The organism is Pseudomonas sp. PDM13, assembly GCF_025685765.1.
GTDB classification, from domain to species: domain Bacteria; phylum Pseudomonadota; class Gammaproteobacteria; order Pseudomonadales; family Pseudomonadaceae; genus Metapseudomonas; species Metapseudomonas solani.
Genome location: NZ_JAOTQU010000027.1, coordinates 57,672 through 111,259, shown reverse-complemented (window position 1 = coordinate 111,259; position 53,588 = coordinate 57,672). Strand labels below are relative to the sequence as shown.

The window sequence follows — 53,588 nt, the reverse complement described above, 5'->3', positions numbered from 1 at the left end:
CCTCGATCACCACACCGCCACAACTGGTCTTGTCGCCTCGGCGGATGAAATAGCCAGTTGCCATGTCGATTCCCTTTCCGTTGTCGTTGAACGGTGCCCAAGCGCCTGGTACGCCTGGCCGTGAACCGCGTCAGCAGCCCGTAAACGGGGCAAGGCGCGAGTCCTCAAGGCTCGGGATGTGGCAAGGGAAAGGAAATCGGAAAGGGCTGAAGGTGGGGCGTGTGCTGTCCGTAAAGGCTCGATGCATCTGGCCGGGCCTGGAAGGCACGCAATGAGTTGAAGGGTTGGCTGTCACGTTGAGCGGGGCAATTCCGACCCTTCGCCAAACTAAAGATTGGCTATACCTCCTGTGGGTTCCTGGCCTTACTGGCGGGTGTTAATTATCTGAGCCAGGGCTCTGGCATCCCGAGTGGCCTGCCTTTTCCACGGGATGGGAACGGAACCCCTGTATCGGTCCGCTAAAGGATGCAGGTCAGCGGAAACATGGACATGTTGAACAACAATAACGAGCGGCTCATCCGCCTGCGGGATATCGAAAAGCGCTATCGGCTCGCCGAGCAGGAGCTGCGCATCCTCAGTGGGGTCTCCCTGGAGATCGCCCGGGGCGAGAGCTGCGCCATTCTCGGCAGTTCCGGCTCGGGCAAGAGCACGCTGCTGAATATTCTCGGCCTGCTCGACCTGCCCAGCAGCGGCTTCTACCACCTGGGTGGTCACGATGTGTTCACGGCCAGCCCGGATGACCTGGCGGCGCTGCGCAACCGCCTGATCGGCTTCGTCTTCCAGAGCTTCAACCTGCTGCCCCGGCTCAGCGCGCTGGACAATGTCGCCTTGCCCCTGAGCTACCGTGGCGTGGCCCTGCGCGAGTCCCGCGAGCGGGCCCATGCCATGCTCGAGCGGGTCGGCCTGGCGGCGCGGGCCGGGCATCTGCCGGCGGACCTTTCCGGCGGCCAGCGCCAGCGCGTGGCCATCGCCCGTGCGCTGGTGGGCGAGCCGGCGTTGATCCTCGCCGACGAGCCCACCGGCAACCTCGATGCCGCCACCGCCGAAGACATCATGCAGCTGCTGCTGGAGCTCAATCGCGCCAATGGCGTGACCCTGGTGATCGTCACCCACGACCCCGGCATCGCCGCTCGCCTGGAACGGCGCATCCGCGTGCGCGAGGGCAGGGTGGTGGACGAGGCGGTCCCGGCATGACGCTGCTGGAGTCGGCCCCGGCCCCCTCGCTGACGCAGTTGCTGCACGAGGCGCTCGGGAGCCTGCGCAACCTCGGGCGGCGCTCGTTGCTGGCGCTGCTGGGCATAGTCATGGGCAGCTGCTCGGTGATCGCCCTGTTGAACATCGGCCAGAACGCCGCCGACCAGGCCATGAGCGTGTTCCGCGAGATGGGCACCGAGGCGGTGGTGGTGCAGCTGCCTTCCGTGGCGCGGGGGAGCGACGGCCTGCCATTGGTGCTGGACGGCCCGACCCTCGAGGCGAGCGTGCCCGGCATCGAGCATGTCAGCCCGCTGGTGCTCTACAGCAGCCAGGTGGTGTTCCACGGCCGCACCCGCAGCCTGGCCCTGGTGGGCGCCGATGCGTCCCTGGGCGATGCGGCGCGTTTGCGGGTGGCCCAGGGGCGCTACCTGTCGGCTTTCGACGCCCGCCAGACTTTCGTTGTGGTCGGTGCCCAGGCGGCCCTGGCGCTGGGGGTTCCGGGCGACCCGCTGCAGCTGGGCGACCGCGTGCGCATCGATGATTACCAGTTCCAGGTGATCGGCATCCTCAAGCCCCAGGGCGGTGGCGGCATCATTCCCTTCACCGCCGACGACGCGCTGTTCCTGCCGCCGGCGGGCATGGCGCGCATCAACCCGGCGCCGAGCATCAGCACGCTGATCGCCCGGGTGGTGCCGGGCAAGGACGTGGCCGCCATCGGTGAGCGCCTGCTGCAGCGGGTCAACCGCGAGATCGCCGGCGAGCAGAAGGGCACCCTGCAGGTGGCCCAGCAGATGATCGACGCCATGCAGCAGCAGACCCGCACCTTCACCTACCTGCTGGCGGCCCTGGGCGGTATCTCCCTGGTGGGCGGCGGCGTGGGGGTGATGAACGTGATGCTGATGAACGTCAGCGAGCGGCGCCGCGAGATCGGTGTGCGCATGGCCCTGGGTGCGCGGCGCCGCGACATCCGCAACCTGTTCCTGCTGGAGGCGGTGACGCTCACCGCCGCCGGTGCCGTATCCGGCGCCTTGCTTGGCGTGGCCGCCGCCTGGGGCTACGCACGCCTCTGTGGCTGGGACTTCGCCCTGGCGTCGTCGGCGCTGCCGCTGGGCATTGGCAGCACGCTGCTGGTGGGGCTGTTCTTCGGCCTGCACCCGGCCATTTCGGCCGCGCGCCTGCAACCGGTGGAGGCCCTGCGTGATGCGTAGCCGCCTGCTGCTTCCGGTCCTGTTGATGGTCATCCTGCCGGTCCAGGCCAAGCCCTGGGGCGAGGAGCGCCTGGACCCCTCGGCGCCGACCATGGAGCGCCAGGGCAACGGCCCGCTGCTCAGCGAGCAGATGGCCGATCTGTCCCTGCTGGATGCGGTGTTCCTCGGCCTGCGCAACAACCGCAGCATCCAGAGCGACTACCTGCGGCGCATCGCCGAGAAATTCGACCTGCGCGTGTCCGAAGACGTGTTCAACCCCAAGCTCTACATCACCGGTAGCTACCGGGCCAACCGCAACCACGATGACCGTTACCGTGACGGCCGCATCGGCCCCACGGCGACCGTTCTCAATGAGTACGGCACCCAGTTCGCCCTGGGCTGGAGCAAGGGCTACAACGACGCCGACCGGGCCGGGCGCACGCGCAACGACGGCGTCGACCTGAGCATCATCCAGCCGCTGCTGCGTGGCGCCGGGCGCGAGGTCAACACCGCGCCGGTGCGCCTGGCCCAGCTGTCGGAGCAGGCCAACCGGCTCAACCTCAAATCCAGCGTCTCGCAGACGGTCACTGCCATCATCAGTGCCTACCGCAACCTGCTGCGCGCCCAGGAGCAGCAGCGCATCGCCCGCGCCGCGCTGGAGCGCACCCAGCAGCTGGTCACGGTCAACCGCTCGATGATCGAGGCCGGGCGCATGGCCGAGTTCGAGATCGTGCAGACCGAAGCCGACCTCGCCACCCAGGAACTGAGCGTGGAGGAGGCCGCCAACCAGCTGGATTCCTCGCGCCTGGAACTGCTGCGCCTGCTGGCCCTGGACCTGTCCTCGCAGGTGCGTGCCAGCGACGCCCTGGAGGCGGAGCGCATCGAGGTCAACCGCGAGCAGGCGGTGAGGCTGGCCGAGCAGCAGCAGCCGGATTACCTGCGCCAGCTGATCACCCGCCAGCAGGCGGACATCAATCTGGTGGTGGCGAAGAACCAACGGCTCTGGGACGTTTCCCTGGAGGTGGGGGGCAGCCAGACCCAGGACCGCTACGACTACCCGCACAGCAGTGGTAGCAACCGCTCCTGGGACAGCTACGCCGGGGTGCGCGTGGACATCCCCATCGGCGACCTGACGCGGCGCCAGGGCGAGGTGCAGGCGCGGGTCAATGTCGAAGACCAGGAGTTGCAGGTGGCCGATGCGCGCCAGGCCCTGGAACGCAACGTCACCGATGTGGTGCGCGACGTCGGCACCCGCTGGCGCCAGCTGGAGATCGCCAACCGCGCCCTGGACCTGTCGCGGCGCAAGCTGGACATCGAGCGCGACAAGCTCAACGCCGGACGCTCCAGCAACTTCCAGGTGCTCAGCTTCGAGAGCGACCTGCGCAGTGCCGAGAACGCCCGCCTCAATGCGCTGATTGCCTACCTCGATGCGCAAACGCAACTGGACCTGGCCCTGGGCATGACGCTCGACAGATGGGACATCTCGCTCAATGACTACTGACCGCTCCCCGCTGGCCCGCCGTGGCCTGCTGCTCGCCGTCGCCGTGCTGGCCATTGCCGGTATCACCTGGGGCCTGCGTGATGCGCCGGGTGCGGCACCGGCTGCCTTGCGCTGGCAGCGCGTGGACCCTGCACCGCTGGAACACAGCATCGGCCTGGTGGGGCGCATCGAGCCGGAGAAGACCCTGGCCCTGGGCGCGCCCTTCGCCGGCATCGTGGCCGAGTCCCTGGTAGAGGCGGGGCAGCGGGTCAAGGCCGGGCAGTTGCTGCTGCGCATGGATGTGGCTGAAACCGAGGTGCAGCAGCGCGATGCGCTGTCGGCCCTGCTCAAGGCGCGGCGCGCGGTGCAGGAGCTGAAGGACTGGGACAGCGGCGAGGAAATGTCCCGTGCCCGCCGTACCCTGCGCAGCGCCCAGCTGGCCGTGGCCAGCACCGAGAAGAAGCTCGGCCAGACCCGCGCGCTGTTCGACCGCGGCATCATCCCGCGCAACGAACTGGAAGACCTGGAACAGCAGGAGCGCCTGCAGCGCATGGACCTCAACGCCGCCGAGCGCGACTTGGCCCGCTCCCAGGCGCGCGGCAGTGGCGAATACCTGCAGATCGCCGAAATGGAACTGGCCAATGCCGAGGTCAAGCACCAGGCCCTGCGCAAGCTGTTGGAGGCCAAGGACATCAAGGCGCCGTTCTCCGGCATCGTCGTCGCGGCCCCCGGCCTGAGCCTGGAGGACGCCGCGCGCGGCCCGGTGCAGGCCGGCTCCCAGGTGACCCAGGGCGCGCCGCTGTTCGGGTTGGCCAGCATCGAGCAGCTGAAGATCGTCGCGCGGGTCTCCGAACTGGACGTCAACCAGTTGCGCGAAGGCATGGCGGTGGATGTGCAGGGCGATGGCTTCGAGGGCGAGGCGCTGCACGGGCAGGTCAGCGTGGTCGGTGGCCAGGCGCTGCCGAGCACCCAGGGCGGCGCACAGTTCGAGGTGATGGTCGCCATCCCCGACCTCAGCGAGGAACAGATGCGCCGGGTGCGCCTGGGCATGAGCGCAAGGCTGTCGATCCTTGCCTACCGCAACGAAGCGGCCATGGTGGTGCCACCTGAGGCCCTGCGCAACGCGGAAGGGCGCTGGCTGCTGGATTACCGCTCCACCCTCGAACAGCCCGAGCGTGAAGTAGAGGTGCGAACCGGCCGCTCCACCCCCGCCGGTGTCGAAGTCTTCGGCCTGGAGCCAGGGTTCGTCGGCGTCTCCGGCTGATCCTCCGCGTTTCGCCATCCCCGCCGGGTTTCACCCGGCCTACGCCGCACCCTCATGCAATTCCCGTAGGTTGGTGCCGAGCGCAGCGAGGCCCAACGCCGTGGAGCCCATTGAGGCGCGGATGTGTTGGGCTTCGTGCCTCAGCCCAACCTACAAGGCGTGCTTACCCGGCCCACGCCGAACCCTCATGCAATCCCCGTAGGTTGGCGCCGAACGCAGCGAGGCCCAACGCTGTGGAGCCCATGGAGGCACTAATGCGCTGGGCTGCGTCGCTCAATTCAACCTGCGAGATGCATCGGTTTTCGGCCTCCAACTTGCACGATCGCGCGTATTACCTGGCTTTCTGCCTGCAGATTCGCCGTGGATGGGCGCGGATTCATTTTTCGAACAATCAATTCATGCACCAGAACGATGCGGCGGATGGGCGAGTGTCCGTTATGGAAACACCCGTCAAGCCCCGAGTTGTCGGGATAGTCAGCTATATGGCGTGCGACCTTTGACGCAGGTGTGTAGGAAGTTCCCGCTTTTGCGGCTTCGCTGGCAGGCTCTGGAGCGGGGGTGCCCAACCTTTTGCTAGGTATGAAATGCGGTCCAGCAACCTAATCTCGTTCCCGGCGCTACCCACTGGGAAGTCACCCACAAGGGCACAAGCCCGGGTCCCACAGGTAAGACGCCGATGAGTAACAACCCCTGGCGAGTCGGTAAAGATCGCTACGCATTGGAACGCAGCAGGGAGGTGGCAACGGATGCTCCATTTTTCGCCTGTATCAGGCAACGCCCCTATCACTCGCCGGGAATCTGCCGCCCGGCTCCCTCGCCTCGTATCGAGCCTTGTGCCCGAGCCGATGCGTCCTGTCCGCCCCGGGGGCGGAAGCGGTGGAAACCCTCTCGCAGGCCGTCGTATGTCCATGGCCCTGCATCGAAACGAGCGTGACTGAACAACAGCGTTGAGGAACTCGTCCGGCACTTGCTTCGGCAGGTACCGGCCCGATCAGTGCCATGCGGACGTTGTTGGATGGATGACATGACGCAGCCTGGATAGCTGCACTTCGATTGTTATGTATCCGCAACGGACGTTGGCCTGGGAACTTGCCCGGAAGCAGTGTGGCGTCGCCGATTGAAACCGGAGTTGGAATAACGTCCGCCGGTAACTTGAAGCAGCGGGTGACTGGGCAAGTTTGAAAAGCGGTCATGGGTTAAACAGGAAGGTCTTCGTGGTGTATTCCCAGTGACCAAAAACAAAACCATGTTTTGCTTATCAACCAAGGAACGAAAACAATGAAAATGTCCAAAATCTCCGTTGCTACCGCTGCTCTGGCTCTGTGCATGGGCGCTTCCTCGGCCATGGCCGTAACCATCACTCCGGCCAACACCGCCTTCTCCGCCAAGGGTGTGTCGGTGGTCAAGCCTGGCATCCTGCCCGCTGTGACCTGCAACGTTGAATTCATCGGCACAACCTCCGTGGGCGGTGCTGACAAAGCCACCATCACTGCCGTGAACATCACTGGCGGCGGCTTCTGCGGTGCAGCCAGCGCAGCCGGCCTGCCCTGGACCCTGACCGCCTCCAGCCTCACCGCTGGCAGCGTCAGCGGCGTCAAGTTCACCGTGGCTGGCATCAACTGCAGCAGCACCCCGGTCACCGTGAATGGTGTCTGGAGCAACTCTGCCAACAAGCTCACCCTGAACCCGAACCAGCCGGTTGGCTCTTGCACCATCCAGAGCCTGTATGTGAATCCGACCCCGGCATTCACTCTGGTTCCGTAAGAGTGAACGGCCTTCCCATCTCCGGGTGGGAAGGCCGCTTTCATTGTGATTGGAATACTGTCGCGATATGGGTTCAGCACATTGGGCAAGTAAGAAAGGTTTCGAGCCATTAGTGAGGAAGTTTGATTTTCTGAACTATTAGTTGTGCAGACATGCCCCGTGAGGCAGAAAATTATAATAAGCAAGGAGTTGTCATGAAGACGTATTCGAAGCGCCCCTCTCTTTTCAATTTCACGCGCAAACGCAGTTTGCTGAGCCTGGCGGTACTCAGTGCCGTTATCGGCGCTCAACAAGCCGAAGCCGGTGCCTTTGCCGTACCCACCTATGGCACGCCCGGCTGGGGCCGTGCATTTGCCGGTGGCTCGGTGTGGAAGAACGACCCCAGCGCCGCCTTCAACAACCCGGCCGCCATGGCCTTTATCGAGCGCCCCATCGGCCAGGTATCGGCGATCTATGCCGATATCGACATGAAATTCAAAGGGGAAGCCTACGACTATGCAGGTAACCCACGCACTGAGCTCGCCGATGTCAACACGGGCGAAATCAGGCAGTTGGGAGACGGTGGCAACGGCGGCTTCAGCAAGTGGCTGCCCACCCAGTTCCTGGTTATCCCGATCGGCGACCGCTTCGCCTTCGGTCTGGGCCAGGTCGTCCCCATGGGCATGCGCAGCACCTGGGACAAGAACTTCAAGGGCAAGGACTTCGCCCTGGATACAAAGATCGAGACTGCGGCGCTGGCCGGTTCGCTGTCTTTCAAGATCGATGATCAGTGGGCCGTGGGTGGCGGGGTGGTTATCCAGCGTACCCAGGGCTTCGTGAGCCAGAACGTGGACCTGATGGCTGCTGCTGCGGCAAACCCAGACTCCATTTTCGCAGGTGGCTTACCCAGTGGGGTCACCCGGGCGACGATGCGTGTGAAGGTCGACAACGTATCCCCGGGCTGGTTTGCCAGCGTTGCCTGGAAGCCAACCACCCAGGACACCTTGGGCCTGGCGTACCACGCCAAGATCAAGAACGAATTGGATGGCGACTATAACTGGCACTTCTCGGATGCGAATGGGCTCAACTTCCTGACCTCTCCCGAGCTGATGAACCCCACCGCCCTGGAGCAAGCGGGCTATGCCGGTCTGATACTCAACGCCAACGGCGACCACGCCGAGTCGCGCATGGACATCCCGGCCATGGCTACCCTGGATTGGGTACATGACTTCAACGACAGCTTAAGCCTCGCCGCCAGCGTGACCTGGACCGAGTGGTCGTCCTTCAAGTCCCTGAAGCTGGAGTCCCACGGCAACCTGATCGTCGACATTCCCTACAACTACAAGGACACCTGGATGTACTCGGTGGGCGGTGACTACCGCTTCAACGACCAGCTGACCCTGCGGGCGGGCGTGGCGCTGGACCAGACGCCGACCCGCAACTCCACCCGCGATGCGCGCATCCCCGACGGCGACCGTACCTTCGTCTCCCTGGGTGGCAGCTACCGCTTCGCCTCCGACCCGAACCTGAGCGTGGATGTCGCTTATTCCCGCCAATTCGTCGACGAGGGTCGCCTGCGCACCCAGAACCAGGACCGCCTGGGCGGTGGCAGCATCGATGGCAAGGTGGAATCCAAGGGGCAGATCGTCAGCCTCTCGGCCACCTACATGTTCTAACGGGCCGTTGAAAACGCAGTCAGTTTTTCAATTGCCTGCAAAGACTGGAAATTCCCCACCTGCGACCTCGATCGTCACCCGGTTCCCGGGGCATCGGGCCGATCAGAACAGGCGGGGAAGTTGGGGCGGGTCCGGGCTCGTGTCCTCACCACGGGTGGGCCTGCCCCCTTTTTACGTCGGCCGCCGGAAGGAATCAGCGGCCTTTCTCTTCTCCCTCGGGGCATTTCCTGTGCCCGTGCAGGGTGTCTTTGCGCGGGAGCACCTGGCTCTCAGCCCCTCCACCCCGATGGGCAACACGGCGGCAAGCTCAGTCAGCGATGACGTTATGGCGATCATCCTTGGCGCCAGCCCCCACCAGCACTTGGGCTTCGTCCTCGCTGATCAACGCATCGCCCGCCGGGCTGCGGATCACCGAGGCGCGCAGGCCGTCATCGGTGCTGATGACGATGTCGCGGATCGGCACCTCGCTGTGGTTGCCGTTGAGTTCGATGGCGCAGGTGCCGCCTTCCAGATCGATGTTCACGGGCATGTCGTTCTCCTCACATGGCTGGGCCTGTTGGGTAGAAGCGCCTGCGCTTGTAAAGGTTCAGGCCAGGCGACCGGGGGCTCAGGAGTAGAAGGCCGAATGGTGGGGAAAGTTGCCCACCCGCTCGCCGATCACCATCTCGCTGATCCAGTCGGTCAGCAGGCCGGTGTAGGCCTTCTGGCTGCGGTCGCCACTCAGCGCGTGGTCGGCGCCGTCGAGGATGCGGTGGGTCAGCGAGTGGGCGCGCTCGAAGGCGGCGCGGTAACTCATGATGGTCGGGTGCGGCACGAAGTCATCGTGTTCGGATTCGACGATCAGCACATCCCCCTCGAAGGCGGCGCAGGCCGCCAGGGCGCGGTTCTCGCTCGGCCGCACGGCGGTCAGCCGGTAGCTCGCCAGGCGTTGGCGGTCGAGGGCGTGCTTGGGCGTGTCCCACTCATCATCCCAATACAGCGCGGGTACCCGCAGGGCCAGCCAGCGCACCGGGCGCAGCGTGCTGAGGATGGTCGCCAGGTAGCCGCCGTAGCTGCTGCCGATTACCGCGATGGCGGAGGTGTCGGTGGCGGGGTGGCTGGCCAGCAGGTCGTAGGCGGCGATCAGGTCGTCGAGGTTGTCGGCGCGGGTCACCGTCTGCTTCTGCACCTCGGTCTTCTCGTGGCCACGCAGGTCGAAGGTCAGGCACACGCAGCCGAGCCCGGCGATGCCCTTGGCCCGTGCCAGGTCGCGCTGCTGGCTGCCGCCCCAGCCGTGGACGAAGAGGATGCCCGGCACCTTGGCGGCGGGGGTGAGGAAGGTCCCTGCGATCTGTTCGTTGGCGACCTGGATATCCACGCTTTCGCTACGCGACGCCATAAGGTTCCACCCTCGCGAATTTGCTGATGGGGCCGACTTCGGCATCGTCGCCCTGGTAGAGCAGTGTGGCCCCGCCCGGTATCTCGAACCCCGCGCCGTAGCGCTCGACGGTCGCCGCGCGGATGCACGTCAGCTGCGGGTCGGCAGCGAAGGCTTCGATCGCCAGTATTTCCGCTGCGCTGGCCCCGCCGATGCGCCAGGACTGCTCCAGCACCCCCGAGCGCAACTGGCCGCGCGCATTGATGCCCTGGGCGATGTCGTAGTTGCGTCGTGAGGCGAGAAAGCCCGGGAAGCACGCCTGGGCCGCCTGCTCATAGGCCCGGGCCTGTTCGATGGCCAGGTGCACCGGCTCGTCACCGGCCAGGTCCAGCAGGTCTTTCCAGCCACCGCGTACCACCAGCAGTTCCGAGCCGCCGTAGACGGAGACGCCGCCATTGTCCTCGGTCAGCCCTTGGGTGCCGAAATAGCTGGCGGTAAAGCCGGCCACCTGCACCTGGCCAACGCTGTAGGTGAGGACGTCTTCCAGGTGCTCTTCCAGCACCAGGCCCCAGGTGGCGATCTCGTCGAGTTCCTGGGCGGCGATGGCTTCGCGCAGCTGGTTCTCGTCGGTCACCAGGCACTGGCCGCGCCCGGCCGTGGCGCGTACCGGCTTGACCCGCACCGGCCCGGACAGCAGCAGACGGATGCCGGCCTGCATGGCGTCGTCGATGTTGAAGGCGCTGTAGCCGCTGAGCACCGCGCGCCCGGCGAGGTGGAAGAAGCCTTCCGACCAGCCCGGCGGCGCATGGGCGGAAGGACCGGGCAGGGGATGAGTGATGGCCTTGGTGGCCATGAAGGGTTCGGCGACCATGCCGCCGAAGAAGTCGGCGTCCGAACGGATGCCCAGTTCGCGGGCCTGGCCACGGCCGATCAGGGTGTCGTTGGGGATGAAGTAGCGCGCCCGTGCAGCGCTATCCTGTCGACCGCCCAGGAAGGGCGTGTCGAGCAGGGCGGCGATATGTTCGCCGAGCCACTGGTGGACCTGGCGTTCATGCTCGGGCGCATCGTGGCGCACATCGAGCAGGGCGACCCCTTCGCGGGGTGATGGGGATTCGTGCATGGCACAGCTCCTCGTGCCGGGTGGTCGGGATCAGCGGGCCTGCCAGGTGCCGCCGCCGCTTTCGCAGTCGATCTTCGCCTGCGCCGGGTCCTTGGCCGTGTAGTGGTAGGTGACCACCTTGGCGTCGGCGGGGATGTTGGCCGGGTCGCTGCCTTCCTCGCCGCTGGACTGCGGGTTGGCCAGCGCCTCTTGGGTGAGGGCGCCCGTGCAGCGGCCGAACCAGCCGCTCTTGCAGCTGGCCACCTTGCGCTTGTCGCTCTGCAGCATGTCCTTGCTTTCGTTGCTGCAGGACCAGTCGACCGCGCCGGCTGGCATGCCGGAGTACTCGTAGCAGGTCTCGGTTTCGACGCCGGGTACCTGGCGGCTCACCGGGTGGGTCTCCACCTGGCAGGCATCGGCCAGCGCCAGGGGCGAAGCCAGGCAGGCGGCCAGCAGCAGGGGCATCCTCAGGTTCATGGTGGTTCTCCTCGCGCACCCTGGGCGCGCCGTGTGCGACTACTGCTGGAAGGGCGTTTTCACCAGGCTGGCCGGATTGACCAGTTGTTTGCCTGGCGGCACCCGCTCCACCACTGGCAGCGGGTGCAGCTGATGCACGCTGGCGCGGGGGCGGGTACGGCTGATGCCGCGATAGATGGCGGCGGCGCCGACGATGATGTCGGCCAGCCCGAGCAGGCCACGGGTGGCGACGCCCTTGCGGATCAGCATGATGCCGCCGCCGATGGCGACCAGGCGTTCCATGTTGGACGGTTCGGCCATGGGGTTCTCCTTGGTGGGCGCGACCGGGAGGGCTGGCCGCGCGTGATCGTCGTGCGTGATCAGGGGGCGGTCAGGCGGCTTTCTTCAGGGCCTTGACCAGCTCGTCCTTGCGCATCCGCGAACGGCCGGGAATCTTCAGCGCCCGGGCGCGGATCATCAGGTCGGCCTTGCTGGTGTCCTCCAGGCGGGTGCCGGGGCGCGGGGCGCCGTGCTTGGTCGCCACGGCCCGACGGGCCGAGGAACGACGCGCCGCCGCCTTGCTTGCCGGCGAGGTGCTGCGGCCCGAGCCGCCGGCCTTTTCGCCACCGCCGGACTGCTTGTTGACTGTGGCCCAGGCGCGCGCTTCGGCTTCGCCTGGGGAGACACCTTTCTGTTCGTAGCCTTCCTCGATATGGGCGGCTTTGCGCTTCTGGGCTTCGGTGTATTTGTCTTTGCTTCCGCGTGGCATGGGCAACCTCCTTGCGTCGCGCTCGACTCGCCCCGCGTGGCCTGTGCCGCTTCGGGGCCCTCAGGTTTTCTGAATGGCCCCAGCGGGCAGAGTTCAGGTTTTTGCCGGCGGGCCATGACCGGCGGTCGCAGTGCAACGTGCGAAATGCACGATTAGGTTGAACTCTCTCCGCCCCCTGGCGGACTCACCTCCTAGGGGATGGAAGCGCGCTCCGCACCGGCTCCGGTGCGCCACCGCACGACGTTGCGCAGGCCCGGCCGAACAGGGGCCGGGCAGCATCTCCTCGCACGCATGCAACCGCGCACCGATAGGGCATAAGGACACCGCGACATGAAAAGAGACTGGGACCTGATCAGGGCCTTGCTGCTGGAGATCGAATCACTCGGAACCGGCCAGCACTTCCACCCACAGCCCTACGCCGGGCACACACTGGAGTCGGTCAGCCACCACCTCCACCTGATGTGCCAGGCGGGCCTCGCCGAGTGCACCGCGCACCACCCCTGGAACGGTGACCCGGTGATGATCGCCAAGGGCCTCACCCTGGCCGGCCACGACCTGCTCGACCCCATCCGTGATGACGACGCCTGGGAGGCGACCAAGGCCTTCCTGCAACAGCGCATGGGCGGCATCAGCCTGGAGACGCTGCGCTCCACGGCCCGGCCGCCCGCCACGGGCGACACCGCGCGTCACCTGCGCCTGGCGCACAACGACGCACTGTTCAACTGAGGGTTCGCGCCTCATCAGCCAAGGAGCAGGACATGTCCACCGAGAAAGCCGCCACCCCGGCCGGCCCCACACCGGTCGAGGCCTTCAAGCAGAACATCCTCGCCAAGCTCAAGTACGCGGTCGGCAAGGACCCGCGCAACGCCTACAGCCACGACTGGTTCGAAGCCGTCGCCCTGGCCGCCCGTGACCACCTGGTGGACAACTGGGAAGAGGCCGAGACGCAGGTCGATCGCAAGCAGCACAAGCGCGTCTATTACCTGTCCCTTGAGTTCCTCATCGGCCGCCTGCTGGTGGACTGCCTGAGCAACCTGGGCCTGCTGGAAACCGCCCGCGCGGCCCTCGCCGAGCTGGACGTGGACCTGGACACCATCCGCCAGGTGGAGCCCGACGCGGCCCTGGGCAACGGTGGCCTGGGGCGCCTGGCAGCCTGCTTCATGGAGAGCATGGCGACCCTCGGGCTCGCCGCTCACGGCTACGGCATCCGTTACGAGCACGGCCTGTTCCGGCAGGTGGTCAGTGATGGCTGGCAGCAGGAGCACACCGAAACCTGGCTGGATTTCGGCAACCCCTGGGAGTTCGAGCGGCCCGAGGTCAGCTACAACATCGGCTTCGGCGGCAGCGTGCTCACCGAGGATGGCGAGGGCGAGGTGCCGCGCCAGGTCTGGCAGCCCAACGAAACCCTGCGTGCCATCGCCTATGACACGCCGGTGGTGGGCTGGCGCGGTGCCAGCGTCAACACCCTGCGCCTGTGGCGCGCGCGGGCCATCGAAGACCTGCAGCTGGAACGCTTCAACGCCGGCGACCACTTCGGCGCGGTGGCCGATGTGGTGCGTGCCGAGAGCATCTCGCGGGTGCTGTACCCGGCCGACAGCACCGAGGCCGGGCAGGAGCTGCGCCTGCGCCAGGAATACTTCTTCGTTTCCGCCTCGCTGCAGGACCTGCTGCACCGCCACATGACCAGCCATGGCGATATCCGCTCGTTGCCGGAGAAGGCGGCGATCCAGCTCAACGACACCCACCCGGCCATCGCCGTGGCCGAGCTGATGCGCCAATTGGTGGATGTCTACCAGATCGAGTGGTACGCGGCCTGGGAAATGACCGTGGCGACGCTGTCCTACACCAACCACACCTTGCTGCCGGAGGCGCTGGAATCCTGGCCGGTGTCGCTGATGGAGCGCCTGCTGCCCCGGCACATGCAGATCATCTACCTGATCAACGCCTACCACATCGATTCCCTGCGCGCGCAGGACATCCACGACTTCGCCCTGCTGCGCTCGGTGTCGCTGATCGAGGAAGACCACGGGCGCCGGGTGCGCATGGGCAACCTGGCGTTCCTCGGCTCCCACAGCATCAATGGCGTTTCGGCGCTGCACACCGACCTGATGCGGGAGACCGTGTTCCGCGACCTGCACCGGCTCTACCCGCAGCGCATCGGCAACAAGACCAACGGCGTGACCTTCCGCCGCTGGCTGTACCAGGTGAACCCGCTGCTCACCGGGTCCCTGGTGGACGCCCTCGGCGAAAACCTGCTGGACGCCCCCGAGGAGCTGCTGCGCAACCTCGAGCCCCATGCCGACAAGCCCGGCTTCCGCAAGCAGTTCGCCGCCCACCGCCAGCAGAACAAGGCGGCACTGGCGCGGCTGGTGCACGAGCGCCTGGGCATTCACCTGGACACCGAGGCGATCTTCGATGTGCAGGTCAAGCGCATCCACGAGTACAAGCGCCAGCTGCTCAACCTGCTGCACACCGTGGCGCTGTACCAGGCCATCCGCAACGAGCCGACCACCGACTGGGCGCCGCGGGTGAAGATCTTCGCCGGCAAGGCGGCGGCCAGCTATCACCAGGCCAAGCTGATCATCAAGCTGGCCAATGACATCGCCCGCACCATCAACGCCGACCCCACGGTGCGCGGGCTGCTCAAGGTGGTGTTCATCCCCAACTACAACGTCAGCCTGGCGGAGGTGATCATCCCCGCGGCGGACCTGTCCGAACAGATCTCCACCGCCGGGCTGGAAGCCTCCGGCACCAGCAACATGAAGTTCGCCCTCAACGGCGCGCTGACCATCGGCACCCTGGACGGCGCCAATGTGGAGATGAGCCAGCTGATCGGCGCCGAGCACATGTTCATCTTCGGCATGACCGCCGGCCAGGTGGAGCAGCGCAAGCGTGCCGGCGAGCTGGACATGAGCGCGGTGATCGCCGGCTCCGAGCGCCTCAGCGGTGCGCTGGAGGCGGTGCGTCGGGGCGTGTTCTCGCCGGATGACCCGCACCGCTATGAAGCCCTGGTGGAGGGCCTGGTGCGGGACGACCGCTTCATGGTCTGCGCGGATTTCGACGCCTACTGGCACGCCCAGCGCCGTGTCGACGCCGCCTGGCAGAAGCCCGCGCAATGGTGGAAATCGGCCGTGCTCAACACCGCCCGCGCCGGCTGGTTCTCCTCCGACCGCACCATCGGCGAATACGCCGCCGACATCTGGAAGGTGCCCACCAACCGGGATTGATCGGAGGCGAGGGGAGGGGCAGCCCGTCGGGTTGCACCCGACCTACGACTGCAGGATGAACGCGTGTCGTAGGGTGTGCCGTGCGCACCTCCGCACGGTGCTTTCGGCGAGCTCCCCTGTGTAGGGGCGACGTCAGTCGCCAAGCGGCGCGCAGCGCCGCCGCTCTGTGTAGGAGCGAATTCATTCGCGATCGAGAGGGCACCGTGCGCCGGGTTTCACCCGACCTACCTGTCGCTCAACCATCGTGCTCACCTGCGACACCGCCTGGTGGAGGTGAAAAGCGATCTCCACCGGTGTGTGAGAGCGAGTTCAGGGGGGATGGACGACGATTTACCCGTCCACCACGCGGACCATCCGCAGGCAGGTTGTTTGGCGGGCAGTGCGAGGGCCCTACCAGAACCCCGCCTGGCGGCGTTCGGTGACGTAGTCCAGGGGCAGGGCGAAGGCCTTGAGGAAGAAAGCAGCGAGGCGGGTGTCGATCACCGTTTCGTTGATCGAAGCCAACTGCGCGGGCAGGGTGCGAGTCTCGTCGTTGAAGGCGTAGAACTCTTCATGCACCAGGCCCAGGTTGGCCGCGTCGGCGATGATCCGGTAGTGGCTGGTGCGCGTCCCCGGGTTGCTGGCGGCCAGGCGCAACTGCGGGTGCAGCGGGTCGCTGATGTCCATCTCCACCGTCACCTCGATGCCGCCCCGGCGGGCATGACGCGCCGCTTCCTCGAACAGCGGCAGGGCCTGGCTGGCGAGCGCCGTTTCGAAGTCGCGGAGAAACTCATGGGTCTTGCTGGGCGAGGGGAGCGAGGTCGGCTCGGGTGCGGCTGGGTTCATGGCAAGGCTCCATCGGGTTGTGAACGCAGGGCCGACCACTCTTCCAGCAGTGCAGGCCCCAATTCGAATAGAGCCTCCTGGTTGCCATAGGTTGCACGGGTAATGCCCACCACCGTCAGCTGCCGTTCACCATCGTGCAGGTGAATGGTCAGAGTGCCATCCGCCTCCATCACGCAGTGGCCATGGGTGCTGGGCCGCAGGCGCTGGTTGAAGTGGATCTCGATGTCGCGGGCACTGGGTTGGCTGCTGGGCACGGTGACTACCTCCGGTCGCAGGATAGGGGCGGCAACTCCGCTCCGGTGTCTTGCCTGTTTTCACCTTAAACCCCTGCCGACACGCGTAAATACTGGCCAACGGCCCAGGTACGGCATGGGCCGGGAATTGCCCGTGATTACATCAGCCTGCGCCCGCGAAATACCTCCCGGCAGTTAATTGACGATGATCTATGTGATTGGCGCTCGCTATCGACGCCCCAGTCGTGGCCATAGCCGCACTCAATCGACAGCCCCGCAGCCCGTGCCGAACGGGGCGCAAATAGTTAGAACCTCTCCGCAATGCTGCCCTCAGACCTACTAGGCGCCGGTTTGGCGCCTGCTCCACGACAACGTCAGATCAACGACCAGAGAGGATTTGTGCAATGGCTCAACACCGAGGCGGCAAAGGCAACTTCGCAGAAGACCCACAACGCGCATCCGAAGCCGGTAAGAAGGGCGGACATGTGAGTGGTGGCAATTTCAGGAACGACCCGGCACGCGCATCCGCAGCCGGCCGCAAGGGAGGACAGCGCAGCCACAGCAACACCAGTGACTGACGCCCAACGGGGAGTGGCGGCATGCGGCCGTCGCTCCCCACCCTTGCCGGATTACCTGCAACACCCGTGATCACCTGCGCACGCGCAATGCGTCGTCAGGCCCGGCGCCTGCCTGGGCGTCGATTCCAAGCCAGGAGAAGATTCGATGCCCACCCAGAAGAAGACCGGCAGCCAACTCGCCGGTACCGACACCCCTGACCGTGAAAACAGCAACCGCAAGCTCGACCAACTGGAGGGCTTTCGCGAAGACGCCACCGACCAGGCCCTGACCACCAACACCGGCACGCGCATCGCCGACAACCAGAACAGCCTGAAGGCCGGCGAGCGCGGCCCCTCGTTGCTGGAAGACTTCATCCTGCGGGAGAAGATCACCCACTTCGACCACGAGCGCATTCCCGAGCGCATCGTCCATGCCCGTGGCGCTGCGGCCCATGGCTATTTCCAGGTCTACGAGCCACTGGCCGAGCTGACCAAGGCCGACTTCCTCAACGAGCCGGCGAAGAAAACCCCGGTGTTCGTGCGCTTCTCCACGGTGCAGGGGCCGCGTGGCTCGGCCGACACGGTGCGCGACGTGCGCGGCTTCGCGGTGAAGTTCTACACAGACGAAGGCAACTTCGACCTGGTGGGCAACAACATGCCGGTGTTCTTCATCCAGGACGCCATCAAGTTCCCCGACTTCGTGCATGCGGTGAAGCCTGAACCGCACAACGAAATCCCCACCGGTGCCTCGGCCCACGACACCTTCTGGGACTTCGTCTCCCTGGTGCCCGAGTCGGCGCACATGGTGCTCTGGACCATGTCCGACCGGGCCATCCCGGTGGGCTACCGGGGCATGCAGGGCTTTGGCGTACACACCTTCCGCCTGATCAACGCCGAGGGCCGCAGCGTCTTCGTCAAGTTCCACTGGCGGCCCCTGTCGGGCGTCTACTCGCTGGTCTGGGACGAGGCGCAGAAGCTCGCCGGCAAGGACCCGGACTTCCAGCGCCGCACCCTCTGGGAAGACATCGAAAAAGGCGACTACCCGGAATGGGAACTGGGCCTGCAGGTGATCCCCGAGGAGGACGAGCATAAGTTCGACTTCGACCTGCTCGACCCCACCAAGCTGGTGCCCGAGGAGCTGGTGCCGGTGCGCAAGGTGGGCAAGCTGGTGCTGAACCGCAACCCGGACAACTTCTTCGCCGAAACCGAGCAGGCGGCCTTCCATCCCGGCCACCTGGTGCCCGGCATCGACTTCAGCAACGATCCGCTGCTGCAGGGGCGGCTGTTCTCCTACACCGACACGCAGCTCTCGCGCCTCGGCGGGCCGAACTTCAACGAGATCCCCATCAACCGCCCGGTTTGCCCGTTCCACAACAACCAGCGCGACGCCCTGCACCGGCAGACGGTGAACAAGGGGCGTGCTGCCTACGAGCCCAACTCCATCGACGGCGGCTGGCCGAAGGAGACGCCGCCCGCCGCGCGTAGCGGTGGCTTCAGCAGCTACCACGAGCCGCTGTCGGGCACCAAGCTGCGCAAGCGCGCCGACTCCTTCGCCGATCACTTCTCCCAGGCGCGGCTGTTCTACAACAGCCTCAGCGAGACGGAGAAAGGCCATGTGGTGGCGGCCTACAGCTTCGAGCTGGGCAAGGTGGAGCGGGTGCACATCCGTGAGCGCCAGGTGAAGGAAATTCTCGCCAATATCGACCTCGACCTGGCCCGCCAGGTGGCCGAAAACCTCGGCCTCACGCCGCCCCAGGCACCCACGGTGCAGGTACCGGAGATCGGCCTCAAGGCCTCGCCCGCGCTGAGCCAGATGAACCTGCTGCCGGGCAACATCAAGTCGCGCAAGGTGGCCATCCTTATCGCCAACGGCGTGCAGGGCAGCGATGTGGAGTTCATCCAGGGCGAACTGAAGAAGGCCGGCGCCAGCGCCAAGCTGCTGGCACCCAGTTCGGCGCCGGTGAACACCGCCGAAGGCAAGCAACTGGTGCCCGACGCCACCATCGCCGGGCTGCCTTCCATCGCGTTCGATGCGGTGTTCGTGCCCGGTGGCGACAGTGCGGCGAAGACCTTCGGCGGGGATGGCGATGCGCTGCATTACCTGCAAGAGGCCTACAAGCACCTCAAGGCCATCGCGCTGTGCGGCGCGGCGGGCGACCTGGCCAGCCAGCTGCACCTGGAGGCGGACGAAGGATTGCTCAGCGGTGCCACGGCGAAGGATGTAGCCAGGCCGCTGTTCGATGCCATCGCCAAGCACCGGGTCTGGGCGCGGGAGCCCAAGGCCAAGGCCGTACCGGCATAGACCACGCATGGCGCCAGGGAGGGCGTCGGGGTTTGGCAGATGTTTCTGATGGCTGTAGACGTTTGCCAGCTTGGGTTCGAGAGAGGCTCTCAAAATAAGGCGCACATTGATCGATGAAAGCGGGCATCAATGTTGGAGCAGCCGCCAAACGCCCCTTTCAGGAGGCCGAGCGAATCGTCGTGTAGGGGGTTGAGCGACATGGATGTCGCGAGAGCCGCGATGGGCCAGGGATGGCCCTTCGCGGCGTGCCCCTGGAACGATGATGGAGCGAGGGAAGTCTGGCGAAGCCAGACCCGTATGCAGGGGCAAGCCCTTTTGGTTCCTTTTAAGTGGTTCGGCATTCCGACGATTGTTAAAAGGGACTCGCCCGGGTGGGCGAAACCAAAAGCACCAGCAACGCTCGGCAATCAGCTGGGCTCGAAACCTTCAGGCAACACCTATCGGAGACCTGGGCTGGCCGATCAGCCCTGGATGCGCACCCGCTGGTGCCCGTGGACGGTCAGCTGGCATTCATCGAGCACGGCGGCGGCGAAGCGGCGTAGCGCCGTCAGGGCATCGGGTTCGTTGCTCTCGGAGGGGGTGAGGAAGTCGTCCATGGCGAACAGGTCTTCACCGCCCACGCTCGGTGCGTCCACCAGGGTCCAGTCCAGGGTGCTGTCCAGCAGGCGCTGTTGCAATTGCACACCGGGTTCGGGCCGGTAGCCGACCTTCTCATCCAGCCAGCGGAAATCACCGATCACCAGCAGGCGCTTGACCCTGGCCATCGCCAGGCCGTCGAGCAGGGCGGTGATGGCGCGGAACTCCACCTCGAACTCTGTCGTCGCCTGCTGCCGGGCGCTGGCCAGCAGCGGCTGGCTGCACAGGTTGCAGAGCACGGCGTCCATGCCCGCCACCGCGTGGCTCACAGCCAGGGCATCGAAGGGCTCGCCGAGCTTGGCGCGGATGCCGGGGCGCGAAGGAATGGCGTTGAGGTCGTCGAGCAACGCCGTGGCTTCCCATTGCCGGCTCAGGGCTTCCACCAGCATGGCGCTGCCCAGGCTGCCGAGGGCGCCGAACAGGGCCAGTTTATAGGCGGGTGATTCGAGGTTCTTCATGGGGGCTCCTTGGCAGTGTCGTGAGGCTTTCCCGCGTGGGGCTCTCCATCTAGACAGGGTGCGCGACGAAAATGGTTCAGCAATTGCTCCCGGTGGACGGAGCACCCGCCCGGGGCAAAAAACAGCAAACCTTTGGCGAAGTGCCACAGTCGAAAAAGATGAGTCCGCTAGTCATACGGCACCCGCCGGTGGAGGTGACATGACTCTCTTCTGTCTGATCGGTGGTTGTTCCTGGTCGCCCAGCACCTCGGTGCACATCGGCAAGGAAGACCTGCTCTGCCAGGTGTGCGCCCGCTGCGGCGCCTGTCGTTACCAGCCCCTGACGGGCGCCCTGGAGCGCGGTGGATCGTGACCTGGTGGGACCAGGTCCTGGCGACCCTCGCCAGCGAGTTCTCCGACCTCGATGACCCCACCCAGGCGACCCGGGTGACCTTGCGCGTACTGCTGGCCGCGCTGCTGGGCGGCCTGCTCGGCTTCGAGCGCGAGCAGCACGGCAAGGCGGCCGGCATCCGCACCCACATGCTGGTGGCGCTGGGTGCCGCGCTCTTCGTCCTGGCGCCGCAGATGGCCGGTGCCGAACAGGATGCGATGAGCCGGGTGATCCAGGGCATAGTCGCGGGCATCGGCTTTCTCTGCGCCGGCACCATCCTCAAGCGCGACAGTGTGGCCGAGGTGAAAGGCCTGACCACCGCCGCCGGCCTCTGGCTGACCACCGCCATCGGCGTCACCGTCGGCCTCGGCCGCGAAGCCACGGCGGTATTGGCGACCCTGGTGGCGCTGGTGATCCTCAACCTGGTACCGCACCTGGTGTCCCGCCTGGAAAAGCTCGACAAGCGATAGGCGAAACTCTTTTCCGCCGACGCGACTCAGAACCTTGTGTGGCAGTCAGCAACAAGGAGCTTTTCGCCATGTTCAGAGACTTCAAACACTGCACCGCATGGACCGATGCCATGAGGGAAGGGCAGAACTACGTCGGCCTGATCGAGTACCAGCCCAAGCGCGAAGGCGCCGGCGTGCGCGTGCTCTGGGTGGTGGCGCCGGGCTGCGTGTGCGAGAACGAGGCGGAGACCGCCGCCGACAACATGCTGCGACAGATCCGCGACATCACCGTGGAAGGCAGCGTGATATACAGCGACGGCGTGGCGCTCTAGGCCCGCCCGCGAGGTGACCCATGGCACGTGCGATCTGGAAGGGCGCCATCAGCTTTGGCCTGGTGCACATCCCGGTGGGCCTGGTTTCGGCCACCTCGTCCCAGGGCGTGGACTTCGACTGGCTGGACAAGCGCAACATGGACCCGGTGGGCTACAAGCGGGTCAACAAGCGCACCGGCAAGGAAGTGGCCAAGGACGACATCGTCAAGGGCGTGGAGCTGGAGAAGGGCCGCTACGTGGTGATCAGCGAGGAGGAAATCCGCGCCGCCCACCCCGAGGCGACCCAGACCATCGATATCTTCGCCTTCGTCGACAGCGCCGCCATCCCCCTGCAGCACATCGATACCCCCTACTACCTGGCACCGGTCAAGCGCGGCGAGAAGGTCTATGCCTTGCTGCGCGAGGCGCTCTCGGGCACCGCGAAGGTGGCCTTGGCCAATGTAGTGCTGCACACCCGCCAGCACCTGGCGGCGCTGATGCCGCTGGAGTCCGCGCTGGTGCTGGTGATGCTGCGCTGGCCCGCCGAGGTGCGCGGGCTGGACAGCCTGGAGCTGGGCAGCGCGGTGACCGACGCCAAGCTGGCCAAGGCCGAGTTGGACATGGCCAAGCGGCTGATCAAGGACATGAGCGCCGACTGGCAGCCGGACGAGTACGTCGACAGCTTCACCGACCGCATCATGGAACTGGTGGAGCGCAAGGCCAGCCAGGGCCGCATCGAGGCGGTGGAGTCGCCAGCGGGCGAGGAGGAGCGGCGCAGCGCCGATGTCATCGACCTCACCGACCTGCTCAAGCGCAGCCTTGGCGGCAAGCCCGCCAGCAAGGCCAAGCCGGCCAAGGCGGCCGCCAAACCGGCGCGCAAGAGCAGCGCCAAGCCATCACGGAGCAAGGCCAAGGCTGGCTGAATCCGCATCCACGCCGAGGTGACCCGCCATGGCCCGCCGTTCCAGCGAATACAACCGCAAGCGCAATTTCGACGTCACCTCCGAGCCCCGGGAAGCCGCACGGCCCACCGGCCGCACCAAGGCCGGTGCGCTCGGTTTCGTCATCCAGAAGCACGACGCCCGCCACCTGCATTACGACTTCCGCCTCGAACTGGACGGCACCCTGAAGAGCTGGGCGGTGCCCAAGGGACCGAGCCTGGACCCCAAGGACAAGCGCCTGGCCGTGCATGTGGAAGACCACCCGTTGGGCTACGCCGAGTTCGAGGGCAGCATCCCGGCCGGGCAATACGGCGCAGGCGATGTGATCGTCTGGGATCGCGGCATCTGGCAGCCCCATGGCGACCCGCGCGCCGCCTATGCGGCCGGCAAGCTGACCTTCACCCTGGTGGGCGAGAAGCTCAGCGGCGACTGGAGCCTGGTGCGCACCCGCCTGCGAGGCAGTGGCGACAAGGAACAGTGGCTGCTGATCAAGCAGGACGACGAGGTGGCGCGCCCGGCGGACGAGTACGACATCGTCTCCGCCGAACCGGCCAGCGTGATCAGTGGCGCCGATGTGGGCAGCGATGCACCGGCCGCTCGTCCGCGTGCTTCCAGGGGGGCTGGCAAGGCGGCCAAGGCGCGCAAGGGCGAGGGCGCCGAACCGGGCATGCCCGACACCCTGGCGCCGCAGCTGGCGACCCTGGTGGATGCGCCACCCTCGGGCGACTGGCGCTACGAGATCAAGTTCGACGGCTACCGTATCCTCGCCCGCATCCGCGACGGCGAGGTGCGCCTGTACACCCGCAACGGCAACGACTGGACCGCGCGCCTGCCGCTGCAGGCCCGCGACCTGGCGGCGCTGGACCTGGGCGATAGCTGGCTGGATGGCGAGGTGGTGGTGCTCGACGACGACGGCCTGCCAAGCTTCCAGGGCCTGCAGAATGCCTTCGAGATCGGCCGCAGCCACAGCATCCTCTATTACCTGTTCGACGCGCCGCACCTCGACGGGCGCGACCTGCGCCAGCAGCCGCTGGAGGACCGCCGCGCGGCCCTGGAGCGGGTGCTCAAGGGCCACAAGCGCAGCCTGCTGCGCTTCTCCCAGGATTTTGCCGCCAGCCACGAATCGATCCTGGAAAGCGCCTGTTCCATGTCCCTGGAAGGGGTGATCGGCAAGCGCGCGGGCAGCCCCTACCGCTCGGCCCGCAGCCCGGACTGGATAAAGCTCAAGTGCCGCCGGCGCCAGGAGTTCGTCATCGTCGGCTACACCGCGCCCAAGGGCAGCCGCAGCGGTTTCGGCGCCTTGTTGCTGGCGGTGCACGACGAGCCGGGCGGGGCGGAGCTGCGCTACGCCGGCCGGGTGGGCACCGGTTTCGACGAGGCACGGCTGGCCGACATTCTCGGCCGCCTGCAGGCCATCGCCCGCAAGGACAGCCCGCTGACCAAGGCCTTGACCGCCAGCCAGCGCCGGGGTGTGCACTGGGTGGAGCCGCAACTGGTGGCCGAGGTGGAATTCGCCGAGTGGACCGGTGACGCCATCGTGCGCCAGGCGGCGTTCATCGCCCTGCGCAGCGACAAGCCGGCGGAGCAGATCATCCGCGAGCAGCCGCGTAGCGCCTCCAGCCTGAGGAAGGCACCTGCGGCGGCCGAGACGGCCGGGCAAGCCGGGGAGGGTGGCCGCCAGACCCTGGCCAAGGTGTCCATCAGCCATCCGCAGCGGGTGATCGACGACCAGAGCGGCACCCAGAAACTGGAACTGGCCCGTTACTACGCGGACGTGGCCGAGTGGGTGCTGCCGCACCTGAAGGGGCGCCCGGTATCCCTGCTGCGGGCGCCGGAGGGCGTCGGCGGCGAGCTGTTCTTCCAGAAGCATGCCGAACGCCTGGCGATTCCCAATATCCGTCACCTCGACCCGTCGCTGGACCCCGGGCACGCGCGGCTGATGGAGATCGACACGCTGGAGGCCCTGGTGGGCGCGGTGCAAATGGGCGCCATCGAGCTGCACACCTGGGGCGCCACCAGCGACCGCATCGAGCGGCCGGACCGCCTGATCCTCGATCTCGACCCGGACCCCAAGCTGCCCTGGAAGACCATGCAGGAGGCCACCCGCCTGACCCTTTCGGTGCTCGATGAACTGGGCCTGCAGGCCTGGCTGAAAACCAGCGGCGGCAAGGGCATGCACCTGGTCGTCCCGCTGGCGCGCCATGCCGGCTGGGACGAGGTGAAGGGGTTCGGCAAGGCCATCGCCAGTTTCCTCGCCCGCCAGTTGCCGGAGCGCTTCGTCGACAAGATGGGACCGAAGAACCGCATCGGGCGCATCTTCGTCGACTACCTGCGCAACCAGCGAGGCGCCAGCACCGTGTGCGCCTACTCGGTGCGCGCACGGCCGGGGCTGCCGGTGTCGGTACCCATCGAGCGCGATGAGCTGGAGCGGCTCAAGGGCTCGGCGCAATGGACCCTGGGCAACCTGCGCCAGCGCCTGGATGGCCTGGATCGAGACCCCTGGCACGACTACGTCGCCCGCCAGCGCATCACCCGCGCCATGTGGGAGCGCCTGGAAGCGGTGCCGGAGGACTGAGGCCGCTGGGTGAATTTCCCTGAACCGGCCGGGCCAGGGCCAGTCCTGTTGATTAACAGGCACTGATACGGGAGACGACCATGAGCGATGAACAGACCCTTCCGCCCCAGCACCAGGACCAGCAACCGGGCCAGGAGACCGAGATGCGCCCGCAGCCGCTGACCATCGGCGAGTACTACCAGGCCGCCGGCAAGCTCGACGGCATGACCGCCATCGTCACCGGAGCCGACAGCGGCATCGGCCGCGCCGTGGCGGTGCACTACGCCCGTGAAGGGGCCAACGTGGCGGTGCTCTATCTGAACGAGGTGGAAGATGCCGAGCGCACGCGCCTGGAGGTGCAGGCGGCCGGGCGCGAGGCGCTGCTGTTCGCCGGTGATGCGGCCGATGGCGAGTTCTGCCGCCGGGTCATCGACGCGGTGATCGAGAAATGGGGCAGGGTGGACGTGCTGGTGAACAACGCCGGCGAGCAGCACCCGCAGGAACGCCTGGAAGACATCACCGAAGAGCAGTGGGAGCAGACCTTCCGCACCAACATCTTCGCCATGTTCCAGCTGACCAAGGCCGCGCTGCCGCACCTGCGCCCGGGGGCCAGCATCATCAACACCAGTTCGGTGACCGCCTACAAGGGCAACCCGACGCTGCTGGACTATTCCTCCACCAAGGGCGCCATCACCTCCTTCACCCGCTCCCTGGCGCTGAACCTGGCCAAGCGCGCCATCCGCGTCAACGCCGTGGCCCCGGGGCCGATCTGGACGCCGCTGATCCCCTCCACCTTCGATGCTGAGAAGGTCAGCCACTTCGGTGCCGAAACACCCCTCGGCCACCCCGGCCAGCCGGCGGACGTGGCCCCAGCCTACGTCTACCTCGCCAGCGCGGACTCGGCCTACGTCAGCGGCCAGGTGCTGCACGTGAACGGCGGCATCGTGGTGAACGGCTAGGGCGGCACGCGGCGATGTTCGTGTGGGAGCGGCTTCAGCCGCGAAAGACCTGTCGCAGGCACTGGGCCGAGAGCCGGCCGGGCACTCCATCGCGAATGAATTCGCTCCCACGAGGTGGGCATGCGTGTGGGCTGCAAGGTTGCTTGGTGGATGAGAAGAGCGCCATCCACCCTACACACCGGTTGGCTTCGTGGTTCGGGCTGGACACGGTGCCGTAGGTTGGTGCCGAGCGCCGCGAGGCCCAACGCAGCGATGTTCGGCCCCGTTGCAAACTCTTCCCGTGGGAGCGGCTTCAGCCGCGAAAGACCTGCCGCAGGCACTGAGCCGCGAGCCGGCCGGGCACTCCATCGCGAATGAATTCGCTCCTACAAGGGGTGCCACGCCCGACGGCACCGACCGTGGTAAATCGCAGGCAAGAAAAAGCCCCGCTTATGCGGGGCTTTGGGTCGACGTGCCTGGCGTCAGGCGGCGAGGGCGCGCTGGGCGCGATCGATCACCTGCTGAAGCTGGCTGGAGTTGCTGTACTGCTCCGGGTAGATGCGCTGGCTGTGGCAGGCGACACCGTACTCGCTGACGATGGTGAAGCTGAAGCCGCCCTTGCGGGAAGGCGCGGTGATCTGACACTGGAGCGGCGCAAATGCGCGGGTAAGGGTGGTAATGGCTTGTTCGGCCTGGTGATGGATAGTCATATTGTTAGGTCCTGCAAAATGCGGCAATCGGGCCGCGTAATAGAACTCCGAATCCGTCGCCCACCATGGGCACACCGGATGATCCTTATCGGAGCGAATGAGCTGGCGGAAAGTTCCGCCTGTGAGCGGAGCGTGCCAGCCAAGTACTTTGGATGCCAGGTTGTAATCGTGGGCAAGGTTCCGGCCCGGTGATTGTCCTGATCAGACTTCTGGATGGGAGGCCAGGACGAATGCGCTGCCAGTGATTGGCGGGAGGCATGGGTCAGGTAACCATCGAGGAGACCGGCGTCGCGATGCGCATGAGAAGCGCTGGCTGCGACTGGCCGGATTGACTTACAGCTTGGTACTAGGTGCGCGATCATACGGCAAGCTCCGTTGATTGGATAGGGCCACTTGGACCTGGTTGTATCCGAATCTTTCTTTTTTCTACTCCTTCTTCATGACAATCCGTCGATTCTGCTTCCCGGCCCTGTAACCGCCTAGCGGACGTGTCCGATTCGCGGGCAAAAAAAAGCAGCTCGGGGGGTGAGCTGCATATTGGCCAAAGGGGGGGGTGGCCATGGGAGGAGCATGCAATCTGGAGTGACTCAGCCCTTGCTCGGCTGCACGTCGCGGATGGCGTTGGACATCCGTTGATCCTGTTTCAGCAGCGCCCGGCGGACCTTGGCCAACTGGTCGGGCGGCAGGCCGCTCTTGCCGAACATCTCCAGGGCGAACTGGCGGACCTGCGCATCGGTGTAGGGTGTTCCCTCGCTGTGTTGCGGCGAGGTGCAGCCAGCGAGCGCGAGGGTGGCGAGCAGGGCGATGAGTGCGATCGACTTGTGCATCTGGCCCTCCTGTTCGGCTGTCTGCGTTGCGATGGGCGCAGATTAGCCAAGCGGCGGTCGGGGCAGAAATCATCAGGCTTGATAGTGATTATCGGGGCAGCGCATCGCGCGCCGCAGAGGGCGCCGCCAGGCTGGCGGCGCCCGGAAGGGTCAGCGGTTGACGTCCACCACCACGCGGCCACGCACGCGGCCTTCGAGCAGTTCGCTGGCGCTGAGCACAGCCTCGCCGAGGCCGATCTCGCTGGTGATCTCGTCCAGCAGCGCCAGGTCGAGGTCGCGCACCAGGCGGTCCCAGGCCTCGATGCGGTCGGCGCGCGGGCGCATCACGCTGTCGATGCCGGCCAGGGTCACGCCGCGCAGGATGAAGGGCGCGACGCTGGCGGGGAAGTCCATGCCCTGGGCCAGGCCACAGGCGGCAACGGCGCCGCCGTAGCGGATGCCGGCGCAGACGTTGGCCAGGGTGTGGCTGCCCACCGAGTCGACGGCACCGGCCCAGCGTTCCTTGCCCAGCGGCCGGCCGGGCTCGGAGAGGCTGGCGCGGTCGATGATCTCAGCGGCGCCCAGGTGCTTGAGGTAATCCGCTTCCTGGGGCCGGCCGGTGGAGGCCGCCACCTGATAGCCGAGGCGGGCGAGCAGGGCGGTGGCGAAGCTGCCGACACCGCCGTTGGCGCCGGTCACCAGCACCGGGCCCTTGTCCGGGGTCACGCCGTTGCGCTCCAGGGCCAGCACCGAAAGCATCGCGGTGTAGCCGGCGGTGCCGATGGCCATCGCCTGGCGCGGGGTGAAGCCAGCAGGCAGGGGGATCAACCAGTCGCCGTTGAGGCGTGCCTTCTGCGCCAGGCCGCCCCAGTGGGTCTCGCCCACGCCCCAGCCGTTGAGCAGCACGCGGTCACCGGCCTTGAAGGCGGGGTTGTCGCTGGCTTCCACGGTGCCGGCCAGGTCGATGCCGGCGACCATGGGGAATTTGCGCACCACCGGGCTCTTGCCGGTGATGGCCAGGCCGTCCTTGTAGTTCAGGGTGCTGTAGTCGACCTGCACGGTGACGTCGCCCTCGGGCAGTTGCGCCTCGTCCAGCTCGGTCAGCGTGGCGCGGTAGCCCGCGTCGTCCTTGTCGATCAGGATGCCTTTGAACATCGGTTGTCTCCTCATGGGAAGCAGTGGAAAGGGACGGGCTAGCGGGGCAGCCCGGCGATAAATCCTTGGATGAAGCAGTCCAGCGGCCCGTTGTCCCGCACCAGCCGGGCGCGCAGCACGGCGCCTTCCCAGCCGATCCAGAAGAACGCCGCCCAGTGCGCGCAATCCGTCTCCGGGGCCAGCTCGCCCTCGGCCTTGGCCGCCTCCAGGCACAGCGCCAGGCGCTGCTGCCAGCTGAGCAGGATGGCCTCCAGGGATTCGCGGAAGGCCTCCGGCAACTGGGTCACCTCCTGGCCCAGGTTGCCCACCAGGCAGCCGCGGCGGTACTCGAAGCGCTGCATGCCGGCCTTGGCCTCCTCGACGAAGGCGGCGATGCGCGCCAGGGGCGGGCGCGACTCGTCCAGCAGGCAACGGTCGAGCTTGCGCGCGAAGTAACCGGCGTAGTTCTCCAGCACCGCGTGGCCGAAGTCTTCCTTGCTCTGGAAGTAGTGATAGAACGAGCCCTTGGGCACGCCGACGCGGCTCAGCACCGTGTCGATGCCGGTGCTGAGGAAGCCCTGTTCGGTGAGGATCTCGGTGCCGCAACGCACCAGGGCGTCGCGGGTGTCGAGGTTGCCGCGGGCGACCTTGGGTGGCCGGCCGCGACGGGGCGGGGGAGTGGAATCGGTCATGACGGGAGATATTAGACCGATCGTCTATAAAATCAATGGTGCTGCGTGAAGGCCGCTATTCGGCGGCAACGAGCTGGCGGATCGCCTGCTCGAAATACTCCGCCGGCTGGCCACCGCTGATCAGGTGGCGACCATTGAGGATCACCGACGGCACCGAGCGGATGCCGTGGCTGGTGTAGAAGTTCTCCTCCTCGCGCACTTCCTCGGCGAAGCGGCCGGATTCCAGCACCTCGCGCGCGGCCTCGGCGTCCAGCCCGGCCGCAGCGGCCACCTCAACCAGCACCGCGCGGTCGCTGGGATTGCGCCCCTCGGTGAAGTAGGCGGCCAGCAGGCCCTGCTTGAGTTCCAGCTGGCGCCCCTCGAGCTCCGCCCAGTGCAGCAGGCGATGGGCGTCGAAGGTGTTGTAGATGCGCCCGCGCGCCTGCATGTCGAAGCGGAAGCCCACCTCGGCGCCGCGCTGGCGGATGTGCTCGCGGTTGGCGGCCACCTGTTCCGGCGTGCTGCCGTACTTCTGCTGGATGTGCTCGACGATGTCCTGGCCCTCGGGCGGCATATCCGGGTTCAGCTCGAAGGGCTTGAAGGCCAGCTCCACCCGCACCTCGTCGCCGAGGTTGGCGATGGCCTGCTGCAGCGCGCCCAGGCCCACCGCGCACCAGGGGCAGACCACGTCGGATACGAAGTCGATGCTGATGGTCTTGCTCATGGGAAATGCTCCGGTGATGGAAAGATGCCGCCCAGTCTATGCCTCGAACGCGTGCACGGCGACGCATCGCACGACTGTCATCGGCGCGGGTTAAAAAAACACCGCCCCGGCAGCGCCTCGCGGCTTGCGTCGGCGGCATCTTCAACCATGCTTGGTAATCCACCCCGGCTGCTCCGCCGCTCGTGTCCCCGAGCGGCCGTGCCGTTCCCGTCCGATCCCATCCCCGACCATTACGAGGTGTAGACAATGGCCCGCGCGACCCCCATCAACCGCTACCGCAACATCGGCATCGTGGCCCACGTGGATGCGGGCAAGACCACCACCACCGAGCGGATCCTGTTCTACACCGGGGTCAACCACAAGATGGGCGAAGTGCACGACGGCGCCGCCACCATGGACTGGATGGTGCAGGAGCAGGAACGCGGCATCACCATCACCTCGGCCGCCACCACGGCCTTCTGGTCGGGCTCGGCCAAGCAGTTCGACAAGTACCGCTTCAACATCATCGACACCCCCGGGCACGTCGACTTCACCATCGAGGTGGAGCGCTCCCTGCGCGTGCTGGACGGCGCGGTGGTGGTGTTCAGCGGCGCCGATGGCGTCGAGCCGCAGTCGGAAACCGTGTGGCGCCAGGCCAACAAGTACGGCGTGCCGCGCATCGCCTACGTCAACAAGATGGACCGCGCCGGCGCCAACTTCCTCTGGGTGGTCGGGCAGATCAAGCAGCGCCTCGGCCACACCCCGGTGCCCATCCAGCTGCCCATCGGCGCCGAAGAGAACTTCGAAGGCCAGATCGACCTGCTGAAGATGAAGGCCATCTACTGGAACGACGCCGACCAGGGCACCAGCTTCCGCGAGGAGGAGATCCCCGCCAACCTGCTGGCCGAGGCCGAAGAGTGGCGCGAGAAGCTGGTGGAGGCCGCCGCCGAGGCCAGCGAAGAGCTGATGAACAAATACCTCGAAGGCGAGGCGCTGAGCATCGAGGAGATCAAGGCCGGCCTGCGCCAGCGCACCATCGCCTGCGAGATCGTCCCCGCCGTGCTCGGCTCCTCGTTCAAGAACAAGGGCGTGCCCCTGGTGCTGGACGCGGTGATCGAACTGCTGCCGGCGCCCATCGAGATCCCCGCCATCAAGGGCACCCACCCGGACGACGAGGAGCGCCACGACGAGCGCCACGCCGACGACGACGAGCCGTTCTCGGCCCTGGCCTTCAAGATCGCCACCGACCCCTTCGTCGGCACCCTGACCTTCACCCGCGTGTACTCCGGCGTGCTCAGCTCCGGCGACTCGATCCTCAACTCGGTCAAGGGCAAGAAGGAACGCGTCGGCCGCATGGTGCAGATGCACGCCAACACCCGCGAGGAGATCAAGGAGGTACGCGCCGGCGACATCGCCGCACTGATCGGCATGAAGGACGTCACCACCGGCGACACCCTCTGCGACCTCGACAAGCCGATCATCCTAGAACGCATGGACTTCCCCGAACCGGTGATCTCGGTGGCGGTGGAGCCCAAGACCAAGGCCGACCAGGAAAAGATGGGCATCGCCCTCGGCAAGCTGGCCCAGGAGGATCCGTCCTTCCGCGTGCGCTCGGACGAGGAATCCGGCCAGACCATCATCTCCGGCATGGGCGAGCTGCACCTGGACATCCTCATCGACCGCATGAAGCGCGAGTTCAACGTCGAGGCCAACATCGGCAAGCCCCAGGTGGCCTACCGCGAGAAGATCCGCAACAAGTGCGAGATAGAAGGCAAGTTCGTCCGCCAGTCCGGCGGTCGTGGCCAGTTCGGCCACTGCTGGATCCGCTTCGAACCGGGCGAGGACGGCAAGGACACCCTCGAGTTCGTCAATGAAGTGGTGGGCGGCGTGATCCCGCGCGAATACATCCCGGCGATCCAGAAGGGCATCGAGGAGCAGATGAAGAACGGCGTGCTCGCCGGCTACCCGCTGCTCGGCCTCAAGGCCACGGTGTTCGACGGCTCGTACCACGACGTCGACTCCAACGAGATGGCGTTCAAGATCGCCGCCTCCATGGCCACCAAGCAGCTGGCGCAGAAGGGCGGCGCGGTGCTGCTGGAGCCGATCATGAAGGTCGAGGTGGTCACCCCCGAGGACTACATGGGTGATGTCATGGGCGACCTCAATCGCCGTCGCGGTCTGATCCAGGGCATGGACGAGGCCCCCGCCGGGCGCATCATCCGTGCCGAGGTGCCGCTGGGCGAGATGTTCGGCTACGCCACCGACGTGCGCTCCATGTCCCAAGGCCGCGCCAGCTACTCCATGGAGTTCTCCAAGTACGCCGAAGCCCCCGCCAACATCGCCGAGACCATCGTCAAGAAACAGGGCTAGCCCCTACGGCGGCCCTCTCTCCATGAGAGGACCGCCTCTGTAGCCCGGGCTTCAGCCCGGGAGTCCCTCACGCGAAAGCTCAGACTGCCAAATGCCGAGATGGGGCATGCGTTGGTACGTACCCTCTGCCTGTTACACGCCATCCCGACTTTGGTGAGGGATGGAGAAATCATGTTGTGACCTAGTCTGCCAGTGCCCGGATTGGGCACCTGCCTGGCTCGCAAGAGCCCTCACAACATGGAATGTGAAAATGAAGATGAAACCTGCTCGTCTGCTCCTCGCTCTGCTTTCCACCGTTACAATTGCGCCCGTTGCCTTCGCTCAGGTATTGCCTGCTGGATCCACATTCACAGGTGGCGGCCTGGTTGATTTCAGAGGTGGGCCGCTCCTCGTCGTCAAAGGCTGTTCGATGAGCCTTAGCGGCCAGACTGACTCGAATGGATCGAATGTAATGGTCGTCAATTCGGTCTCGTTCTCGGGTAACTCGATCTGCCAATCCATCGTACCTAAGGGACTGCCTTGGAAACTGGAGGCCACGAGCCTGACTACCATGGCTATCACGGGCGTAGATATGACGTTCCTTGGAATCAATTGCGGCGGGTCTGCCTCCACCGTCGTTCAAGGTTCGTGGAGTAACTCCGCAGGATTCAGTGCTGTGAACCAAAGCGTGGCGAACTGCAGGTTCGACAGTCTGCAATTCACTACCTCACCGCAGCTCACAGTCCAGTAACCCCGAGAGCCTCCCATCGAGCTTTGTATCAGGATCCGAGTGCGTTGCCCTTCGGGTAACGCACCGGTGCTTTGCATGCACGCTCCGATCCATAGCACATAGAGAAAACCCGCACCCACCGCCACCGACGAAATTCCCCTAATTTTCCCTCGCGTCCCGACGTCATCTGTTGCACAGACCTCCCATTTCGCGAGCCGCCCATGTCCCAGCACAACCCCCTGTCGAACCTCCCGCTGCCCGATGGGCGCAGCCTCGGTGCCGACGAAACCGACACTCGCCTGCACCTGACCCTCGATGGCCAGCCGCTGATCGACCTGGCGCTGCAGCGCGGCGCCGAACCGCGCCTGCAGGTGCTCGGCACACCGCCATCCGCGCAGGCTCTGCACGCCGCCTGCTACTGGTTGCTGGCCCGCGACCCGGCCTGCCAGCGCCTGCACTGGCAATTGCCGCAGGCACCGGCCGAGGCCCTGGCCAGCGGCCTGCTGGTGGCGGCCGGGGCAGGGGAGTACCGCTGCGAGCGCGGGCAGTTCTGGCAACTGCCGGCACCCTGGATCACTGCCGCCAGCCCCTACCCGGAGCGCATGGTCATCAGCGACGGCAAGCGCCACCCGCAGCGTCCGCCCAAGCCCACCGGCGAGCTCTACCGCCGTTTCGATGCGCGCCTGGGCAGCTGGATCTCCCTGCGCGCGCTGGATATCGACAGCGACCTGGAGCGCTTCAACCGCTGGCAGAATTCGCCCCGCGTGCTGGCGTTCTGGCAGGAGGGCGGCGACCTCGACCAGCACCGCGGCTACCTGCAGAAGCTGCATGACGACCCCCATGCGCTGACCCTGATCGGCTGCTTCGACGACCAGCCCTTCGCCTACTTCGAAGCCTATTGGGCCAAGGAAGACCGCATCGCGCCCTTCTATGCGGTGGACGACTACGACCGGGGCATCCACATGCTGGTGGGCGAGGACAGCCACCGCGGCCCGCACAAGGTGGCCAGCTGGCTGTCGGCGCTTACCCACTTCCTGTTCCTCGACGACCCGCGCACCCGCCGCGTGGTGGCTGAGCCCCGTGCCGACAACGCGCGGATGATCGGCCACATGCAGAACCTGGGTTACTACCGGGAGAAGGAGTTCGACTTCCCGCACAAGCGCGCCGCGCTCATGGCCATCGGCCGCGAACGCTTCTTCGATCATTGCGTGCTGGCCTGAGGCAGAGCCGCGTTCTCAATGCGTAGCCCGGGCTTCAGCCCGGGACCGGCGTCGAAGGAATCCCCGGGCTGAAATCCGGGCTACGGGTTTGGCCTGAGGCTGGAGGTTCGCCCCGGGCGCGAGTCGCGCCCGGGGCGGAAAACGGGGGAGGGGTCAGGCGGATTTTTCGCTGCGGTCCTGGTCGTTGCCGGCGGCCTTCTCGGCTTCGGCACGGGTCACCTTGCGGCAGTGCACCAGGGCATCGCGGATCATGAAGTTGACCAGGGTCGGCGAAACGCCCAGTTCCTTGGCGATGTCCTTCTGCGGCACGCCGTGCAGGCGGTACATCTCGAAGGCATAGCGGGTACGCGCCGGCAACTCGGCCAGGGCATCGGCGATGTGCTCGAGGGTCGCGTAGTTGATGTGCGAGGTCTCGGGCGAAGCACCTTGGGTGACCACCACGTTGAGGCCTTCCTCCTCGGTGCCGGAATACTTCTGCTCCAGCGCCTGCTTGCGGTAATGGTCGATGGCCAGGTTGCGCACGATCTGGAACAGGTAGCTGAGCTGCGCCTTGAACGACGAGGTGATCTGCGGAGCCGACTGCAGCCTGAAGAACGCATCCTGCACCACATCCTCGGCGCGGGAGCGGCATCCGGTGATACGCGCGGCGATCTTCACAAGGATCGTGCGGTTATCGATGAATGCCTGGAGTAAGGGTGAATCGCACCTGCTTGTGGACAGTTGATCCGTCATGGAAATCACCTTGCGCTTGGGTAGGCAAAGGGCGCCGGAAAAAGGGCGACCTGTTCAGCGGGGTAACAAATTATGTCCAATGATAATCATTGTCAAATGCGATGAATAATTAATATGCATATATTCGAAGAAGAGCACGGAAAGGCTTCAGGGCTGTTGCAGCCCCGCCCCGCGAAGACCCTTCCGATCGACGGTGAAAGCGCTCCCGGCCCCGGGAAATTCCGTTAATTATTTTTCGTCTCCATCCGTTCTCCTCTGTGAAAGCGCGGGCAGCTGGCCCCGCTGCAACGGTTTCGCAGACAGGAGAACGACATGGTTTTCGATCGTGACGATGTGATCTTCCAGGTGGTCATCAACCAGGAGGAGCAGTACTCGATCTGGCCGGACTACAAGGCCATCCCCGCCGGCTGGCGCGCCGCCGGCAAAAGCGGCCTGAAGAAGGACTGCCTCGAGTTCATCGAGCAGAACTGGACCGACATGCGCCCGCTGAGCCTGCGGCAGAAGATGGACCAGGACAAAGTGGTGGCCTGAGGTGGACGCGCCGATCAGCCTGCGTCTGTTCTGCCTGCCGTATTCCGGCGCCAGCGCCATGACCTACAACCGCTGGCGGCGCATCCTGCCTGCCTGGCTGGTGGTGCAGCCGCTGGAGCTGCCCGGGCGCGGCATGCGCATGGACGAGCCGCTGCACATCCGCATCGACACGCTGGTGGCGCAGCTCGCCCGCGAAGTCGCGCCCCAGGTGCAGCAGCCCTACGCGCTGTTCGGCCACAGCCTCGGCGGGCTGCTCGCCTTCGAGCTGGCCCACGCCCTGCGCGAGAAGGGGCTGCCCGAGCCCCTGGCGCTGTTCCCCTCGGCCACCGCCGGCCCGGCCCGGCGCAACGTCGATGACTACCGCGAAGCCAAGAGCGACGCCGAACTGATCGCCAGGCTGCGCAGCCTCCAGGGCACCCCCGAGGAGGCCCTCGCCAACGAGGAGCTGCTGCGCCTGATGCTGCCCATCCTGCGGGCCGACTTCCTCGTCGCCGGCAGCTACGCCTACCGCCGGCGCCAGCCGCTGCAGGCGCCCATCCACGTGCTCGGCGGCAAGGCCGACGAACTGCGCGTGGACGAACTGCTGGACTGGCAGGAAGAGACCGCCACCGGCTTCTCCCTCGACATGTTCGAGGGGCATCACTTCTTCCTCCAGCAACAGGAAGCCGCCGTGCTGCGCACCCTCAAGCGCTACGCCGAGCAGCACCTGTTGCGCCTGCGCACCCGCACTGTGCGCCAGGTACCGCTGGCGGCCGGCTGAGCCGCCCGGCGCGGCCGTCGTGCCGGGCGCGCCCCTTCGTTTCAACGAACCCCGAATTCAAGCCGCATCAGGCAGGACGACAACATGATGGACGCCTTCGAACTCCCCAGCACCCTGGTCCAGGCCCTGCAGCGCCGCGCTGCCGAGCAGCCGGAACGCATCGCCCTGCGTTTTCTCGAGGACGAAGGCGACGGCGTGGTCATCAGCTACCGGGAGCTGGACCAGCGTGCCCGCGTGATTGCCGCCGCCCTGCAGGCGGAAGCGGAGTTCGGCGACCGCGCGGTGCTGCTGTTCGACAGCGGCCCGGATTACGTCGCGGCGTTCTTCGGCTGCCTCTACGCCGGCGTCATCGCCGTGCCGGCCTACCCGCCGGAGTCCGCACGCCGCCATCACCAGCTGCGCCTGCTGTCGATCATCGACGACGCCGAGCCGGCCCTGGTGCTGACCAGCGCCGCCCTGCGCGAACCCCTGCAGCAGATGAACCAGGAGCTCGGCGCCGCCGGCCCGGCGCTGCTCTGTGTCGACGGCCTGCAACCCGAGCTGGCTGCTGCCTGGCGCGAACCGGTGCTGGCCGCCGACGACATCGCCTTCCTGCAATACACCTCCGGCTCCACCTCGCTGCCCAAGGGCGTGCAGGTGAGCCACGGCAACCTGGTGGCCAACGAACTGCTGATCCGCCGCGGCTTCGGCATCGGTGCCGACGACGTCATCGTCAGCTGGCTGCCGCTCTACCACGACATGGGCCTGATCGGCGGCCTGCTGCAACCCATCTTCAGCGGCGTGCCCTGCGTGCTCATGTCGCCGCGCTACTTCCTCGAACGCCCGGTGCGCTGGCTGGAAGCCATCGCCCAATACGGCGGTACCGTCAGCGGCGGCCCCGACTTCGCCTACCGCCTGTGCTGCGAGCGGGTCAGCGCGGCGGCCCTGGCGCGCCTCGACCTCAGCGGCTGGCGCGTGGCCTTCTCCGGCTCCGAGCCGATCCGCCAGGACAGCCTCGAACGCTTCGCCGGCAAGTTCGCCGCCTGCGGCTTCGACGCCGCCAGCTTCCTCGCCTGCTACGGCCTGGCCGAGGCCACCCTGTTCGTTACCGGCGGTGTGCGCGGCCAGGGCATTCCCGCCCTTGGCGTGGACGGCGCCGCGCTGGCGCAGAACCGCATCGAACCAGGCGCCGACAGCCTGCTGCTGAGCTGCGGCTTCGGCCAGCCCGAGCACGCCGTGATGATCGTCGAGCCGGCCACCGGCGCCGCCCTCGGCGAGAACCAGGTGGGCGAGATCTGGGCCAGCGGGCCGAGCATCGCCCACGGCTACTGGCGCAACCCGGAAGCCACCGCCAAGGCCTTCGTCGACCGCGACGGCACCAGCTGGCTGCGCACCGGCGACCTGGGCTTCAAGCGCGACGGCGAGCTGTTCGTCAGCGGCCGCCTCAAGGACATGCTCATCGTCCGTGGCCACAACCTCTACCCGCAGGACATCGAGCGCACCGTCGAGACCGAGGTGGAGCTGGTGCGCAAGGGCCGCGTCGCCGCCTTCGCCGTCGAACAGGACGGCGAGGAGGGCATCGGCATCGCCGTGGAGATCGGCCGCAGCGTGCAGAAGGCCCACGCGCCGGAAACCCTGATCCGTATGATCCGCCAGGCCGTGGCGGAAGCTTGCCAGGAGGCGCCGCGCGTGGTGGTGCTGCTCAACCCCGGTGCGCTACCCAAGACCTCCAGCGGCAAGCTGCAACGCTCCGCCTGCCGCAGTGGCCTGGAAGACGGCAGCCTAGACGCCTACGCCTGCTTCCCCGCCATCGACTCCAGCGCTGCATCCACCGCCCCGGCCGAAGCCGCCGGCGAGCTGCAACAGCGCATCGCCGCGCTCTGGGCCGAGCAGTTGCAGGTGCCGGCAGTGAATGCCGACGACAGCTTCTTCCTGCTCGGCGGCAACTCCATCGGCGCCGCCCAGGTGATGGCGCGCCTGCGTGACGAGCTGGGTCTGGAGCTGGAACTGCGCCAGCTCTTCGAAGCCCGCTCCCTGGCCGAATTCACCGCTGCCGTGCAGGCCCAGCAGGCCGCCGGTGCACCGCGCCAGGGCGCCATCCCGCGCCTGCCGCGCAACCAGGACCTGCCGCAATCCCCCGCGCAGAACCGCCTCTGGTTCCTCTGGCAGCTGGACCCGCAAGGCGCTGCCTACAACATCCCCGGCGGCCTGCGCCTGCGTGGCGAGCTGGACGAAGGCGCCGTGCTGCGTAGCTTCCAGCAACTGGTGCAGCGCCATGAAGCGCTGCGCACGCGCTTCCTCGAACGGGACGACGTCGCCCTGCAACGCATCCTGCCGTCCCTGGAGCTGAGCCTGTCGCGCATCGACCTCAGCCACCTCGACGGCGCCGAACGCGATGCCCGTGTCGCCCAGCTGCGTGAAGAGGAAGCCCAGGTGCCCTTCGACCTGGAGCAGGGGCCGCTGCTGCGCCTGACCCTGGTGCGCCTGGACGATGAACAGCACCAGCTGTGGCTGACCCTGCACCACATAGTCGCTGACGGCTGGTCGCTGAACCTGCTGCTGGACGAATTCTCCCGCCTCTACGGCGCCGCCTGCGGTGGCCCCGCAGCGGACCTGGTGCCACTGCCCCTGGGCTACGCCGACTTCGCCGCATGGCAGCGCCAGTGGCTGGCCGACGGCGAGGCCGAGCGCCAGCTGGCCTGGTGGCGCGAGCAACTGGGCGACGAGGCCCCGGCCCTGCAACTGGCCACCGATCGCCCGCGCGGCGCTCAGCGCAGCCACGCCGCTGCGCGCCACAGCCTGCGCCTGGACGACGACCTGGCCAAGGCCCTGCGTGGGCTGGCCCAGGCCGAGCATTCCACCCTCTTCATGGTGCTGCTGGCGGCCTTCCAGGGCCTGCTGTTCCGCCTCAGCGGGCAGGCGGACATCCGCATCGGCGTGCCCGGCGCCAACCGCCAGCGCCTGGAAACCCAGGGCCTGGTGGGCTTCTTCATCAACACCCTGGTGCTGCGTGGCCAGCTCGATGGCCGCCGCACCTTCAGTGCACTGCTGGCCGAGGCCCGCGAGGCCGCCCTCGGCGCCCAGGCGCACCAGGACCTGCCCTTCGATCGCCTGGTGGACGCCCTCGGCGCCGAGCCATTCCAGGTCATGTTCAACCACCAGCAGCGTGACCTCTCGGCGCTGCGTCGCCTGCCCGGCCTGCTCGCCGACGAGCTGCCCTGGCACAGCCGCGAGGCCAAGTTCGACCTGCAGTTGCACAGCGAGGAAGATGCCCGTGGCCGCCTGACCCTGGCCTTCGACTACGCCGCCGAGCTGTTCGACGCCGGCAGCGTGCGTCGCCTGGCCGAGCGCTTCGTCAGCCTGCTGCGCCAGATTGCCGAGCAACCGTCGCAGGCCCTGGGTGATATCCAGTTGCTGGACGACGCCGAGCGCAGCCAACTGGCCGGCTGGGCGCGCGCACCCCAGCCTGCAGCCACGCGCTGGTTGCCGGACCTGCTGGAGCAGCAAGCTGCCACCGCCCCGCAACGTGTCGTGCTGCAGTGGGCCAAGGGGCAACTGGACAGCGCCACGCTGCACCGTCGCGCCAACCGCCTGGCCCACCGCCTGCAAGCCCTCGGCGTCGGCCCCGACGTGCCGGTGGCCATCGCCGCCGAGCGCTCGCCCGAACTGCTGGTCGGCCTGCTGGCCATCATCAAGGCCGGCGGCGCCTACGTGCCGCTGGACGTCGACTACCCCCGCGACCGCATCGCCTACATGCTGCAGGACTGCGGCGCGCGCCTGCTGCTGACCCAATCGCACCTGGTGGAGCGCCTGCCCATCCACGATGGCGTCAGCGCCATCGCCCTGGATCGCGAGGAGGGCGGCTGGCCCGAGCGCGCGCCGACCTCCGGCGTGCACGGCGACAACCTCGCCTATGTCATCTACACCTCCGGTTCCACCGGCCAGCCCAAGGGCGTCGGCAACACCCACGCCGCCCTGGCCGAACGCCTGGCCTGGATGCAGGCGCACTACCGCCTGGACGCCAGCGACGTGCTGCTGCAAAAGGCGCCAGTAAGCTTCGACGTTTCCGTCTGGGAATGCTTCTGGCCGCTGATCACCGAGGCACGCCTGGTACTGGCCGCGCCCGGCGAGCACCGTGACCCGCGCCGCCTGGTGCAACTGGTGCGCGAGCACGGCGTGACCACGCTGCACTTCGTGCCGCCGCTGCTGCAGCTGTTCATCGAAGAGGAGGGAGTCAGCGAGTGCACCTCCCTGCGTCGCCTGTTCTCCGGTGGCGAAGCGCTGCCCGCGGCCCTGCGCGACCGGGTGCTGCAGCGCCTGCCGGCGGTACGCCTGGACAACCGCTACGGCCCCACCGAAACCGCCATCAACGTCACCCACTGGCAATGCCGGGTCGAAGACGGCGAGCGCTCGCCCATCGGCCAGCCCCTGGGTAATGTCCTCTGCCACGTACTGGATGCCGAACTCTCGGCATTGCCGGTCGGCGTGCCGGGCGAGCTGTGCATCGGTGGCGCGGGCCTCGCCCGGGGCTACCTGGGCCGCGCGGCGCTGACCGCGGAACGCTTCGTGCCCGACCCCTTCGGCGAGCCGGGCGCACGTCTGTACCGCACCGGTGACCGTGCTCGCTGGGGCACCGATGGCGCCCTGGAGTACCTTGGCCGCCTCGACAGCCAGGTGAAGCTGCGCGGCTTCCGCGTCGAACCCGAGGAGATCCGCGCCCGCCTGCTGGCCCAACCCGGTGTCGGCCAGGCGGTGGTGGTATTGCGCGACGGCCCCGGCGGCCCGCGCCTGGTGGGTTACTACTGCGCCAATGGCGCTGCTGAAGATGAAGCGCAGCAGACCGAACGCCTGCTGCAGTCTCTGCGCGACGAGCTGCCGGACTACATGGTGCCGGCGCAACTGATGCGCCTGGAAAGCCTGCCCGTCGGCCCCAGCGGCAAGCTGGACCGCCGCGCGCTGCCCGAGCCGGCCTGGCAGCAGGCCGAGCACCGCGAACCCGCCAGCGCACTGGAGCAACGGGTCGCCGCCATCTGGCGCGAGGTGCTGGGCATCCAGCGCCTGGGCCTGGACGACGACTTCTTCGCCCTCGGCGGCCACTCGCTGCTGGCCACCCAGATCGTTTCCCGCACCCGCCAGGCCTGCGACGTCGAGCTGCCGCTGCGCGCGCTGTTCGAAGCCAGCACCCTGGAAGGCTTCTGCACCGAGGTGGCGCGCATCCAGGCCAGCGGCCAGGTGGACAGCCAGGGCGTGATCGCCCATATCGACCGCAGCCGCCCGGTGCCGCTGTCCTACTCCCAGCAGCGCATGTGGTTCCTCTGGCAGCTGGAGCCGGACAGCCCCGCCTACAACGTCGGCGGGCTGGCGCGCCTCAGCGGCCCGCTGGATGTAGCCCGCTTCGAAGCCGCGTTGCAGGCCCTGGTACAGCGCCACGAAACCCTGCGCACCACCTTCCCCAGCGAGAACGGCGTGGCCCGCCAGCAGGTGGCCGAGCAATCGTCCCTGGTGATGGGCTGGGAGGATTTCTCCGCCCTCGATGCCGACACCCGCCAGGCCCGCCTGCAGGCCCTGGCCGATGACGAGGCCCACCGCCCGTTCGACCTGGAGACCGGCCCGCTGCTGCGGGTGGTGATGGTCAAGGGCGGCGAGCGCGAGCACCACCTGGTGGTGACCCTGCACCACATCGTCACCGAAGGCTGGGCGATGGACATCTTCGCCCGCGAGCTGGGCGCGCTCTACGAAGCCTTCCTCGATGACCGCGAATCGCCCCTGGCGCCGTTGCCGGTGCAGTACCTCGACTACAGCGCCTGGCAGCGCCAGTGGCTGGAGGCCGGCGAACGCCAGCGCCAGCTGGACTACTGGACGGCCCAGCTGGGCCACGAGCACCCGCTGCTGGAGTTGCCCTCGGATCGCCCACGCCCGCCGGCCCAGAGCCACCGCGGCGAGCTGTACCGCTTCGACCTGCCGGCTGCACTGGCCGAGCGTGTGCGTGCTTTCAATGCAGATAACGGCCTGACCCTGTTCATGACCATGACCGCCACCCTGGCCGCGTTGCTGCACCGCTACAGCGGCCAGCAGGACCTGCGCATCGGCGCGCCGGTGGCCAACCGCATCCGCCCGGAAAGCGAAGGGCTGATCGGCGCCTTCCTCAACACCCAGGTGCTGCGTTGCCAGCTCGACGGGCAGATGAGCGTCGCCGCGCTGCTGGAGCAGGTGCGCCACACCGTGATCGAAGGCCAGTCGCACCAGGACCTGCCTTTCGACCAGCTCGTCGAAGCCTTGCAGCCGCCGCGCAGCAGCGCCTACAACCCGCTGTTCCAGGTGATGTGCAACGTGCAGCGCTGGGAGTTCCAGCAAACCCGCGAGCTGGCCGGGATGACGGTGGAGTACATCGCCAACGACGCCCGCGCCACCAAGTTCGACTTGAACCTGGAGGTCACCGACCTCGACCATCGCCTCGGCTGCTGCTTCACCTACAGCTCCGACCTGTTCGACGAGCCGCGCATCGCGCGCATGGCCACCCACCTGTGCAACCTGCTGGAAGCGTTGCTGGGCGACCCCGAACAGCGCCTCGCCGAGCTGCCGCTGCTGAGTGACGACGAGCGCCTGGCGCAGCTCGCCAGCCTGGGCGAAGAGCCCGGCGAGCACCGCCTCGACGGCAGCATCCATCATCTCTTCGCCGAGCAGGCCGCGCGTACGCCCACGGCGCCGGCGCTGACCTTCGCCGGCGAAACCCTCGACTACGCCACCCTGGACGCCCGCGCCAACCGCCTGGCCCACCTGCTGCGCGAGCGCGGCGTCGGCCCCGAGATGCGCGTCGGCCTGGCCCTGGAGCGTTCGGCGGCGATGGTGGTCGGCCTGCTGGCCATCCTCAAGGCCGGCGGCGCCTACGTGCCGCTGGACCCGGAATACCCCACCGAACGCCTGCACTACATGATCGAAGACAGTGGCATCGTCCTGCTGCTGGGCCAGGCTGCGCTGTTCGACACCCTCGGTGAACTGCCGGCCGGCGTCGGCCGCTGGTGCCTGGAGGAGGACGAGGCCGCGCTGGCCGGCTACCCCGCCCACGCACCGGTCGACCTCGCGCTGCCGCAACACCAGGCGTACCTCATCTACACCTCCGGCTCCACCGGCAAGCCCAAGGGCGTGGCCGTCAGCCACGGCGAGATCGCCATGCACTGCCAGGCGGTGATCCGTCGCTTCGGCATGCGCGCCGACGACTGCGAGCTGCACTTCTATTCCATCAACTTCGACGCCGCCAGCGAACGCCTGCTGACGCCGCTGCTGTGTGGCGCGCGCCTGGTGCTGCGGGCCCAGGGCCAATGGGGCGCCGAGGACATCTGCCAACTGATCCGCGAGCAGGGCGTGACCATCCTAGGCTTCACCCCCAGCTACGGCAGCCAGCTGGCCCAGTGGCTCGGCGCGCGGGGCGAGACCCTGCCGGTGCGCCTGGTGATCACCGGAGGCGAGGCGCTGACCGCCGAGCACCTGCAGCGCATCCGCGCGGGCTTCGCGCCCCAGGCCTTCTTCAACGCCTACGGCCCCACCGAGACGGTGGTCATGCCCCTGGCCGCCCTGGCCCCGGCGCAGCTGGAGGAGGGCGCCGCCAGCGTGCCCATCGGCCGCATGGTCGGTGCGCGGGTGGCCTGCATCCTCGACGCCGACCTGGCCCTGGTGCCACCCGGCGCCATCGGCGAACTCTATGTCGGCGGCGCCGGGCTCGCCCGTGGCTACCACCAGCGCCCGGGCCTCACCGCCGAGCGCTTCGTGCCCAACCCCTTCGCCACCGACGGCGGGCGCCTCTATCGCACCGGCGACCTGGTGCGCCAGCGCGACGATGGCCAGCTGGAATACCTCGGCCGCATCGACCAACAGGTGAAGGTGCGCGGCTTCCGCATCGAGCTGGGCGAGATCGAAGCACGCCTGCTGGAACACCCGGCAGTGCGCGAAACCGTGGTGCTGGCCCTGGACAGCCCGAGCGGCAAGCAACTGGCCGGCTACGTGGCCTGTGCCGCCGCAGAAGGGGGCGCCGATGCGCAACAGGCGCTGCGCGAAACCCTCAAGGCGCACCTGCGCACCCAGTTGCCGGAGCACATGGTGCCCGCGCACCTGGTGCTGCTCGCCAGCCTGCCGCTGACCCCCAACGGCAAGCTCGACCGCCGCGCGCTGCCCGCACCGGACCCGGAGCACAACCGCCAGCAGTACCTGGCACCGACCAGCGAGCTGGAGCAAAGCCTGGCCGCCATCTGGCGCGAGGTGCTCAACGTCGAGCAGGTCGGGCTCGCCGACAACTTCTTCGAGCTGGGCGGAGATTCCATCCTCTCGATCCAGGTGGTCAGCCGTGCCCGCCAGCAGGGCATCCACTTCAGCCCGCGCGACCTGTTCCAGCACCAGACGGTGCAGACCCTGGCCGCCGTCGCCCGCCGCGAGGCGCTGACGCAGGTGGATCAGGGCCCGGTGACCGGCAGCATGCCGCTGACGCCCATCCAGCACTGGTTCTTCCAGCAGGCGCCGGAGAACGTCGCCCACTGGAACCAGTCGCTGCTGCTGGAAGCCGGCGAGCGCCTGGAGGCGGGGCATCTGGAGCAAGCCCTGCAGTGCCTGGTGGAACACCACGACGCCCTGCGCCTGTCCTTCAGCCGTGACGGCGACACCTGGCACGCCGAGCACCGCGCCCCCGCCAGCGAGGCCGACGGCCTGCTGTGGCAGGCACAGGTGGACGATTTCGCCGAGGCGGAAACCCTGCTGGCCGATGCCCAGCGCAGCCTCGACCTGGCTCAGGGCCCGCTGCTGCGTGCCCTGCTGCTGGAAGGCCCGGACGGGCGCCAGAAACTGCTGCTGGCCATCCACCACCTGGTGGTGGACGGCGTCTCCTGGCGCGTGCTGCTGGAAGACCTGCAAACCGCCTATCGCCAACTGCAGGCCGGGCAAGCCCTGGTGCTCCCGGCGCGTACCAGTGCCTTCAAACACTGGGGCGAACGCCTCGCGGCCTATGCCGGCAGCGAACCCCTGCGCGAGGAACTGGGCTGGTGGCAGGCGCAGCTCGGCGGCCAGGACGCGACGCTGCCCTGCGACCGCAACGCTGAACAGGACCTGGAGCGCGATGCCCAGCGCATCACCCTGCGCCTGGATGCCGAGCGCACCCGCCAACTGCTGCAACAGGCGCCCGCCGCCTACCGCACCCGCGTCGACGACCTGCTGCTCACCGCCCTGGCCCGTGTGCTGTGCCGCTGGGATTCGCGTGATTCGGTGCTCGTGCAACTGGAAGGCCATGGCCGCGAACCGCTGTTCGACGACATCGACCTCAGCCGCACCGTCGGCTGGTTCACCAGTGCCTATGCGCTGCGCCTGGCGCCCGCCGACGGGCTCGGTGCCTCCATCAAGGCGATCAAGGAGCAGCTGCGCCAGGTGCCCCACAAAGGCCTCGGCTTCGGCGTGCTGCGCTACTTGGCCGACCCGGCCGCCCGTGCCGCCATGGCTGCGCTGCCACCGGCGCGCATCACCTTCAACTACCTGGGCCAGTTCGATGGCAGCTTCGCCGAGGGCGCGCTGCTGCGCCCGCTGGAGGAAAGCGCCGGCCCGGCCCACGACGCCGACGCCACGCTGCCCAACTGGCTGAGCGTGGACGGCCAGGTGTTCGGCGGCGAACTGCTGCTCAACTGGACCTACAGCCAGGCGCGCTACGACCGTGCCACGGTGCAGGGCCTGGGTGAGGCCTTCATCGCCGAGCTGCAGGCGCTCATCGCCCATTGCCTGGAGGAGGGCGCCGGTGGCCCGACTCCATCGGACTTCCCCCTGGCGAACCTGAGCCAGGAGCAGATCGACCAACTGCCGGTGCCGGCCGCCGCCATCGACGACATCTACCCGCTGACGCCGATGCAGGAAGGGCTGCTGCTGCACACCCTACTGGAGCCGGGCACCGGCATCTACTACATGCAGGACCGCTACCGCATCAACAGTGCCCTGGACGTCGAGCGCTTCACCCGCGCCTGGCGCGCCGTGGTGGCGAGGCACGAAGCGCTGCGCGCGTCCTTCGTGTGGAACGCCGGCGAAACCATGCTGCAGGTGATCCACAAACCCGGCGCCACCGAGGTGGACCTGCTGGACTGGAGCAACCTCCCCGAAGAGGGCCATGAGGAGCGCCTGCAGGCGCTGCACCGTACGGAGCGCGAGGCCGGCTTCGACCTGCTGCACCAGCCGCCCTTCCACCTGCGCCTGATCCGCCTGGGTGAGGCGCGCTACTGGTTCATGATGAGCAACCACCACATCCTCATCGACGCCTGGTGCCGTGGCCTGCTGATGAGCGACTTCTTCGAGGTCTACGCCGCCCTGGGCGAGGGCCGTGAGCCGCAACTGCCGCTGGCGCCGCGCTACCGCGACTACATCGGCTGGCTGCAGCGCCAGGATCTGGGCCAGTCCCGCGCCTGGTGGCAGGGCAACCTGGCCGGCTTCGAACGCACCACGCACCTGCCGAGCGACCGGCCGATCCTCCGCGAGCACGCCAACGACAGCGGCGGCATGCAGGTGGGCGACCGCATCACCCGCCTGGACGCAGCCGACGGCGCGCGGCTGCGGGAACTGGCGCAGCGTCACCAGCTCACCATCAACACCCTGGCCCAGGCCGCCTGGGCCCTGGTGCTGGCGCGCTACAGCGGCGAGCGCGACCTGGTGTTCGGCGTCACCGTGGCCGGGCGCCCGGTGGGCCTGCCGGAGATGCAGCGCACCGTCGGCCTGTTCATCAACAGCATCGCCCTGCGGGTGAAGCTGCCCGCGCCGGGCCAGCGCCTGAGCGTGCGCGACTGGCTGCAGGGGCTGCTGGCCAGCAACCTGGAACTGCGCGAGCACGAATACCTGCCGCTGGTGGCCATCCAGGAATGCAGCGAGCTGCCCAAGGGCCAGCCGCTGTTCGACAGCCTCTTCGTGTTCGAGAACGCGCCGGTGGAAGTCGCGGTGCTGGACCGTGCGCAGAGCCTCTCCGCCAGCTCGGATTCCGGCCGCACCCACACCAACTTCCCGCTCACCGTGGTCTGCTACCCGGGCGATGACCTGGGCCTGCACCTGTCCTACGACCAGCGCTATTTCGAGGAAGCGACCATCGACCGCCTGCTGGGCGAGTTCAAGCGCCTGCTGCTGGCCCTCGGCGAACGCATCGAAGGCGACATGAGCGAGCTGCCGTTGCTGGGCGAGGCCGAGCGCGAGCTGCTGCTCAACGGCGTCAACCACAGCGCCCGCGATTACCCGTTGGAGCAGGGCTACGTGCGCCTGTTCGAGGCCCGCGTCGCCGCCCACCCAGAGCGCATCGCCGCCCGCTGCCTCGACCGCCAGTGGAGCTACGCCGAGCTGAACCGCCACGCCAACCGCCTGGGCCACGCCCTGGGCACCGCCGGCGTCGGCCTCGACCAGCCGGTGGCGCTGCTGGGTGAACGGGGGCTCGACCTGCTGGGCATGATGGTCGGCACCTTCAAGGCCGGTGCCGGCTACCTGCCGCTGGACCCGGCACTGCCCACTCCGCGCCTGACGCGCATCCTCGAGCTCAGCCGTGCCCCGGCGCTGGTGGCCACCCGTGCCTGCCGCGACCAGGTGATGGTGTTGCTGGAAGAGCTCGGCAGTGGCCACCGTCCACGCCTGCTGGTGTGGGAGGACGTGCTGCAGGGTGCCTGGCCGGAACAGGACCTGGGCATCCACAGCGGCCCGGCCAACCTCGCCTACGTCATCTACACCTCCGGCTCCACCGGCCTGCCCAAGGGCGTGATGGTCGAGCAGGCCGGCATGCTCAACAACCAGCTGAGCAAGGTGCCGTACCTGGATCTCACCGAGGCGGACGTGATCGCCCAGACCGCCTCGCAGAGCTTCGATATCTCGGTCTGGCAGTTCCTCGCCGCACCGCTGTTCGGCGCCTGTACCGAGATCGTCCCCAACGCCATCGCCCACGACCCGCAGGCGTTGCTGGCCCATGTGCGTGAGCGCGGCATCACGGTGCTGGAAAGCGTGCCCTCGCTGATCCAGGGCATGCTCGCCGAGGACCGTGCCGTACTCGGCGCCCTGCGCTGGATGCTGCCCACCGGTGAAGCCATGCCGCCGGAGCTGGCGCGCCAGTGGCTGGAGCGCTACCCGCAGGTGGGACTGGTCAACGCCTACGGCCCGGCCGAGTGCTCGGACGACGTGGCCTTCTTCCGCGTCGACGCGGCCTCCACCGCAGGCACCTACCTGCCCATCGGCAGCCCCACCGACAACAACCGCCTGTACCTGCTGGACGACGCCTTCGAACTGGCACCCCTGGGCGCCGTGGGCGAACTCTGCGTCGCCGGCACCGGCGTCGGCCGTGGCTACGTCGGCGACCCGCTGCGCACCGCCCAGGCCTTCGTGCCCAATCCCTTCGGCGCGCCGGGCGAACGCCTCTACCGCACCGGCGACCTGGCCCGCCGCCGCGCCGACGGCGTGCTGGAATACGTCGGCCGCGTCGACCACCAGGTGAAGATCCGCGGCTACCGCATCGAGCTGGGCGAGATCGAAGCCCGCCTGTTCGAGCGCCCCGACGTGCGCGACGCCGCCGTCAGCGTGCAGGAAGGCCCCACCGGCAAATACCTGGTGGGCTACCTGGTGCCGCGCGAGGCCGAGCGTTTCGCCAGCGCCAGCTCGCCGGCCAGCCGCCTGGCGGAAGAGGGCGCCTGGTTCGAAGTCATCAAGCAGCAGCTGCGCAGCGACCTGCCGGACTACATGGTGCCGCTGCACTGGCTGCTGCTCGATCGCCTGCCGCTGAACGCCAACGGCAAGCTCGACCGCAAGGCCCTGCCTCCCCTGGAATTCGGCCCGCTGCAGGCCCAGGACTACCTGGCCCCGCGCAGCGAACTGGAAACCACCCTGGCCGGCATCTGGGCCGAGGTGCTCAAGGTCGAGCGGGTGGGCGTGCGCGACAACTTCTTCGAACTCGGCGGCCACTCCCTGCTCGCCACCCAGATCGCCTCCCGCGTGCAGAAAACCCTGCAACGCAACGTGCCCCTGCGGGCCATGTTCGAGTGCAGCACGGTGGAGGAACTGGCGAGCTACATCGAGTCGCTGGAAGGCAGCGTCGTCACCGAAGAAAAGGCCGCGCGCCTGGAAGACCTGATGGCCAAGCTGGAGATGCTGTAACAGAGGCGGGGCACGCGGAGCGGGGAGGGCTTCGCGTGTGCCGGCTGGATGGGCGGGTGCACGGTATTTTCAGAAAATACCTGAACGCCCGCACATAAACGGCTGATAAACCGCTTAAGAAGAACGTGCTAGCGCCGATAGCAGGGGACGGCCCTGCGTCCGTGCCCAGTCAATTGCCGACTGGATGCCGACGGACCCTGTGGCCACCTCTCTATCTGCACTTTTTGAGCGAGTTCCTCCATGCGAACCCTGAAATTCAGCCACAAGATCATGGTGGCAGCCTCCCTGGTGGTGATCGCTGCCTTCGCGTCCTTCGCGCTGTACAACGACTACCTGCAGCGGAACGCCATCCGCCAGAACCTTGCCAACTACCTCAACGATGTGGGCCAGGTCTCCACGGGCAACATCCAGCACTGGCTGGTGGGCCGCATGCAATTGCTGGAGAACCTGGCCGAGTCCATCGAGGACGACGCCAGCGAGGCCGCCTTGGCCAAGAGCCTGCAGCACCGCAGCATCGCCTCCGCCTTCCTCTATGCGTACTACGGCCAGGCGAGCGGCACCTACACCCAGTTCCCGCCCAGCGAACTGCCCGCCGGCTACGACCCGCGCCAGCGGCCCTGGTACAAGCAGGCGGCGCAGACCAGCGGTCCCGGCCTGACCGAGCCCTACCTGGCCGCCGACCCGCGCGACGGCCTGCTGATCACCATCACCCGGCCGGTGAATGCCTCGGGCACCCTGCAGGGCGTCGTCGGCGGTGACCTCAAGCTGAAGACGGTCGACGAGATCCTCAACTCCTTCGACCTGGGCGGCATGGGCTACGCCTTCCTGGTGGACGACAAGGGCACGGTGCTGGTCCACCCCGACCAGCAGTTGGTCCTGAAGAAGCTGCCGGACCTGTTCGCCGGCACCGCGCCGCGCCTGGAGTCCGCCCTGCAGAGCGTGAACGACCGCAACGGCGAGGCGCGGATCGTGACCTTCCTGCCGGTGGAAGGGCTGGCCGGGGTGCGCTGGTACGTGGGCCTGTCCGTCGATGAGTCCAAGGCCTTCGCCGCCCTGCAGGAGTTCCGCGTTTCCGCCCTGATGTCCACCATCATCGGCGTGGTCGCCATCCTCCTGCTGCTGGGCGGGCTGATCCGCATCCTGCTGCGCCCGCTGCACGTGATGAGCCACGCCATGAGCGGCATCGCCGAGGGCGAGGGCGACCTGACCCAGCGCCTGTTGATCGACTCCCGTGACGAGTTCGGCGAACTGGCCGATGCCTTCAACCGCTTCGTCGAGCGCATCCACAAATCGATCCGCGAAGTGGCCTCCGCCACGCGCGAAGTGCACGAGCGGGTGAGCACCGTGGTGCAGGCGTCGAACGCCTCCATGACCAACTCCAGCGAGCAGGCCGCCCGCACCGACAGCGTGGCCGCCGCCATCAACGAACTGGGCGCTGCTGCCCAGGAGATCGCCCGCAACGCCGCCGACGCCTCGGAGCAGGCCAGCGACGCCCGCCGCGATGCCGAGGAAGGGCAGGGCATGGTCGAGCGCACCCTGGTGGCGATGGGCGAGCTGTCGGAGAAGATCCAGGCGTCCAGCAACCACATCGAAGTGCTCAGCCAGAAGAGCAACGACATCGGCCAGATCCTCGACGTGATCAAGGGCATCTCCGAGCAGACCAACCTGCTGGCACTCAACGCCGCCATCGAAGCCGCCCGCGCCGGCGAGGCAGGACGCGGCTTCGCCGTGGTGGCCGACGAAGTGCGCAACCTGGCCCAGCGCACCCAGAGCTCGGCCCTGGAGATCCAGCAGATGATCGAACAGCTGCAGACCGGCGCCCGCGAAGCCGTGGCGACCATGGGCGAAAGCCGCCACTTCAGCGACGACAGCGTGCGCATCGGTGGCCAGGCCGGCGAAAACCTGCGCGGCGTCACCCGCCGCATCGGCGAGATCGACGGCATGAACCAGTCCGTGGCCACCGCCACCGAGGAACAGACCTCGGTGATCGAAAGCCTGAACATGGACATCACCGAGATCAACGTCCTCAACCAGGACGGCGTGCACAACCTGCAGGCCAGCCTGAAGGCCTGTACCGAGCTGGATCAGCAGGTCAGCCGGCTCAAGCAACTGGTGGATACGTTCAGGATCTGATGGGGCGGTACCGTTCTTTCCTGGCCTGAGTGGATGCCGACTCAACGCGGATAGACATCTGCCGCGATGTGGTCATGGCCCAGGCCAGAGAACCCTTGCCTGAACCCGTAGGGCTTGACGCGACGGACCGGCTGGATGCCGGTCTGCCGCTTCGCTGATCGAGGCGGAACGCGCGGTGTCGCGCTCCGCAGCCCTCTGTATCTAAAAGCCCCTGCAATACCGAAGAAAAAGCCGTGTGCCCTGGCGACCCGAGATGACCTGTTCCAGCGTCTCTTCCGCCTGGGTCAGCCCCCGTGCCAGCAGTGACAGCAGGCAATGCAGGTTTGCGCAGTCTGGCCCGTGGGTATCGGCGTCGAGGAGCAACCCCAGCAGCAACTCCAGGGCGCCGCTCACCCGAGCCAGTTCGTGGCCGACACCGGGCAGGCGTGCCAGCTCCACGCGGATGGCATGCAGTTCATCGAGCCGTGTATCGAAATCATTGGATCGGAGCAGGGCGCTGTCGGCGCGCGCAACGGTTCGAGGTGGTCTTGCAGATCGTCCAGACGCCTAAGCGTTCAGCTGAGCATGGTGAAACTCCTAAGTTGCAGCGTGCTCCCCGACACTCAAACGTCATTGGGGTGACCGTCCCCTGGAATGGCCCCGCGCCAGGCATGCTTGAAAGGCTCTGGAATGGGGTTTTCAAGTAGAGTTTGTGGAATTTTAGGGTTCCCTGAACGGCTTCACAAAATCTTCATCGGGCCAATTGACGCTGATCTGTCAAAGGCGTTTTCTACGTCATCTCCCCGGAAGCCGACAGGATCGTCGGCGAACATTCCGCTTCAAGGATGAGTATGCCTACCCAAACGCTGTCTCCAGTAAATATCAATACCTGCATCGGCTCAATTAAGTTGATGTGCTCCGTCTCGTTATTTTTTGTGATGGCTGAGATGTGCTCTGGCGTCGGGTCTATATATCTTTAGTTTTTCACGGAGTTACTCCATTGGGCTGGTATGTCGGTGTTGCTTGTGATTTGAGATAAAGCGACTCATCTGTTTCATATGTTGCGCTCCAAGCTAGACATGATTAGGTGATTATTTGGGGGGTTTATGTGCTGCGTAAAATTGCTGCGAATGAGTTTTTCTGTCTTCTTCTTTTTCGTACTTGGAGGGGCAGGTTCTGCGTTTTCAAATGAAGATGCCGTACTGGCTGAGAAATTCCCCGTATGCGAAAAGAACGTCCCGGTAGAGTGGGTAAGCCGGGAAAGAGCTATTGGTTTGACGGCGTATTCACTAGTAAACGGTTCTGGAGAAAAAAGAGATGTTAAGGCCATGGTCTATTTGGATAGAAATTATCCAAAAATTGATTATGGTGGGATTGATCGTAATGAAAATCCATTGACCAAATGGGAAGAAGTCTCAGAGGAAATATCCATTTTGAGAAAAGGGCAGGGTGGGATAGAGGTCTCGAGTGATCAGAAAGACTTTATTCGCTTCTGGGATTTTTTACCTTTTGAGCGAAATGATGGTGCTCTCACTTTTAAAAAAAATGGGCGCACTCTGTTGATTTATCGAAATATCTGGGAATTTGATGAAAGCCTGGCTGGTTATTCTAAGGTTGTGTGTTTGGCGTACCCTGGAGGTTTCAAGGCTCTTCTCTTGGAAATGCCGCGGACAGTCAATGTATATGGAGAAAAAGAGCTATTGAGCCATTACAAGGATGTTGTTGGGTCGCTATCGGAAAATTCAGAGAAAATTTGGGAGAGTGACTTTAGAGAATCATCTGTTATGGATTTGAATGATGATGGGGTCGATGATTATCCATCTTTAGGCATTTACTCCATCAAGGGGGGGTATCGTTCTGTTGCCTATTTTTTAAGGATGGCTGATGTGGTCGAAGGATGTGTTGACCTTGTTGAGGATTCATTTTTCATAACTACTGATGGTAGTGATTATTTTTTGAATGGGACTTGCAGCTTGAAAAAGCTTACACGGAGAGGT

Annotated in this window: 39 protein-coding genes and 1 pseudogene (1 of these 40 only partly in view); 24 read left to right on the top strand and 16 right to left on the bottom strand. The window is 66.7% G+C overall.

Going from position 1 to position 53,588, the window contains the following annotated elements; all coding sequences use genetic code 11:
• Positions 1–489: 489 nt before the first annotated feature.
• From OEJ36_RS24645 to OEJ36_RS24620, 6 genes are all read left to right on the top strand, one after another.
• A complete protein-coding gene (locus OEJ36_RS24645) occupies positions 490–1,194 on the top strand; it encodes an ABC transporter ATP-binding protein (RefSeq protein ID WP_031288220.1) in 705 nt (234 codons plus the stop codon).
• A complete protein-coding gene (locus OEJ36_RS24640; RefSeq protein ID WP_263403757.1) occupies positions 1,191–2,402 on the top strand; it encodes an ABC transporter permease in 1,212 nt (403 codons plus the stop codon). The genes OEJ36_RS24645 and OEJ36_RS24640 overlap by 4 nt, the downstream gene beginning before the upstream one ends.
• On the top strand, positions 2,395–3,882 hold the full coding sequence (locus tag OEJ36_RS24635; protein WP_411861050.1) for a TolC family protein: 1,488 nt from the start codon (positions 2,395–2,397) through the stop codon (positions 3,880–3,882). Before OEJ36_RS24640 ends, OEJ36_RS24635 begins: the two co-directional genes overlap by 8 nt.
• Entirely contained in the window at positions 3,872–5,125 is a 1,254-nt protein-coding gene (locus OEJ36_RS24630; RefSeq protein WP_263403756.1) for an efflux RND transporter periplasmic adaptor subunit, read from the top strand. Before OEJ36_RS24635 ends, OEJ36_RS24630 begins: the two co-directional genes overlap by 11 nt.
• Before the next feature lie 1,278 nt (positions 5,126–6,403).
• Positions 6,404–6,889 carry an alkane oxidation protein activator PraA gene (gene praA, locus OEJ36_RS24625; RefSeq protein WP_184490212.1) on the top strand — a complete coding sequence of 162 codons (486 nt, stop codon included), beginning with the start codon at positions 6,404–6,406 and terminating at the stop codon, positions 6,887–6,889.
• Between the two features lie 194 nt (positions 6,890–7,083).
• A complete protein-coding gene (locus tag OEJ36_RS24620; protein ID WP_263403755.1) occupies positions 7,084–8,544 on the top strand; it encodes an outer membrane protein transport protein in 1,461 nt (486 codons plus the stop codon).
• A 307-nt stretch (positions 8,545–8,851) separates the two neighbouring features.
• Here OEJ36_RS24620 and OEJ36_RS24615 read toward each other — a convergent pair whose 3' ends face one another.
• The 6 genes from OEJ36_RS24615 to OEJ36_RS24590 all read right to left on the bottom strand — a co-directional run bounded on the left by OEJ36_RS24615 (position 8,852) and on the right by OEJ36_RS24590 (position 12,225).
• Entirely contained in the window at positions 8,852–9,073 is a 222-nt protein-coding gene (locus OEJ36_RS24615; protein WP_263403754.1) for a DUF3203 family protein, read from the bottom strand.
• Positions 9,074–9,151: 78 nt separating this feature from the next.
• Positions 9,152–9,922, bottom strand: coding sequence for an alpha/beta hydrolase family protein (locus tag OEJ36_RS24610; protein WP_263403753.1), 771 nt, complete (start codon positions 9,920–9,922; stop codon positions 9,152–9,154).
• Positions 9,909–11,021: a DUF3182 family protein gene (locus tag OEJ36_RS24605; protein ID WP_263403752.1), complete on the bottom strand. Its 1,113-nt coding sequence runs from the start codon at positions 11,019–11,021 to the stop codon at positions 9,909–9,911. Before OEJ36_RS24605 ends, OEJ36_RS24610 begins: the two co-directional genes overlap by 14 nt.
• 30 nt (positions 11,022–11,051) lie before the next feature.
• Positions 11,052–11,477, bottom strand: coding sequence for a hypothetical protein (locus OEJ36_RS24600; protein WP_263403751.1), 426 nt, complete (start codon positions 11,475–11,477; stop codon positions 11,052–11,054).
• A gap of 39 nt (positions 11,478–11,516) precedes the next feature.
• A complete protein-coding gene (locus OEJ36_RS24595; RefSeq protein ID WP_263403750.1) occupies positions 11,517–11,777 on the bottom strand; it encodes a hypothetical protein in 261 nt (86 codons plus the stop codon).
• A 70-nt stretch (positions 11,778–11,847) separates the two neighbouring features.
• The gene (locus tag OEJ36_RS24590; protein ID WP_263403749.1) at positions 11,848–12,225 is read right to left on the bottom strand and encodes a Rho termination factor N-terminal domain-containing protein; all 378 of its coding nucleotides are present in this window, start codon (positions 12,223–12,225) and stop codon (positions 11,848–11,850) included.
• A 330-nt stretch (positions 12,226–12,555) separates the two neighbouring features.
• Between OEJ36_RS24590 and OEJ36_RS24585 the strand changes: the two genes are divergently transcribed.
• On the top strand, positions 12,556–12,951 hold the full coding sequence (locus OEJ36_RS24585) for a DUF2513 domain-containing protein (protein ID WP_021220768.1): 396 nt from the start codon (positions 12,556–12,558) through the stop codon (positions 12,949–12,951).
• Between the two features lie 32 nt (positions 12,952–12,983).
• A complete protein-coding gene (locus tag OEJ36_RS24580; RefSeq protein ID WP_263403748.1) occupies positions 12,984–15,452 on the top strand; it encodes a glycogen/starch/alpha-glucan phosphorylase in 2,469 nt (822 codons plus the stop codon).
• 390 nt (positions 15,453–15,842) lie between these two features.
• On the opposite strand, the gene OEJ36_RS24575 is transcribed toward OEJ36_RS24580, so the two are convergent.
• The gene (locus OEJ36_RS24575; protein ID WP_263403747.1) at positions 15,843–16,277 is read right to left on the bottom strand and encodes a hypothetical protein; all 435 of its coding nucleotides are present in this window, start codon (positions 16,275–16,277) and stop codon (positions 15,843–15,845) included.
• Positions 16,274–16,531 carry a hypothetical protein gene (locus OEJ36_RS24570; RefSeq protein WP_263403746.1) on the bottom strand — a complete coding sequence of 86 codons (258 nt, stop codon included), beginning with the start codon at positions 16,529–16,531 and terminating at the stop codon, positions 16,274–16,276. Before OEJ36_RS24570 ends, OEJ36_RS24575 begins: the two co-directional genes overlap by 4 nt.
• Before the next feature lie 383 nt (positions 16,532–16,914).
• Here OEJ36_RS24570 and OEJ36_RS24565 point away from each other — a divergent pair, with 383 nt between their 5' ends.
• Both OEJ36_RS24565 and katE read left to right on the top strand, forming a co-directional pair.
• The gene (locus tag OEJ36_RS24565) at positions 16,915–17,088 is read left to right on the top strand and encodes a general stress protein (protein WP_184489186.1); all 174 of its coding nucleotides are present in this window, start codon (positions 16,915–16,917) and stop codon (positions 17,086–17,088) included.
• Positions 17,089–17,233: 145 nt separating this feature from the next.
• Positions 17,234–19,369, top strand: coding sequence for a catalase HPII (gene katE, locus OEJ36_RS24560; protein WP_263403745.1), 2,136 nt, complete (start codon positions 17,234–17,236; stop codon positions 19,367–19,369).
• A 461-nt stretch (positions 19,370–19,830) separates the two neighbouring features.
• On the opposite strand, the gene OEJ36_RS24555 is transcribed toward katE, so the two are convergent.
• Positions 19,831–20,463 (bottom strand): NAD(P)-dependent oxidoreductase, encoded by a 633-nt coding sequence (locus OEJ36_RS24555; protein WP_263403744.1) that lies wholly within the window; start codon positions 20,461–20,463, stop codon positions 19,831–19,833.
• Between the two features lie 199 nt (positions 20,464–20,662).
• On the opposite strand from OEJ36_RS24555, the gene OEJ36_RS24550 reads away from it, so the two are divergent.
• The 6 genes from OEJ36_RS24550 to OEJ36_RS24525 all read left to right on the top strand — a co-directional run bounded on the left by OEJ36_RS24550 (position 20,663) and on the right by OEJ36_RS24525 (position 26,047).
• Positions 20,663–20,815, top strand: coding sequence for a PSPA7_2676 family Cys-rich small protein (locus tag OEJ36_RS24550; protein WP_263403743.1), 153 nt, complete (start codon positions 20,663–20,665; stop codon positions 20,813–20,815).
• A complete protein-coding gene (locus tag OEJ36_RS24545; RefSeq protein ID WP_263403760.1) occupies positions 20,809–21,303 on the top strand; it encodes an MgtC/SapB family protein in 495 nt (164 codons plus the stop codon). The genes OEJ36_RS24550 and OEJ36_RS24545 overlap by 7 nt, the downstream gene beginning before the upstream one ends.
• Before the next feature lie 68 nt (positions 21,304–21,371).
• Positions 21,372–21,614 carry a hypothetical protein gene (locus OEJ36_RS24540; RefSeq protein ID WP_263403742.1) on the top strand — a complete coding sequence of 81 codons (243 nt, stop codon included), beginning with the start codon at positions 21,372–21,374 and terminating at the stop codon, positions 21,612–21,614.
• A 20-nt stretch (positions 21,615–21,634) separates the two neighbouring features.
• A complete protein-coding gene (locus OEJ36_RS24535; RefSeq protein WP_263403741.1) occupies positions 21,635–22,516 on the top strand; it encodes a Ku protein in 882 nt (293 codons plus the stop codon).
• A gap of 28 nt (positions 22,517–22,544) precedes the next feature.
• Positions 22,545–25,109 carry a DNA ligase D gene (gene ligD, locus OEJ36_RS24530; RefSeq protein ID WP_263403740.1) on the top strand — a complete coding sequence of 855 codons (2,565 nt, stop codon included), beginning with the start codon at positions 22,545–22,547 and terminating at the stop codon, positions 25,107–25,109.
• 80 nt (positions 25,110–25,189) lie between these two features.
• Entirely contained in the window at positions 25,190–26,047 is an 858-nt protein-coding gene (locus OEJ36_RS24525; RefSeq protein ID WP_263403739.1) for an SDR family oxidoreductase, read from the top strand.
• 461 nt (positions 26,048–26,508) lie between these two features.
• Here the strand turns inward: OEJ36_RS24525 and OEJ36_RS24520 are convergent, their stop codons facing one another.
• From OEJ36_RS24520 to OEJ36_RS24500, 5 genes are all read right to left on the bottom strand, one after another.
• Entirely contained in the window at positions 26,509–26,736 is a 228-nt protein-coding gene (locus tag OEJ36_RS24520; RefSeq protein WP_263403738.1) for a hypothetical protein, read from the bottom strand.
• Between the two features lie 587 nt (positions 26,737–27,323).
• On the bottom strand, positions 27,324–27,563 hold the full coding sequence (locus OEJ36_RS24515) for a hypothetical protein (RefSeq protein WP_263403737.1): 240 nt from the start codon (positions 27,561–27,563) through the stop codon (positions 27,324–27,326).
• 150 nt (positions 27,564–27,713) lie between these two features.
• Complete coding sequence (locus OEJ36_RS24510) at positions 27,714–28,697, bottom strand: MDR family oxidoreductase (RefSeq protein ID WP_263403736.1); 984 nt, start codon at positions 28,695–28,697, stop codon at positions 27,714–27,716.
• Between the two features lie 38 nt (positions 28,698–28,735).
• Entirely contained in the window at positions 28,736–29,368 is a 633-nt protein-coding gene (locus tag OEJ36_RS24505; RefSeq protein WP_263403735.1) for a TetR/AcrR family transcriptional regulator, read from the bottom strand.
• A 55-nt stretch (positions 29,369–29,423) separates the two neighbouring features.
• A complete protein-coding gene (locus OEJ36_RS24500; RefSeq protein ID WP_263403734.1) occupies positions 29,424–30,071 on the bottom strand; it encodes a DsbA family oxidoreductase in 648 nt (215 codons plus the stop codon).
• 246 nt (positions 30,072–30,317) lie between these two features.
• On the opposite strand from OEJ36_RS24500, the gene fusA reads away from it, so the two are divergent.
• Entirely contained in the window at positions 30,318–32,420 is a 2,103-nt protein-coding gene (gene fusA, locus OEJ36_RS24495) for an elongation factor G (RefSeq protein ID WP_043244693.1), read from the top strand.
• A 930-nt stretch (positions 32,421–33,350) separates the two neighbouring features.
• Positions 33,351–34,349, top strand: a complete 999-nt coding sequence (locus tag OEJ36_RS24490; protein ID WP_263403733.1) for a GNAT family N-acetyltransferase — start codon at positions 33,351–33,353, stop codon at positions 34,347–34,349.
• A 153-nt stretch (positions 34,350–34,502) separates the two neighbouring features.
• On the opposite strand, the gene OEJ36_RS24485 is transcribed toward OEJ36_RS24490, so the two are convergent.
• Positions 34,503–35,081: an RNA polymerase factor sigma-70 gene (locus OEJ36_RS24485; RefSeq protein ID WP_031288207.1), complete on the bottom strand. Its 579-nt coding sequence runs from the start codon at positions 35,079–35,081 to the stop codon at positions 34,503–34,505.
• A 312-nt stretch (positions 35,082–35,393) separates the two neighbouring features.
• Here OEJ36_RS24485 and OEJ36_RS24480 point away from each other — a divergent pair, with 312 nt between their 5' ends.
• The 5 genes and pseudogenes from OEJ36_RS24480 to OEJ36_RS30725 all read left to right on the top strand — a co-directional run bounded on the left by OEJ36_RS24480 (position 35,394) and on the right by OEJ36_RS30725 (position 51,612).
• The gene (locus OEJ36_RS24480) at positions 35,394–35,612 is read left to right on the top strand and encodes an MbtH family protein (RefSeq protein ID WP_021220748.1); all 219 of its coding nucleotides are present in this window, start codon (positions 35,394–35,396) and stop codon (positions 35,610–35,612) included.
• 1 nt (position 35,613) lies between these two features.
• Complete coding sequence (locus OEJ36_RS24475; protein WP_263403732.1) at positions 35,614–36,372, top strand: thioesterase II family protein; 759 nt, start codon at positions 35,614–35,616, stop codon at positions 36,370–36,372.
• A gap of 84 nt (positions 36,373–36,456) precedes the next feature.
• The gene (locus OEJ36_RS24470; protein ID WP_263403731.1) at positions 36,457–49,479 is read left to right on the top strand and encodes a non-ribosomal peptide synthase/polyketide synthase; all 13,023 of its coding nucleotides are present in this window, start codon (positions 36,457–36,459) and stop codon (positions 49,477–49,479) included.
• Positions 49,480–49,719: 240 nt separating this feature from the next.
• Positions 49,720–50,754: pseudogene (locus tag OEJ36_RS30730) on the top strand (cache domain-containing protein); the annotation flags it as partial.
• 93 nt (positions 50,755–50,847) lie between these two features.
• Positions 50,848–51,612: a methyl-accepting chemotaxis protein gene (locus OEJ36_RS30725; RefSeq protein ID WP_371320986.1), complete on the top strand. Its 765-nt coding sequence runs from the start codon at positions 50,848–50,850 to the stop codon at positions 51,610–51,612.
• Between the two features lie 201 nt (positions 51,613–51,813).
• On the opposite strand, the gene OEJ36_RS24460 is transcribed toward OEJ36_RS30725, so the two are convergent.
• Positions 51,814–52,050, bottom strand: a complete 237-nt coding sequence (locus OEJ36_RS24460) for a DUF1484 family protein (RefSeq protein ID WP_263403729.1) — start codon at positions 52,048–52,050, stop codon at positions 51,814–51,816.
• 671 nt (positions 52,051–52,721) lie between these two features.
• Between OEJ36_RS24460 and OEJ36_RS24455 the strand changes: the two genes are divergently transcribed.
• A protein-coding gene (locus tag OEJ36_RS24455; protein WP_263403728.1) for a hypothetical protein crosses the window boundary here: on the top strand, positions 52,722–53,588 show its 5' portion. 6 nt of this gene lie beyond the right edge of the window; the window shows 867 of its 873 coding nt (coding positions 1–867); its start codon is at positions 52,722–52,724; its stop codon lies off the right edge, out of view.

What these genes read in the sequence shown, in the direction of transcription:
- OEJ36_RS24540 (WP_263403742.1), top strand. Translation starts at nt 21,372, where the DNA reads ATGTTCAGAGACTTCAAACACTGCACCGCATGGACCGATGCCATGAGG.
- OEJ36_RS24500 (WP_263403734.1), bottom strand. Translation starts at nt 30,071, where the DNA reads ATGAGCAAGACCATCAGCATCGACTTCGTATCCGACGTGGTCTGCCCC.
- OEJ36_RS24605 (WP_263403752.1), bottom strand. Translation starts at nt 11,021, where the DNA reads ATGCACGAATCCCCATCACCCCGCGAAGGGGTCGCCCTGCTCGATGTG.
- OEJ36_RS24510 (WP_263403736.1), bottom strand. Translation starts at nt 28,697, where the DNA reads ATGTTCAAAGGCATCCTGATCGACAAGGACGACGCGGGCTACCGCGCC.
- OEJ36_RS24505 (WP_263403735.1), bottom strand. Translation starts at nt 29,368, where the DNA reads ATGACCGATTCCACTCCCCCGCCCCGTCGCGGCCGGCCACCCAAGGTC.
- OEJ36_RS24480 (WP_021220748.1), top strand. Translation starts at nt 35,394, where the DNA reads ATGGTTTTCGATCGTGACGATGTGATCTTCCAGGTGGTCATCAACCAG.
- OEJ36_RS24470 (WP_263403731.1), top strand. Translation starts at nt 36,457, where the DNA reads ATGATGGACGCCTTCGAACTCCCCAGCACCCTGGTCCAGGCCCTGCAG.
- OEJ36_RS24615 (WP_263403754.1), bottom strand. Translation starts at nt 9,073, where the DNA reads ATGCCCGTGAACATCGATCTGGAAGGCGGCACCTGCGCCATCGAACTC.
- OEJ36_RS24620 (WP_263403755.1), top strand. Translation starts at nt 7,084, where the DNA reads ATGAAGACGTATTCGAAGCGCCCCTCTCTTTTCAATTTCACGCGCAAA.
- fusA (WP_043244693.1), top strand. Translation starts at nt 30,318, where the DNA reads ATGGCCCGCGCGACCCCCATCAACCGCTACCGCAACATCGGCATCGTG.
- OEJ36_RS24580 (WP_263403748.1), top strand. Translation starts at nt 12,984, where the DNA reads ATGTCCACCGAGAAAGCCGCCACCCCGGCCGGCCCCACACCGGTCGAG.
- OEJ36_RS24600 (WP_263403751.1), bottom strand. Translation starts at nt 11,477, where the DNA reads ATGAACCTGAGGATGCCCCTGCTGCTGGCCGCCTGCCTGGCTTCGCCC.
- OEJ36_RS30725 (WP_371320986.1), top strand. Translation starts at nt 50,848, where the DNA reads ATGACCAACTCCAGCGAGCAGGCCGCCCGCACCGACAGCGTGGCCGCC.
- OEJ36_RS24555 (WP_263403744.1), bottom strand. Translation starts at nt 20,463, where the DNA reads ATGAAGAACCTCGAATCACCCGCCTATAAACTGGCCCTGTTCGGCGCC.
- OEJ36_RS24585 (WP_021220768.1), top strand. Translation starts at nt 12,556, where the DNA reads ATGAAAAGAGACTGGGACCTGATCAGGGCCTTGCTGCTGGAGATCGAA.
- OEJ36_RS24485 (WP_031288207.1), bottom strand. Translation starts at nt 35,081, where the DNA reads ATGACGGATCAACTGTCCACAAGCAGGTGCGATTCACCCTTACTCCAG.
- OEJ36_RS24640 (WP_263403757.1), top strand. Translation starts at nt 1,191, where the DNA reads ATGACGCTGCTGGAGTCGGCCCCGGCCCCCTCGCTGACGCAGTTGCTG.
- OEJ36_RS24490 (WP_263403733.1), top strand. Translation starts at nt 33,351, where the DNA reads ATGTCCCAGCACAACCCCCTGTCGAACCTCCCGCTGCCCGATGGGCGC.
- OEJ36_RS24575 (WP_263403747.1), bottom strand. Translation starts at nt 16,277, where the DNA reads ATGAACCCAGCCGCACCCGAGCCGACCTCGCTCCCCTCGCCCAGCAAG.
- praA (WP_184490212.1), top strand. Translation starts at nt 6,404, where the DNA reads ATGAAAATGTCCAAAATCTCCGTTGCTACCGCTGCTCTGGCTCTGTGC.
- OEJ36_RS24635 (WP_411861050.1), top strand. Translation starts at nt 2,395, where the DNA reads ATGCGTAGCCGCCTGCTGCTTCCGGTCCTGTTGATGGTCATCCTGCCG.
- OEJ36_RS24535 (WP_263403741.1), top strand. Translation starts at nt 21,635, where the DNA reads ATGGCACGTGCGATCTGGAAGGGCGCCATCAGCTTTGGCCTGGTGCAC.
- OEJ36_RS24630 (WP_263403756.1), top strand. Translation starts at nt 3,872, where the DNA reads ATGACTACTGACCGCTCCCCGCTGGCCCGCCGTGGCCTGCTGCTCGCC.
- OEJ36_RS24645 (WP_031288220.1), top strand. Translation starts at nt 490, where the DNA reads ATGTTGAACAACAATAACGAGCGGCTCATCCGCCTGCGGGATATCGAA.
- OEJ36_RS24590 (WP_263403749.1), bottom strand. Translation starts at nt 12,225, where the DNA reads ATGCCACGCGGAAGCAAAGACAAATACACCGAAGCCCAGAAGCGCAAA.
- ligD (WP_263403740.1), top strand. Translation starts at nt 22,545, where the DNA reads ATGGCCCGCCGTTCCAGCGAATACAACCGCAAGCGCAATTTCGACGTC.
- OEJ36_RS24520 (WP_263403738.1), bottom strand. Translation starts at nt 26,736, where the DNA reads ATGACTATCCATCACCAGGCCGAACAAGCCATTACCACCCTTACCCGC.
- OEJ36_RS24610 (WP_263403753.1), bottom strand. Translation starts at nt 9,922, where the DNA reads ATGGCGTCGCGTAGCGAAAGCGTGGATATCCAGGTCGCCAACGAACAG.
- OEJ36_RS24565 (WP_184489186.1), top strand. Translation starts at nt 16,915, where the DNA reads ATGGCTCAACACCGAGGCGGCAAAGGCAACTTCGCAGAAGACCCACAA.
- katE (WP_263403745.1), top strand. Translation starts at nt 17,234, where the DNA reads ATGCCCACCCAGAAGAAGACCGGCAGCCAACTCGCCGGTACCGACACC.
- OEJ36_RS24525 (WP_263403739.1), top strand. Translation starts at nt 25,190, where the DNA reads ATGAGCGATGAACAGACCCTTCCGCCCCAGCACCAGGACCAGCAACCG.
- OEJ36_RS24515 (WP_263403737.1), bottom strand. Translation starts at nt 27,563, where the DNA reads ATGCACAAGTCGATCGCACTCATCGCCCTGCTCGCCACCCTCGCGCTC.
- OEJ36_RS24550 (WP_263403743.1), top strand. Translation starts at nt 20,663, where the DNA reads ATGACTCTCTTCTGTCTGATCGGTGGTTGTTCCTGGTCGCCCAGCACC.
- OEJ36_RS24595 (WP_263403750.1), bottom strand. Translation starts at nt 11,777, where the DNA reads ATGGCCGAACCGTCCAACATGGAACGCCTGGTCGCCATCGGCGGCGGC.